General features: G+C 74.0%; 55 protein-coding genes and 1 pseudogene (1 of these 56 cut by a window edge). 33 read left to right on the top strand and 23 right to left on the bottom strand.

Going from position 1 to position 55,828, the window contains the following annotated elements; all coding sequences use genetic code 11:
* Positions 1-171: the 5' portion of a diaminobutyrate--2-oxoglutarate transaminase family protein gene (locus C7C46_RS12115; protein ID WP_110668674.1), read on the bottom strand. It extends 1,197 nt beyond the left edge of the window; only the first 171 of its 1,368 coding nucleotides appear in the window; its start codon is at positions 169-171; the stop codon falls past the left edge of the window.
* Between the two features lie 110 nt (positions 172-281).
* Here C7C46_RS12115 and C7C46_RS12110 point away from each other — a divergent pair, with 110 nt between their 5' ends.
* Entirely contained in the window at positions 282-908 is a 627-nt protein-coding gene (locus C7C46_RS12110) for a class I SAM-dependent methyltransferase (protein WP_110668672.1), read from the top strand.
* A gap of 38 nt (positions 909-946) precedes the next feature.
* Here the strand turns inward: C7C46_RS12110 and C7C46_RS12105 are convergent, their stop codons facing one another.
* The gene (locus C7C46_RS12105; protein ID WP_110668670.1) at positions 947-1,480 is read right to left on the bottom strand and encodes a GNAT family N-acetyltransferase; all 534 of its coding nucleotides are present in this window, start codon (positions 1,478-1,480) and stop codon (positions 947-949) included.
* A 68-nt stretch (positions 1,481-1,548) separates the two neighbouring features.
* Positions 1,549-2,241, bottom strand: coding sequence for an HAD family hydrolase (locus C7C46_RS12100; protein ID WP_110668735.1), 693 nt, complete (start codon positions 2,239-2,241; stop codon positions 1,549-1,551).
* A gap of 128 nt (positions 2,242-2,369) precedes the next feature.
* On the opposite strand from C7C46_RS12100, the gene C7C46_RS12095 reads away from it, so the two are divergent.
* Positions 2,370-2,570, top strand: a complete 201-nt coding sequence (locus C7C46_RS12095; RefSeq protein WP_110668669.1) for a hypothetical protein — start codon at positions 2,370-2,372, stop codon at positions 2,568-2,570.
* Here the strand turns inward: C7C46_RS12095 and C7C46_RS12090 are convergent.
* Positions 2,561-3,568 (bottom strand): hypothetical protein, encoded by a 1,008-nt coding sequence (locus tag C7C46_RS12090; protein ID WP_110668667.1) that lies wholly within the window; start codon positions 3,566-3,568, stop codon positions 2,561-2,563. The two genes, C7C46_RS12095 and C7C46_RS12090, sit on opposite strands and share 10 nt — an antisense overlap.
* Before the next feature lie 124 nt (positions 3,569-3,692).
* Complete coding sequence (locus tag C7C46_RS12085) at positions 3,693-4,760, bottom strand: RNA ligase (ATP) (RefSeq protein WP_110668665.1); 1,068 nt, start codon at positions 4,758-4,760, stop codon at positions 3,693-3,695.
* 309 nt (positions 4,761-5,069) lie between these two features.
* Between C7C46_RS12085 and modA the strand changes: the two genes are divergently transcribed.
* The 3 genes from modA (at position 5,070) to C7C46_RS12070 (ending at position 7,884) form a co-directional block, all read left to right on the top strand.
* The gene (gene modA, locus C7C46_RS12080; RefSeq protein WP_110668663.1) at positions 5,070-5,975 is read left to right on the top strand and encodes a molybdate ABC transporter substrate-binding protein; all 906 of its coding nucleotides are present in this window, start codon (positions 5,070-5,072) and stop codon (positions 5,973-5,975) included.
* On the top strand, positions 5,975-6,766 hold the full coding sequence (modB, locus tag C7C46_RS12075; protein WP_110668662.1) for a molybdate ABC transporter permease subunit: 792 nt from the start codon (positions 5,975-5,977) through the stop codon (positions 6,764-6,766). Before modA ends, modB begins: the two co-directional genes overlap by 1 nt.
* 71 nt (positions 6,767-6,837) lie before the next feature.
* Positions 6,838-7,884 carry an ABC transporter ATP-binding protein gene (locus tag C7C46_RS12070; RefSeq protein ID WP_245984366.1) on the top strand — a complete coding sequence of 349 codons (1,047 nt, stop codon included), beginning with the start codon at positions 6,838-6,840 and terminating at the stop codon, positions 7,882-7,884.
* 52 nt (positions 7,885-7,936) lie between these two features.
* On the opposite strand, the gene C7C46_RS12065 is transcribed toward C7C46_RS12070, so the two are convergent.
* Together C7C46_RS12065 and C7C46_RS12060 are read right to left on the bottom strand one after the other, a co-directional pair.
* The gene (locus C7C46_RS12065) at positions 7,937-8,191 is read right to left on the bottom strand and encodes a hypothetical protein (RefSeq protein ID WP_146259060.1); all 255 of its coding nucleotides are present in this window, start codon (positions 8,189-8,191) and stop codon (positions 7,937-7,939) included.
* Positions 8,192-8,404: 213 nt separating this feature from the next.
* A complete protein-coding gene (locus C7C46_RS12060) occupies positions 8,405-8,770 on the bottom strand; it encodes an ArsR/SmtB family transcription factor (protein WP_425470052.1) in 366 nt (121 codons plus the stop codon).
* A gap of 13 nt (positions 8,771-8,783) precedes the next feature.
* Here C7C46_RS12060 and C7C46_RS36410 point away from each other — a divergent pair, with 13 nt between their 5' ends.
* Entirely contained in the window at positions 8,784-9,404 is a 621-nt protein-coding gene (locus C7C46_RS36410; RefSeq protein WP_245984367.1) for an MFS transporter, read from the top strand.
* 110 nt (positions 9,405-9,514) lie between these two features.
* Here the strand turns inward: C7C46_RS36410 and C7C46_RS12050 are convergent, their stop codons facing one another.
* Together C7C46_RS12050 and C7C46_RS12045 are read right to left on the bottom strand one after the other, a co-directional pair.
* The gene (locus C7C46_RS12050) at positions 9,515-10,222 is read right to left on the bottom strand and encodes an aminoacyl-tRNA hydrolase (protein WP_110668652.1); all 708 of its coding nucleotides are present in this window, start codon (positions 10,220-10,222) and stop codon (positions 9,515-9,517) included.
* A 9-nt stretch (positions 10,223-10,231) separates the two neighbouring features.
* A complete protein-coding gene (locus C7C46_RS12045; protein ID WP_146259059.1) occupies positions 10,232-11,152 on the bottom strand; it encodes a hypothetical protein in 921 nt (306 codons plus the stop codon).
* A 101-nt stretch (positions 11,153-11,253) separates the two neighbouring features.
* Between C7C46_RS12045 and C7C46_RS12040 the strand changes: the two genes are divergently transcribed.
* Both C7C46_RS12040 and C7C46_RS12035 read left to right on the top strand, forming a co-directional pair.
* Entirely contained in the window at positions 11,254-11,628 is a 375-nt protein-coding gene (locus C7C46_RS12040) for a YbjQ family protein (protein WP_110668649.1), read from the top strand.
* 28 nt (positions 11,629-11,656) lie between these two features.
* On the top strand, positions 11,657-12,778 hold the full coding sequence (locus tag C7C46_RS12035; protein ID WP_110668647.1) for an FAD-dependent oxidoreductase: 1,122 nt from the start codon (positions 11,657-11,659) through the stop codon (positions 12,776-12,778).
* Here the strand turns inward: C7C46_RS12035 and paaE are convergent.
* The 6 genes from paaE to C7C46_RS12005 form a co-directional block, all read right to left on the bottom strand.
* Positions 12,766-13,842, bottom strand: coding sequence for a 1,2-phenylacetyl-CoA epoxidase subunit PaaE (gene paaE / locus C7C46_RS12030; RefSeq protein ID WP_110668645.1), 1,077 nt, complete (start codon positions 13,840-13,842; stop codon positions 12,766-12,768). The genes C7C46_RS12035 and paaE overlap by 13 nt on opposite strands.
* A complete protein-coding gene (gene paaD, locus C7C46_RS12025) occupies positions 13,842-14,336 on the bottom strand; it encodes a 1,2-phenylacetyl-CoA epoxidase subunit PaaD (protein ID WP_110668643.1) in 495 nt (164 codons plus the stop codon). The genes paaE and paaD overlap by 1 nt, the downstream gene beginning before the upstream one ends.
* The gene (gene paaC / locus C7C46_RS12020) at positions 14,330-15,208 is read right to left on the bottom strand and encodes a 1,2-phenylacetyl-CoA epoxidase subunit PaaC (RefSeq protein WP_110668641.1); all 879 of its coding nucleotides are present in this window, start codon (positions 15,206-15,208) and stop codon (positions 14,330-14,332) included. Before paaC ends, paaD begins: the two co-directional genes overlap by 7 nt.
* Positions 15,209-15,222: 14 nt before the next feature.
* Positions 15,223-15,510, bottom strand: coding sequence for a 1,2-phenylacetyl-CoA epoxidase subunit PaaB (paaB, locus tag C7C46_RS12015; RefSeq protein ID WP_110668639.1), 288 nt, complete (start codon positions 15,508-15,510; stop codon positions 15,223-15,225).
* Positions 15,503-16,465, bottom strand: coding sequence for a 1,2-phenylacetyl-CoA epoxidase subunit PaaA (gene paaA, locus C7C46_RS12010; RefSeq protein WP_110668637.1), 963 nt, complete (start codon positions 16,463-16,465; stop codon positions 15,503-15,505). The genes paaB and paaA overlap by 8 nt, the downstream gene beginning before the upstream one ends.
* 131 nt (positions 16,466-16,596) lie before the next feature.
* Entirely contained in the window at positions 16,597-17,847 is a 1,251-nt protein-coding gene (locus tag C7C46_RS12005) for a M20/M25/M40 family metallo-hydrolase (protein WP_220040598.1), read from the bottom strand.
* A gap of 635 nt (positions 17,848-18,482) precedes the next feature.
* Here C7C46_RS12005 and C7C46_RS12000 point away from each other — a divergent pair.
* Both C7C46_RS12000 and C7C46_RS11995 read left to right on the top strand, forming a co-directional pair.
* Positions 18,483-18,785, top strand: a complete 303-nt coding sequence (locus tag C7C46_RS12000; RefSeq protein ID WP_110668635.1) for a GNAT family N-acetyltransferase — start codon at positions 18,483-18,485, stop codon at positions 18,783-18,785.
* A complete protein-coding gene (locus C7C46_RS11995; RefSeq protein WP_181442308.1) occupies positions 18,778-19,224 on the top strand; it encodes a (4Fe-4S)-binding protein in 447 nt (148 codons plus the stop codon). The genes C7C46_RS12000 and C7C46_RS11995 overlap by 8 nt, the downstream gene beginning before the upstream one ends.
* Before the next feature lie 52 nt (positions 19,225-19,276).
* Here C7C46_RS11995 and C7C46_RS11990 read toward each other — a convergent pair whose 3' ends face one another.
* Both C7C46_RS11990 and C7C46_RS11985 read right to left on the bottom strand, forming a co-directional pair.
* Positions 19,277-21,718, bottom strand: a complete 2,442-nt coding sequence (locus C7C46_RS11990; protein WP_110668634.1) for an RICIN domain-containing protein — start codon at positions 21,716-21,718, stop codon at positions 19,277-19,279.
* Positions 21,719-21,920: 202 nt separating this feature from the next.
* Positions 21,921-22,184: a hypothetical protein gene (locus tag C7C46_RS11985; protein ID WP_110668632.1), complete on the bottom strand. Its 264-nt coding sequence runs from the start codon at positions 22,182-22,184 to the stop codon at positions 21,921-21,923.
* Between the two features lie 177 nt (positions 22,185-22,361).
* On the opposite strand from C7C46_RS11985, the gene C7C46_RS11980 reads away from it, so the two are divergent.
* From C7C46_RS11980 to C7C46_RS11950, 7 genes are all read left to right on the top strand, one after another.
* On the top strand, positions 22,362-23,390 hold the full coding sequence (locus C7C46_RS11980; RefSeq protein ID WP_110668630.1) for an aldo/keto reductase: 1,029 nt from the start codon (positions 22,362-22,364) through the stop codon (positions 23,388-23,390).
* A gap of 11 nt (positions 23,391-23,401) precedes the next feature.
* Complete coding sequence (locus C7C46_RS11975; protein ID WP_110668628.1) at positions 23,402-24,001, top strand: TetR/AcrR family transcriptional regulator; 600 nt, start codon at positions 23,402-23,404, stop codon at positions 23,999-24,001.
* A gap of 600 nt (positions 24,002-24,601) precedes the next feature.
* Positions 24,602-26,548 (top strand): putative Ig domain-containing protein, encoded by a 1,947-nt coding sequence (locus C7C46_RS11970; RefSeq protein WP_110668627.1) that lies wholly within the window; start codon positions 24,602-24,604, stop codon positions 26,546-26,548.
* 144 nt (positions 26,549-26,692) lie between these two features.
* Positions 26,693-27,406, top strand: coding sequence for a response regulator transcription factor (locus tag C7C46_RS11965; RefSeq protein ID WP_110668625.1), 714 nt, complete (start codon positions 26,693-26,695; stop codon positions 27,404-27,406).
* Positions 27,403-28,848, top strand: a complete 1,446-nt coding sequence (locus C7C46_RS11960) for a sensor histidine kinase (protein ID WP_110668624.1) — start codon at positions 27,403-27,405, stop codon at positions 28,846-28,848. Before C7C46_RS11965 ends, C7C46_RS11960 begins: the two co-directional genes overlap by 4 nt.
* A 142-nt stretch (positions 28,849-28,990) precedes the next feature.
* A complete protein-coding gene (locus C7C46_RS11955) occupies positions 28,991-29,401 on the top strand; it encodes a hypothetical protein (RefSeq protein WP_110668622.1) in 411 nt (136 codons plus the stop codon).
* On the top strand, positions 29,398-29,613 hold the full coding sequence (locus tag C7C46_RS11950; RefSeq protein WP_110668621.1) for a hypothetical protein: 216 nt from the start codon (positions 29,398-29,400) through the stop codon (positions 29,611-29,613). Before C7C46_RS11955 ends, C7C46_RS11950 begins: the two co-directional genes overlap by 4 nt.
* 39 nt (positions 29,614-29,652) lie before the next feature.
* On the opposite strand, the gene C7C46_RS11945 is transcribed toward C7C46_RS11950, so the two are convergent.
* A complete protein-coding gene (locus tag C7C46_RS11945; RefSeq protein ID WP_110668619.1) occupies positions 29,653-30,066 on the bottom strand; it encodes a hypothetical protein in 414 nt (137 codons plus the stop codon).
* Positions 30,067-30,523: 457 nt separating this feature from the next.
* Between C7C46_RS11945 and C7C46_RS11940 the strand changes: the two genes are divergently transcribed.
* The 6 genes from C7C46_RS11940 to C7C46_RS11915 all read left to right on the top strand — a co-directional run bounded on the left by C7C46_RS11940 (position 30,524) and on the right by C7C46_RS11915 (position 35,053).
* Positions 30,524-31,051 (top strand): cupin domain-containing protein, encoded by a 528-nt coding sequence (locus tag C7C46_RS11940; protein ID WP_110668617.1) that lies wholly within the window; start codon positions 30,524-30,526, stop codon positions 31,049-31,051.
* Positions 31,045-31,437 carry a rhodanese-like domain-containing protein gene (locus C7C46_RS11935; RefSeq protein WP_110668615.1) on the top strand — a complete coding sequence of 131 codons (393 nt, stop codon included), beginning with the start codon at positions 31,045-31,047 and terminating at the stop codon, positions 31,435-31,437. The genes C7C46_RS11940 and C7C46_RS11935 overlap by 7 nt, the downstream gene beginning before the upstream one ends.
* Before the next feature lie 196 nt (positions 31,438-31,633).
* Entirely contained in the window at positions 31,634-32,722 is a 1,089-nt protein-coding gene (locus tag C7C46_RS11930) for an ABC transporter ATP-binding protein (RefSeq protein WP_110668613.1), read from the top strand.
* Complete coding sequence (locus tag C7C46_RS11925; protein WP_110668611.1) at positions 32,712-33,380, top strand: ABC transporter permease; 669 nt, start codon at positions 32,712-32,714, stop codon at positions 33,378-33,380. Before C7C46_RS11930 ends, C7C46_RS11925 begins: the two co-directional genes overlap by 11 nt.
* The gene (locus tag C7C46_RS11920) at positions 33,377-34,048 is read left to right on the top strand and encodes an ABC transporter permease (RefSeq protein WP_110668609.1); all 672 of its coding nucleotides are present in this window, start codon (positions 33,377-33,379) and stop codon (positions 34,046-34,048) included. The genes C7C46_RS11925 and C7C46_RS11920 overlap by 4 nt, the downstream gene beginning before the upstream one ends.
* A gap of 54 nt (positions 34,049-34,102) precedes the next feature.
* On the top strand, positions 34,103-35,053 hold the full coding sequence (locus C7C46_RS11915) for an ABC transporter substrate-binding protein (protein ID WP_110668607.1): 951 nt from the start codon (positions 34,103-34,105) through the stop codon (positions 35,051-35,053).
* 69 nt (positions 35,054-35,122) lie between these two features.
* On the opposite strand, the gene C7C46_RS36405 is transcribed toward C7C46_RS11915, so the two are convergent.
* Positions 35,123-35,923, bottom strand: coding sequence for an aggregation-promoting factor C-terminal-like domain-containing protein (locus tag C7C46_RS36405; protein WP_245984360.1), 801 nt, complete (start codon positions 35,921-35,923; stop codon positions 35,123-35,125).
* 401 nt (positions 35,924-36,324) lie between these two features.
* Here C7C46_RS36405 and C7C46_RS11905 point away from each other — a divergent pair.
* From C7C46_RS11905 to C7C46_RS11895, 3 genes and pseudogenes are all read left to right on the top strand, one after another.
* A pseudogene (locus tag C7C46_RS11905) lies at positions 36,325-36,756 on the top strand (class I SAM-dependent methyltransferase); the annotation flags it as partial.
* A gap of 331 nt (positions 36,757-37,087) precedes the next feature.
* Entirely contained in the window at positions 37,088-39,145 is a 2,058-nt protein-coding gene (locus C7C46_RS11900; RefSeq protein WP_110668603.1) for a glycosyl hydrolase family 18 protein, read from the top strand.
* Positions 39,146-39,268: 123 nt separating this feature from the next.
* Positions 39,269-40,255, top strand: a complete 987-nt coding sequence (locus C7C46_RS11895; RefSeq protein WP_110668601.1) for an NAD-dependent epimerase/dehydratase family protein — start codon at positions 39,269-39,271, stop codon at positions 40,253-40,255.
* Here C7C46_RS11895 and C7C46_RS11890 read toward each other — a convergent pair.
* Positions 40,227-41,627: an FAD-binding oxidoreductase gene (locus C7C46_RS11890; protein ID WP_220040597.1), complete on the bottom strand. Its 1,401-nt coding sequence runs from the start codon at positions 41,625-41,627 to the stop codon at positions 40,227-40,229. The two genes, C7C46_RS11895 and C7C46_RS11890, sit on opposite strands and share 29 nt — an antisense overlap.
* A 698-nt stretch (positions 41,628-42,325) precedes the next feature.
* Between C7C46_RS11890 and C7C46_RS11885 the strand changes: the two genes are divergently transcribed.
* Together C7C46_RS11885 and C7C46_RS11880 are read left to right on the top strand one after the other, a co-directional pair.
* Positions 42,326-44,554 (top strand): hypothetical protein, encoded by a 2,229-nt coding sequence (locus C7C46_RS11885; RefSeq protein ID WP_110668599.1) that lies wholly within the window; start codon positions 42,326-42,328, stop codon positions 44,552-44,554.
* A 108-nt stretch (positions 44,555-44,662) separates the two neighbouring features.
* Entirely contained in the window at positions 44,663-45,262 is a 600-nt protein-coding gene (locus C7C46_RS11880) for an O-methyltransferase (RefSeq protein ID WP_110668597.1), read from the top strand.
* A 7-nt stretch (positions 45,263-45,269) separates the two neighbouring features.
* On the opposite strand, the gene C7C46_RS11875 is transcribed toward C7C46_RS11880, so the two are convergent.
* From C7C46_RS11875 to C7C46_RS11865, 3 genes are all read right to left on the bottom strand, one after another.
* Complete coding sequence (locus tag C7C46_RS11875) at positions 45,270-46,217, bottom strand: S66 family peptidase (RefSeq protein ID WP_425470054.1); 948 nt, start codon at positions 46,215-46,217, stop codon at positions 45,270-45,272.
* Between the two features lie 868 nt (positions 46,218-47,085).
* Positions 47,086-48,576: an MFS transporter gene (locus C7C46_RS11870; protein WP_110668596.1), complete on the bottom strand. Its 1,491-nt coding sequence runs from the start codon at positions 48,574-48,576 to the stop codon at positions 47,086-47,088.
* A 101-nt stretch (positions 48,577-48,677) separates the two neighbouring features.
* Entirely contained in the window at positions 48,678-49,355 is a 678-nt protein-coding gene (locus tag C7C46_RS11865) for a TetR/AcrR family transcriptional regulator (protein WP_110668594.1), read from the bottom strand.
* Positions 49,356-49,572: 217 nt separating this feature from the next.
* On the opposite strand from C7C46_RS11865, the gene egtA reads away from it, so the two are divergent.
* The 5 genes from egtA to C7C46_RS37540 all read left to right on the top strand — a co-directional run bounded on the left by egtA (position 49,573) and on the right by C7C46_RS37540 (position 55,769).
* Positions 49,573-50,904: an ergothioneine biosynthesis glutamate--cysteine ligase EgtA gene (egtA, locus tag C7C46_RS11860; RefSeq protein ID WP_110668592.1), complete on the top strand. Its 1,332-nt coding sequence runs from the start codon at positions 49,573-49,575 to the stop codon at positions 50,902-50,904.
* A gap of 20 nt (positions 50,905-50,924) precedes the next feature.
* Positions 50,925-52,256, top strand: coding sequence for an ergothioneine biosynthesis protein EgtB (egtB, locus tag C7C46_RS11855; protein WP_245984363.1), 1,332 nt, complete (start codon positions 50,925-50,927; stop codon positions 52,254-52,256).
* Positions 52,256-53,011 (top strand): ergothioneine biosynthesis protein EgtC, encoded by a 756-nt coding sequence (gene egtC, locus C7C46_RS11850; protein WP_110668588.1) that lies wholly within the window; start codon positions 52,256-52,258, stop codon positions 53,009-53,011. The genes egtB and egtC overlap by 1 nt, the downstream gene beginning before the upstream one ends.
* A gap of 16 nt (positions 53,012-53,027) precedes the next feature.
* Positions 53,028-54,002 (top strand): L-histidine N(alpha)-methyltransferase, encoded by a 975-nt coding sequence (gene egtD, locus C7C46_RS11845; RefSeq protein ID WP_110668586.1) that lies wholly within the window; start codon positions 53,028-53,030, stop codon positions 54,000-54,002.
* A 120-nt stretch (positions 54,003-54,122) separates the two neighbouring features.
* Entirely contained in the window at positions 54,123-55,769 is a 1,647-nt protein-coding gene (locus C7C46_RS37540) for an alkaline phosphatase family protein (RefSeq protein WP_181442307.1), read from the top strand.
* Positions 55,770-55,828 lie beyond the last annotated feature (59 nt).

The raw sequence follows: 55,828 nt of genomic DNA, 5'->3' as shown, positions 1-55,828 counted from the left end.
CAGGTACCGGCGGCCGTCGGCGCCTTCGACCGTCATCCCGTGGGCCCGGACCGGGACGATCGGGAACGAGCGGGCGTAGGTGCGGGCCGCGGACTCGCGGACCCGCTGCCGGCGCAGGATCGCGGTGCCCGGGGTCGGCGCCGGCTCGGCGAGGTCGGCAATGAGGGACACAACCAACTCCTAAAGTTAGGTTAGCCTAACCTTAGTTTATGGCGGGCGCGCTGCCGCTCCCGACGGGTTCAACGACACGCGGCGGCTCGGGTCACGGGTACCCTGCGGCCATGACCGACGCCCGGGACCACGCGGACCACGCCGACCACGCCCGCACCCGGGAGTTCTTCGCGGCCCGGGCCGGCGAGTGGGAGCGCAGGTTCCCCGAGGACGGGCCGAAGTTCGCCGCCGCGGTGGCCGAACTGGGGCTGCTCCCCGGCCAGTCGGTGCTGGACGCGGGTTGCGGGACGGGCCGGGCTCTGCCGGTGCTCCGTCAGGCGGTGGGCGCCGAGGGCGTGGTGCTGGGGGTGGACCTGACCCCGGAGATGCTGCGCGAGGCGGTCTCGGCGGGCCGGGCCGCGGTCGCCACCCTGCTGCTGGGCGACTGCGGGCAACTGCCCCTGCGCACCGGCGCGGTGGACGCCGTCCTCGGCGCCGGGCTGCTCTCGCACCTGCGCCACCCCGCGGCGGACCTGGGCGAGCTGGCCCGGGTCACCCGGCCGGGCGGCCGGCTGGCGCTGTTCCTGCCCACCGGGCGGGCGGCCCTGGCGGCCCGGCACGGGCGCACCCTCGCACCCACCGACCTGGCGGCCCGCCCGCGGCTGACAGCGACCCTGACGAGCGCCGGGTGGTCCTTGGAGCAGTACCTGGACGAGTCGGACCGCTTCCTGGCCGTGGCCCGCCGGACGACGAGCTAGGACGCGGTTCTCGGATCGCGCCCCGGCCGGGCCGGCGGCTACTGCCGGCGCCACTCCTCGGCGAGCAGGCCGAGCATCACCACGTCCAGCCACTCGCCGCACACCCAGGCCGCACTGCGCGCCCTGCCCTCGACGGTGAAGCCGGCCTGCGCGGCGGCCCGCAGCATCGGCTCGTTGTCCGCCAGCGTCTCCACCTGGAGCCGGTGCAGGCCGCGCACCGCGAAGCCGTAGCGGCACAGCACCCGCACCAGGTCCGCCCCGTACCCGCGGCCGCGAAAGCCGGGGCGCAGCGACAGGCCCAGGTGGCCCGAGCGGTTGTGGCTGTCGATGCCCCAGAGCAGGGCCGCCCCGACCAGTTCCCCGGAGGCGGTCTCCACCACGGAGAACGGCGCCGCGTCGTCGGTCGGCTCCCCCACCGCGTACGGCGAGTGCGGCGAGCCGGGCGGGATCGGCCGCCAGGGCCTGGTGTCGCCACGCGAGCGGGTCAGCACGTCCTCGTACAGCTCGGCGTGGAGCACGGGGACGTCGGCCTCTTGGCGGGCCCGGAGGGTGAGGTGGGTGCCTTGGAGCATGTCACCTTGCTAACACAGGCAGCCTGCCGGACACCACCCGTTTTCCCCGGCCGCGTCCTGACCGGGCGTCAGAACCCGACCAGGTCCAGGACCGGGGTCAGCGCCGCCGGACGGGCGGCCACCGGCAGGTGGGGGACCTGGTGGAAGGTGCAGCCCAGGGCCGTGGCGCCGCCGTCGGCCGCCAGGTGGTCGCCGACCATCAGCACGTCCTGCGGGGCCAGGCCCAGCGCCTCGCAGCCGGCCCGGAAGATCCGCGGGTCGGGCTTCTGGGCGCCCAGCTCGTAGGAGAGCAGGTAGGCGTCCACCAGCGGGTCGAGCCCGTGCGCGCGGAAGACCGGCCGCAGGTCCCAGCCGATGTTGCTGACCACGGCCACCGGGATCCCGCGGCGGCGCAGCTCGCGCAGCGTCGGCTCCGCGTCCGGGTACGGCGCCCAGGCAGTGGTGCTCATGTGACGGTCGTACAGCTGGTCCGCCGTCAGCCCCTCGGGGAGTCCGGCCGCCCGGGTCAGCCCGGTGTACGCGGCGCGGTGCAGCTCGGGGGTGAGGTCCCGGGTGTCCACCAGCTCGGCGAGCCCGGCCGGCACCTCGCTCGGGGCCACCCCGCCGGGCAGCGCGCCGAACCACTCCAACCGCCGCACCAGCTCGGCCCGCTCCGCGTCGGCCAGCACCAACCCGCGCTCCGCGAGCGCTCCGTCCAGCCACTGCTCGGTCGACTCGATCCGCAGCAGCGTGCCGGAGAAGTCGAACATCACACCCTTCAGCATGCGCCGAGCGTACGTGAGCGTGGTGAGCGGGCAGCGGACCAGTCCACCTGTCCCGGATTGGCCCTGTCCCGACGCACCATCAACCGGCCACTCTGACAGCAGTGGCCCGACGATCGGAAGAGCCGATGAACCTGCGACCGACCCACCCCGTCACCGACCGCACCGAACGCGCCTGGCAGCACCAGCACGAGACCCGCCGCGCCGACCCGCTGCCGCTCGGCCGCGCGCTGCGCCGCCTGTGGGTGCTGGTCACCCGGGCCGGCACCTCGTCAGACGCCGCCCCGGCCGCCCCGCTCGGCACCCGGACCCGCCCCCGTCAGTCGTAGTCCGAGCCGCTCACCGCCCAGGCCAGCCCGGTGGCCGGGTCCTCCAGCGCGAGGTGCAGGTACCAGACCTCGTCGGCCGGCGCGCACCAGGTGTAGCAGCGCATCCGGGCCACCAGCGCGTCCACCTCCGCCGGGCTGCACTCCCCCGACGGATCCGCCATCGCGGCCAGCGCCCGCCACACCCTGACCCGGCCGCGCGCGGCGCCGCCCGAACGGCCGTAGGCGCCCGCCCCCGAACCCGCCCGGACCAGCGCGGGATAGGCGGCGGCGAACGGCAGGTACCCACCGGTGACCGACCCGCCGGGCGGCCCACCAGGCTCGCCGACGGACTCCGCGGCAGCGAACAGCGCCGCCGCCTCGGCCGCCGTGCCCCGCACGCAGCGGGCCGACACCCATTCGCACAGCCCGCCGAGTGCGGCGGTGGCCGGCCAGCCCGCCACCGTCGGCGGGACCGCCGGCGGCAGCGCCACCGGCGTCAGGCCCTCGCGGCTCTCCGGCAGCGGGAAGTGCGGGGTGGCCGCCGCCCCGCCCGCCCGGTACTCGGTGACCCGGTCGCCGACCTCCCAGCCGGCCTGCTCCCACGGGTGCAGCACCGGCGGCGCCGCCGCGAGGCGCTCGCCGGCCAGGTCCTCGCCGAGCAGCACCCGGGTGTGCGCGACCAGGGTGCGCACCGGCCCGGCGATCGGCAGCGCGGCCAGCTCGCGCCAGAGGTGACGGACCGCCAGTACCTCCCAGAGCGGGCCGACCCAGTTGTCCTGCTCCCCGGCGGCCGCACCGGGGCCGGCCGCCGGATCGAACAGCGCGGCCGCGATCGGGGCGGGCGCGCCCAGCGCCACCATGTGCCCGAGCGCGGCCACCTGCTCCGCGGCCACCCGCTCGCCACCCCGCGCGAACGCCTCGGCCCTGGTCCGCCGGTAGTCCGCCAGCAGTGCGCTCCAGTCGGGCCCGCCCGAGGAATCGACGGGTCGCCGCTGCTCGTACGTACCGGAGGTGATCATATTTGTCAGCGTACGGCCCGTTCCCCGAGGCCGCCTGACGCCACGTCACGCCACTACGCCAAGCACGCGAACGCCACCGGCGGTACCGGTCAGGCGGCCGGGCCGGTCAACGGGGCCGGTCCGGTCACTCGTACTCCGTGCCGCCCTTCCTGGTCAGGTAGGCCGGGCTGACCGCCTTGGCGATCGCGCGGCCGCCGAGGACGGGGCTGTGGCGCTCCGTCACCGGGCGGATCACGACGCCTTCGCGCAGGTGCACGGCGCGGCCGGAGAGGGTCTCGCGACCGGTGGCGTGCGCGAACACCGTCTCGGTGTCGAACGGCCCGCGCCACAGCTCGGGGACCAGCGGCAGCTCGCCCGCCAGCAGTTCGGCCGCCGGGAGCCAGTGCAGTTGGCCGTCGATCACCGCCGAGACGTCGAAGACCGCGTAGCCGGGCAGTTCGGTGCGGGCCGAACTCCCGTAGTCCAGATCCTGCACCCCCGCCCCGAAGACCTCGCCGAAGAGACCGACCCGCTCCGCCCCCAGCCGCTCGGCCAGCCGGGCGGCCACCTCGGCCACGCCGTGCGCCCGCACCGCGCGCCAGTAGACGTTGCGCGGGTCCTCGCGCAGCGCGAGGTGCTGGGCCCCGATGCCCTTGGAGGAGACCTGCAGCTGCCCGCTGACCGCGTGGTAGGTGACCAGGCAGCAGGAGCCGTGCACCTTCTCCGTCAGCACCACCGGCTCGCCGGGCTCGAAGATGCCGGGGAACCGCTGCAGGTTCTCGATGTCCACCCACGGCAGCAGGTCGGGCGCGGACTCCACGTCGCCGTTCATCGCGGTCGGGATCGGCGGGCGCCACTTGGTGATACCCAGTCGCTCGGCGAAGTCCTCGCCCTGCTCGGCGGCCGCCGCCAGGTCCACCCCGGCCAGCGCGCGCGGGCGGCAGACCAGGCCCTGGGAGAGCTCTCCGCGCAGCCGGACCGCCTTGACCCGGTTGGCCTCCGCGCCCGCCAGCCGCCCGGTCAGCCCGAGCTCCTCGATCAGCCCGGCCGGGAGCACCGCCTGCTCGGGGATGTACACCGCGTACTCCCCGCTCCGGTAGGCGCCCTTGGCGACCACCGCGCGGTACAGGCCGACCTGGGCCAGCTCCAGCGCGTCGGCGTTCGGATGGTCGAGCACGGTCAGCTGTTCGGCGGTGACCCGCAACGTGGACATCCCACGGCCCCCCTTCGTTCCCTCTCGGTCCTGCGGTGAGCCCCCACTGTGCCGCTGCCGCCCCCGCTCCGGCCAGGGGTTTTCCGACGCATCGCACAGTCCGCCCCGGGGTCGGGACACCCTGCTCCTGTGCGATGCCACGAGGGTATCGGGGCTTGCATTTGCGGCACTATGATCGCCAATGCGCCAGCAGTTGCGACTGTGCCGGCCGGCGCGAGGGTCGCCCTCTTCCGCCGCGTCGCGCGGCGGACCGGCCCGCACCTGACCGCACCGCCGCGCCCCTGGGGCCCGGCAGGAGGGGAATCGCAGATGACCACCACCCTGACCCGCAGCCGCGCCCGGACCCGCACCGCCGCCGCACTGGCCGCGCTGGCCCTGGCCGCCGGCCTGGCCGCCTGCTCCAGCAGCAGCTCCACCGGCGCGAGCGCCGCGGGCTCGCCGAGCACCGGCGCCTCCCAGCCGGCCCTGTCCGGCACGGTCACCGTGTTCGCCGCCGCCTCGCTGCAGGGCACCTTCACCGAGCTCGGCAAGAAGTTCGAGGCCGCCCACCCGGGCACCTCGGTGAAGTTCAACTTCGGCGGCAGCTCTGCGCTGGCCCAGTCGATCGTCGGCGGCGCGCCCGCCGACGTGTTCGCCGCCGCCTCCCCCGCCACCATGAAGACCGTGACCGACGCCAAGGGCACCGCGAGCGACCCCGCCGTCTTCGTCCGCAACACGCTGGAGATCGCGGTCCCCAAGGGCAACCCGAAGCACATCTCCTCGCTCAAGGACCTGGCCGCCTCCGGCGTGAAGGTGGCGCTGTGCGCTGCGCAGGTGCCGTGCGGCGCGGCCGCCCAGACCGCGCTGAAGGCGGCCGGGGTCTCGGTCACCCCGGTCACCCAGGAGCAGGACGTCAAGGGCGCGCTGACCAAGGTCGAGCTCGGTGAGGTCGACGCCTCGATCGTCTACCAGACCGACGTCAAGGCCGACGCCGGAAAGATCGACGGGGTGGACTTCCCCGAGGCCGCCAAGGCCGTCAACGACTACCCGATCGCCGACCTGGCCAAGGCGCCCAACTCGGCGGCCGCCAAGGCCTTCGTCGCGTACGTGGAGTCGCCGGAGGGCATGGCGGTGCTGACCGCGGCCGGCTTCAAGGCGCCGGCAGCCGCAGCCGCCGGCTCCCCCTCCCCCGCCGCTTCCGGCTCCCCCTCCCCCGCCGCCTCCCCCTCCGCGTGATGCGGCGCGCCTCCCGGACCGCACCGGCAGCGCTGCTGCTGCCGGCCCTGCTCGGGCTGCTCTTCCTGGACCTCCCGCTGGTCGGCCTGCTGGTCCGGGCACCCTGGCGGGAGCTGCCGGCGCAGCTGGCGGGCGATCAGGTCTGGGAGGCGCTGCGGCTCTCGCTGGTCTGTGCGACCAGCGCCACGGCGGTCTCGCTGGTGCTGGGGGTGCCGCTGGCCTGGCTGCTGGCCCGCACCCGGTTCCCCGGGCAGCGGCTGGTGCGGGCCCTGGTGACGCTGCCGCTGGTACTGCCACCGGTGGTCGGCGGGGTGGCGCTGCTGCTGGTGCTGGGGCGCAACGGGATCGTGGGCCGCTGGCTGGACTCGGCCTTCGGGCTCACGCTGCCCTTCACCACCGCCGGCGTGGTGGTGGCCGAGGCGTTCGTGGCGATGCCGTTCCTGGTGATCAGCGTCGAGGGCGCGCTGCGGGCGGCCGACCCGCGGTACGAGGAGGCGGCGGCCACTCTGGGCGCCTCCCGGCTGACGGCCTTCCGGCGGGTGACGCTGCCGCTGGTGGCCCCCGGGGTGGCGGCCGGCGCGGTACTGGCCTGGGCCCGGGCGCTGGGCGAGTTCGGCGCCACCATCACCTTCGCCGGGAACTTCCCCGGCCGCACCCAGACCATGCCGCTGGCGGTCTACCTGGCGATGGAGAACGACCCGGCGGCGGCGATCGCGCTCAGCCTGGTGCTGCTGCTCGTCTCCATCGCGGTACTGGCCGGGCTGCGCGGACGCTGGACGGGGACACCGTGACGAACCCTCAGGACCACCAGGACCACCAGGACCACCAGGACCAGCAAGACGGCCGGGACCGCCGGGACGGCCTGGACGCACAACTCCGGGTGAACCGACCCGACTTCACCCTCGACCTCGCCCTGCGCGCCGCCCCCGGCGAGGTGCTCGCGCTGCTCGGCCCCAACGGCGCGGGCAAGTCCACCGCGCTGCGGGCGCTGGCCGGCCTGCTCCCGCTGGACGGCGGCCGGCTGCGCCTGGACGGCACGGTGCTCGCCGATCCGGCCGCCCGGCTGGACACCCCGCCCGAGCGGCGACCGGTGGGCGTGGTCTTCCAGGACTACCTGCTCTTCCCGCACCTGAGCGCGCTGGACAACGTCGCCTTCGGCCTGCGCTGCCGGGGCCGGTCCAGGCGCGAGTCGCGGGCCGAGGCGGCCGGCTGGCTGGAGCGGATGGGCCTGGCCGAGCACGCGGGCGCCCGCCCCGGCCGGCTCTCCGGCGGCCAGGCGCAGCGGGTGGCACTGGCCCGGGCGCTGGCGGTGCGGCCCCGGCTGCTGCTGCTGGACGAGCCGCTGGCCGCGCTGGACGCCCGCACCCGGCTGGACGTGCGGGTGCAACTGCGCCGCCACCTGGCCGAGTTCGAGGCGGTCGCGGTGCTGGTGACGCACGATCCGCTGGACGCGATGGTGCTGGCGGACCGGCTGGTGGTGATCGAGGACGGCGCCGAGGTGCAGACCGGCACGCCCGCCGAGGTGTCCCGGCGCCCGCGCACGGACTACATCGCCCGGCTGGTGGGCCTCAACCTGTTCCACGGCACCGGGCGCGGCCACGCGGTGGTGCTGGCGGACGGGACCGAGCTGGCGACCGCCGAGCAGGTGGCCGGCCCCGCCTTCGCCGCGTTCCCGCCCGCCGCGGTCACCCTGCACCGCGAGCGCCCGCAGGGCAGCGCCCGCAACGTCTTCCCGCTCACCGTGGCCGGGCTGGACCTGCACGGCGACCTGGTCCGGGCCGAACTGACCGGCCCGCTGCCCTTGGCCGCCGACCTGACCCCGAGCGCCGCCACCGAACTCGAACTGACCCCGGGCACCCCGGTCTGGGCCGCCGTCAAGGCCGCCGAGACCCACGCCTACCCGGCGTAGGGCCCGCCACCGCCCTTGGCCCCCGCCCGCGTAGCTCGCCGGCGGGGCCGCCTCACCGGCGGGCCCGCCAGACGGCGTAGAGGGTGGCGGCTGCCCCGGTGACGGTGCCGAACGCCCCCGGTCCGGCCGCCAGGTAGACGCCCGCCGAGACGACAAGGATGCTCAGCAGGGCGAGCAGGTCGAGGGCCCGCTGCCGGGACTCCGCACGCGGGCAGGGATCGGCGGGGCTCACCGGTTCGGCGAGGCTGCGTGAATCGTCCTGCTGCGCCGGGGAGTCGGGCCGGCCTGGGTCGAGCTGCGACGGCATGGTGCCCTCCGGTTCCGGGAGGGCGGGCTCGGACGGAGCCCCAGCCAGCTCGTTCGGCTCCACTGCCGCACGCCTTCCTGGGGTCACTTCCCCGCTGTGATGCTCACGCACCACAACCCGCCCCCAAAAGGTCGCGCGGCCGAGCGGCCACACAACTGTTGTCCTCAGCATAGCTCGACGAAAGCCTTGCCACCAGGCCCACCTGAGGCTCCGTCAGCGCAGCACCGCGTCCACCAGGTCGGCGCCCAGCCGGGCGCTGGTGCCCAGGTCGAGCGAGTAGAGCACGTAGCGGCCGCGGCGGCGGATGTGCAGCAGGCCCGCCTTGCGCAGGACCGCCAGGTGGCGGGAGACCTCGGGGGCGGTGAGGTTCCAGGCGGCGGCCAGCTCGCCCGTGGTGTGCGGCCCGCGCGCGATGCTGCGAGCCAGCCGCAGCCGCACCGGGTGGGCCAGCGCCTCCAACCGCTGCTGCACCAGGGCGAGCGAGACCGGCTCGCCCGCCTGCGGGTCGGCCACCGGGTACTGCAGCACCGGCCGCCAGCCCTGCGCGTGCACTGCCACCAGGTGCGGGCGCCCGAACACCGTGGGGACCAGCGTGACCCCGCCCGCCCGGGTGCCGGCGCGGCCGCCCCTCGCCCCGGGCACCGCCCCGGTCGGCGGGGTGAGCGCCGTGCTGAGCCTGGCCAACCTGCCGTTCGCGTTCTGCTTCGACGTGCTGGAGGTGGCGCTGCCCGCGCTGTTGGTGACCCGGCTGCACGTCTCCCCCGCATGGGCCTCGGGGATCTTCGTGGGCAACACGGTGTTGGTGATCGCTGCTCAGCTGGCCGTGGTGCTCTGGTTGGCCCGGCGCTCGCGACGCTCGGTGCTGACCGCGGGCGGCCTGCTGCTGGCCCTGTCCTACCTGGGCTTCTGGGCGGCCGGGACCCTCGGTGGCGGCCTTGGGGCGGGCGCGCTCTGCGCGGTGGCGGTGCTCTACACCGGCGGCGAGATCGTCTACTCGGGGGCCGGCACCGCCCTCGTGGTGGCCGCCGCCCCGGCCGACGGGCTGGGCCGGGCGCTGGCCCGCTGGGAGCTGTCCAACGGGCTCGGCCGGGCGGCCGCCCCGGCGGCGCTGACCGCGCTGCTCGCGGTGGGGCCGGGCATCCTGTGGGGCGTGCTGGCCACGGCCACCGCGCTCGGCGCGTTGACGGTGCGCCGGTTCGGGCCGACGGTGTGAGGGCGAGGCGGGCGAGGGCGCCTCGCGTGAAGGCGCAGCGGCTGGGGGCGCCCCGGGTGACGCCGTGCCAGGTGGCGGCCCGCCGGCTGACGGTGCGCCGGTTCGCCCCGTCAGCGCAGCGCCGGGTGGTCGGCGACCACCGTGGGCGAGCCGGGGGCGATCTCGGTGAAGCCCGCGTCCCGGACCAGCGGCAGCCGGCCGCTGGTGAGTTCGGCCCAGCGGGCCGGGTCCGCGGTGCGCACGGCCAGCGCGAAGCCGGACTCGGCCCACTCCTTGCGCTGCGCCTCGTCCAGCTGCCACCAGGCCAGCTGGGCGGCGTGGCCGGTCTGCGCCATCGTCTTGCCCGCGCTCATCTCCACCTGCGGGTTGAGCCAGAGCACCGGCAGCGCGGGGTCGGCCACCGGGGCGGGCTCGTCGGGGTCGTCCAGGTCGGTGCCGGAGACCTGCAGCTTGGCCAGCTCCTTGGGCCAGCCGTCCAGCGGGACCGGCGGGTAGACCCGCACCTCGGCCGCGGCCCCGGGGACCGTGATCCCGGGCAGCTCGGCCGCCTTGCGCCCCTCGCCGCCGCGGGCCCGCCGCACCACCTTGCGGATCCGGGCGTCCTCCCAGTTGTGCACCGCCTCGGCCCACTCGCCCTCGCCGGTGGCACGCGGGTCGGCGAGCAGCGTGAGCACGGCCCGGGCCGAGGTCTCCAGCGCGTCGGTGCGGGCCGGCGGATCGGCCTTCTCCAGGTGCAGCACCAGCGGCAGCACGTACTGCGGCCGCTCGTCGCGGGCGTTGGCGGTCTCGGTCTCGAAGGGGGCGGGTGCTGAGGTCACCCGCTCAGGCTACCTGCGGTAGCCGCGGCCCGGTTCGCGCTCCTCGGCCTCGTCGTAGGTGAGGAACCAGCCCTCCGGGTGGGTGGCGGCCAGCAGCTGCTCCAGCCGGACCCCGGCCTCCTCGTCTTCCTCGTCCACGCCCATGTCGTAGACGCCGAGCAGTTCGTCCGAGCACCCGTCCCAGTCGTAGTCGTACAGGTCGGCGGGCAGCTCGCCCATCAGGTCGGCGACCGCCTGCGGCTGGCTGGTCAGCAGCTGGCGGGCGTCGGCCAGGGCGAAGCGCAGCGCGAGCTCCTCGGCGGCGCAGCGGGGCAGCGGCCACTCGCCGAGCCCGAGGTCCTCGGCCAGGTCGTCGAAGGTGCGGGCCATGGTGCGCCGCCAGGAGCGGTGCATCGCCCAGGTGGTGTGCGGCAGCCGGGCGAAGACCGACCACTCGGCGTCCTCGCCGGGCAGCACCGGCTCGTCGCCGTGCTCCTCCAGGTCGTCGTAGGCGGCGTCGGCCAGCGCCAGCAGCTGGGTGTGCAGCAGGCAGGCGGTGCGCGGGGTCAGCGTCCAGTCGCCCGCCTCGCCGTCCTCGCCGTCCAGCGGGAACAGCTCGGCGAAGTCGGGCGCGAAGTCGTCGGTGGTGCTCAGCTCCAGGGTGCCGCCGAGGGCCTCGATGCCCGGCAGGGCGCCGATCAGCCGGTCCGGGTGGAGCAGCGCGCCGAGCGCGGCGTGCGGGTCCTCGGACACCTCGCGCAGCAGCTCGCTGCGCTGGGCCGCCGGGTCGGCCCCGGAGAAGTCCAGTTCCTCCACCGCGGCCACGGCAGCGGCCCGCAGCGCCGGCCAGTCCGTCACCCGGATCCCGAGCACCACCGTGGCCTCGATCTCCAGCGCGCCCGGATGGTCCGTCGCTCCCGACCCCTGCGAATGATCACTACGCTCACCCATGGCCTAACGGTAAGGCCTATCACCGTCGCGCTCACCGCCCCGGTCGGCCTTTTCGAGTGGCGCTGCCGGCTTCGCGCCCCCGCCGCCCGCAGGATGGCCCCATGAGCAACCTTGACGAGTACGGCGGCGGCCCGGGACCGAGTGCGGACGTGCTGGTGGTGACCACCAACGAGGTGCCGGGCTACCGGGTGGACCGGGTGATCGGGGAGGTCTTCGGACTCACGGTGCGCAGCCGGCACCTGGGGACCCAGATCGGGGCCTCCTTCAAGTCGATGCTGGGCGGCGAACTGAAGGGTCTGACCAAGACCCTGGTCGAGAGCCGCAACCAGGCGATGGAGCGGCTGATCGAGCAGGCCCGGGCGCGCGGCGGCAACGCGGTGCTGATGATGCGCTTCGACGTGACCGAGGCGGCCGACCTGGGCACCGAGATCTGCGCGTACGGGACGGCGGTGGTGATCAGCCCGCTGGCGGGATGATCACGCGCGGCCACGGTGTTTCACCACCGTGACCGTTGAAACTGCAACAGATGTGGTCGTGATCGGCGCCGGTCAGGCCGGCCTGTCGGCCGCCTACCACCTGCGCCGCCGCGGCTTCGCGCCGTTCACCGGTTTCGTGGTGCTCGACGCGGACACCGCGCCCGGCGGGGCCTGGGCGCACCGCTCCCCCTCGCTGCGGATGGCGACGGTGCACGGCTTCCACGACCTGCCCGATTTCGAGCTGCCGCCGCCGGACCCCACCGCCCCGGCCCGCGAGGTGGTGCCCGGGTACTTCGCCGCGTACGAGGCCAGGCACGCGCTGCCGGTCGTCCGCCCGGCCAGGGTGACGGCGGTGCGCGACCTGGGCGAGCGGCTGCTGGTGGAGTCCACCGCCGGGAACTGGACGGCCCGGGCGGTGGTGAACGCGACCGGCACCTGGACCAGGCCGTTCCTGCCGCACTACCCCGGCCGCTTCACGGGCCGTCAGCTGCACTACGCCGACTACCGGGGGCCGCAGTCCTTCACCGGGAACGGGAAAGGGCCCCTGCTCCCCGGTGGCGGGCGAAAGGAGCGGGTGGTGGTGGTCGGCGGCGGGGCCTCGGCGATCCAGCTGCTCTCCGAGCTGGCCGAGGTGGCCGAGACGATCTGGGTGACCAGGCGCGAGCCCGTGATCCGGGACGAGCCGTTCACCCCCGAGGCCGGGCGGGCCGCGGTGGCGCTGGTCGAGCAGCGGGTGGCCCAGGGGCTGCCGGTGAGCTCGGTGGTGGGCGTGACCGGGCTCGGCCCCTCGGTCGCGCTGCGCCGGGCGCGGCAGCTGGGCGCGCTGCACCGGCGGCCGATGTTCGACCGCCTCACCGAGCACGGGGTGGCCTGGGGCGAGCACCAGGAGGCGGTAGACGCGATCGTCTGGGCCACCGGGTTCCGGCCCGAGGTGGGCCACCTGGCGCCGCTGGGGCTGCGCGAGCCGGGCGGCGGCATCCGGCTGGACGGCACCCGGGCGGTGGCCGACCCGCGGGTGCACCTGGTCGGCTACGGCCCCTCGGCCAGCACTGTCGGCGCCAACCGGGCGGGGCGGGCAGCGGTGAACGAGATCGTCGGGCTGCTCGGCCGGCCCCGGCCGGTGGGCGCCGGGGCGGCTCAGGCGTCGTAGTCGACCGTCACCCGGTCCGACACCGGCCGGGCCTGACAGGTCAGCACGTAACCCGCCGCCAGTTCCTTCTCCTCCAGGGCGAAGTTGCGGCGCATCTCCACCTCTCCCTCGGTGACCTGGGCGCGGCAGGTGCCGCAGACGCCGCCCTTGCAGGCGAACGGCAGGTCGGGGCGGGAGAGCTGGGCGCCGTCCAGCACGCTGCGGTCACGCGGCAGCCGCAGCACGCTGCGCCGCCCGTCCAGCACCAGGGTCACCTCGCTGGCGGCGGCCCCGTCCGCGGCCGGGTCGACCTCGACCCGTTCGGCCACCGGCTCGTCCTCGGCGTGGAACAGCTCCTGGTGCACCCGCTGCGCCTGGACCCCGAGCCCGGCCAGCAGCTCGCGCACCCCGGCCACCATGGCGAACGGCCCGCACAGCCACCAGTGCCCGACCCCGCCGACCTCGCCGACCAGCGCACCCAGCAGCGCCCGCACCCGCTCGGTGTCCAGACGCCCGCTGAGCAGCTCGGCGTCCCGGGCCTCCCGGGAGAGCACGTGGACCAGCTCGAAGCGGTCCAGGTAGCGGTCCTTCAGGTCGGCCAGCTCGTCGGCGAACATCACCGTGTCGCTGCGCCGGTTCCCGTACAGCAGGGTGACCGTGGACTGCGGGTGGGCCGCCAGCACGGTGGCCGCGATCGAGAGCATCGGGGTGATCCCGGAGCCGGCCGCGACCAGCACGTGGTGGGCCGGCACCGCCAGGTCGGCGGTGAACAGCCCGCTCGGGGGCAGCACCTCCACCTGGTCACCCACCGCGGCCCGGCGCACCAGCTCCCCGGAGAACAGCCCGCCGGGCACCTCGCGCACCGCGATCCGCAGCGGGCCGCCGACCGGCGAGCAGATCGAGTAGGAGCGCCGCTCGTCCGCCCCCTCGATCAGCCGGCGCAGCGTCAGGGTCTGGCCGGCCTGGAAGGCGAACTCCGCGGCGAGTTCCTCGGGCACCTCGAAGGTGACCGCCACCGCGTCCTCGCAGAGCCGGTCCAGCGCGGCGATCCGCAGGGGGTGGAACTGCGCGCGGCGGGCGGCCATCAGATCTCCTTCATGCGTTCGAACGGCTCTCGGCAGTCGCGGCAGCGCCACAGCGACTTGCACGCGGTGGAGCCGAACCGGGACAGCTCCTCGGTCGCGGCCGAGCCGCACTGCGGGCAGTGCACCACCAGCCGGGTCGGCCCCAGCTGCAGCAGCCCGGGCCGGGCCGGCCCGGGCGGGGCGATCCCGGCGGCGGCCAGTTTGGCCTTCCCGGCGGGCGTGATCGCGTCGGTGCTCCACGGCGGGTCCAGCCGCAGCCGCACCGCGACCTCGGTGTACCCGGCGCGGCGCAGCCGCAGCTCGACGTCGGCGGCCATCTCGGCCACCGCCGGGCAGCCGGAGTAGGTGGGGGTCAGCCAGACCGTGACCGCCGACCCGGCCTGCTCGACCCCGGCCAGCACGCCGAGCTCGGCCAGCGTGAGCATCGGCAGCTCGGGGTCGGGCACGGCGCCGGCCAGCTGCGCCGCGTCCGGACGGGCCGCCGTCGTCACCATGTCGCCCCCGGGTGCTCGCGGGCCACCACCTGCAGCTCGGCCAGCAGCCGGCCCAGTGCCTCGCCGTGCACGCCCTCGCGCCCGGCCCGCCCGCCGATCCGGGCCAGCGGCCGGGCCGTGGGCACGGCCAGGGTGGCCCGCTCGATCGCCCGGGCCAGCTCGGCCTCGACCGGCTCGCGCAGCCCGGCCGGGTCCAGGCCCAGCCGCAGCTCCACCTCGTGCGCGGTGAACAGCTCGTCGACCAGCGGCCAGACCGCGTCCAGACCGGCCTGCATCCGCTCGCGCGAGTACGCGGTGCCGTCGCCCAGGCGCAGCAGCCAGGCGGCCGCGTACTCCTGGTGGTAGGCCAGCTCCTTGACCCCGCGGGCGGCCACCGCGCGCACCACCGCGTCGGGTGCGGCCTCGGCCAGGCGCCGGTAGAGGGCGCCGCGGGCGGTGGCGAAGACCAGCAGCCGGGCGATGGAGAAGGCGAAGTCGCCGTTCTCGGCCTCCACCAGGCGCACGTTGCGGAACTCGTGCTCGGCGCGCCAGTAGGCGAAGTCGTCCTCGGTGCGACCGGTGCCGTCCACCTGGCCGGCCCGGGTGAGCAGCAGGCGGGCCTGGCCGAGCAGGTCCAGCGCGAGGTTGGCCAGCGCCACCTCCTCCTCCAGCTCGGGCGCGTGCGTGGTCCACTCGATCAGCCGCTGGGCCAGCACCAGGGCGTCGTCGCCGAGCAGCTGGCAGTAGAGCGAGAGGTCGGCCCCGTCGACGTCCGGTGCCGGCGCGGTGTCCACGCCCAGCAGCGGGTCGGCGAAACCGGTGCCGTAGGCCCAGCGGGCCTCGGCCTCGTGGTCGCCCTCGGCCAGGGTCAGGTAGACGTGATCGTCCGTCATGCTCGGGCTCCCCGTCAGATGTGCGGGACATCCTCGGGGATGTCGTAGAAGGTCGGGTGGCGGTACACCTTGTCGCCGCTGGGCTCGAAGAACGGGTCGCGCTCGTCGGGGGCGGCTGCGGTGATCGCGCTGGACGGGACCACCCAGAGGCTGACCCCCTCGTTGCGCCGGGTGTACAGGTCCCGGGCGGCGAGCAGTGCCATCCGGTCGTCGGGCGCGTGCAGCGAGCCGACGTGCACGTGGTTGAGGCCGCGCCGGGGGCGCACGAAGACCTCGTAGAGCGGCCAGGACTGGTCAGCCATGTCGTTCCTTCTCCTTGCGCGCGTACGCCGCGGCCGCCTCGCGGACCCAGGCGCCGTCCTCGTGGGCGGCCCGGCGGACCTCGATCCGCTGGGTGTTGCAGGGTCCGTCACCCTTGATCACCCGCATCAGCTCGGACCAGTCGGGCTCGCCGAAGTCCCAGCTGCCGCGCTCCTCGTTCCAGCGCAGCTCGGGGTCGGGCAGGGTGACGCCCAGGTGCTCGGCCTGCGGCACCGTCATGTCGACGAAGCGCTGGCGCAGCTCGTCGTTGGTGTGGCGCTTGATCCGCCAGGCCATCGACTGCGCGGTGTTGGGCGAGTCCCCGTCGGGCGGGCCGAACATCATCAGCGAGGGCCACCACCAGCGGTCCACCGCGTCCTGCACCATCGCGCGCTGCGCCTCGGTGCCGTGCATCAGCGTCATCAGCAGTTCGTAGCCCTGGCGCTGGTGGAACGACTCCTCCTTGCAGACCCGCACCATGGCCCGGGCGTAGGGACCGTAGCTGCAGCGGCACAGCGGCACCTGGTTGCAGATCGCCGCGCCGTCCACCAGCCAGCCGATCACGCCGACGTCGGCGAAGTTCAGCGTGGGGTAGTTGAAGATCGAGGAGTACTTCTGCCGGCCGCTGATCAGCTTCTCGGTCAGCTCCGACCGGTCCACCCCGAGGGTCTCCGCGGCGGCGTACAGGTACAGGCCGTGGCCGGCCTCGTCCTGCGCCTTGGCCAGCAGGATCGCCTTGCGGCGCAGCGAGGGGGCCCGGGTGAGCCAGTTGCCCTCCGGCTGCATGCCGATGATCTCGGAGTGCGCGTGCTGGGCGATCTGGCGCACCAGGGTGGCCCGGTAGGCGTCCGGCATCCAGTCACGCGGCTCGATCCGCTGCTCGGCGGCGATCACCGCCTCGAACCGCTCGACGAGCTCGGGGACCTGCTCGGGCTCTGCCGTCTGCACTGGGACCATGACCACTCCTCCCGACTGACCGTTCGGTCGGTTCCATTGTGTAGCCAGGGCCGCACCGCTGGCAAGAACCGGCGGGAACGAACGACGGGCGGGCCCCGGTCCAGGGGCCCGCCCGTGAGCACTGCGTGCGGTCAGATGGTGCGCAGCGGGTCCGCGCCCGGGCCGACGGGGGTCCCCCCGGCCGGAGGTTGGGGGCGGGCGCGCAGCCGGGGCAGCGGCACCGCCAGCAGCCCGGCCAGCAGGGCCAGGCGGGGGGCCAGCTGGTCCAGCATGATCCGTTCGTCCCGGGCGTGCGCCCCGGCCCCCACCGCACCCAGGCCGTCCAGGGTCGGCAGCCCGCGGGCGCCGGCCAGGTTGGTGTCCCCGGCCCCGCCGGCCGGCGAGCCGTCCAGCTGCTGGCCCAGCGCCGAGGCCAGAGCGCGCAGGTGGCGCAGCAGCAGGTTGTGACCGGACCGCTCGACCCAGGCCGGCCGACTGGACAGCACCTCGGTGCGGACCAGCGCGCCCGGGCGCAGGGCGGTCAGGTGGGCCAGCGTGTCCAGCGTGCTCGCCTCGGCCTCCGGGGTGGCGAACCGCAGCCCCAGCTCGGCCTCGGCCTGACCGGCCACCACGTTCGCCCGGGTCCCCCCACGGATCCGGCCGGTGTTCAGCTCGGTGCCAGGCTGGTGGCCCAGCTCCTCGCGGACCGCGACGAGCTGGTCGACCAGCTCGTCCACCGCCGAGGTGCCGTCCTCGGGATGGCTGCCCGCGTGCGCCTCATGGCCGGTGACCGTCAGCCGCACCCGGGTGGAGCCCCGGCGCGCGGTCTTCAGGCTGCCGTCCTGGTGCGGCGGTTCCAGGCCCAGGACGGCGGCGGCGCCGGGGAGCTGACGCTCCACCACGCGGCGGCCGTCCGGGCTGCCGACCTCCTCGTCGGCGGTGAGCACCACCCGCACCGTGCGGTGCGGACGCAGGCCCAGGTCACCGAGGAGGGCGAAGGCGCCTTCGAGGAGGGCCAGACCGGCCTTCATGTCGAGCACGCCGGGGCCGCTGAGCACGCCGTCGTGCTCCTCGACCGGCCAGTCGGCCAGGGTGCCGGCCGGCCAGACGGTGTCGTGGTGGCCGACGAAGAGCAGGTGCGGAAGGCTCTCGTCCTGTCCTGGCCACTGCAGCAGGAGGTGGTCGCCGGCCGCACCGGGCACTCTGCGGGCCTCGGCACCGGTGGCCCGGTACCCGGCCATCAGCTCCTCGGCCAGCAGGTTCAGCCGCTCGGCGTCACCGCTGGGCGACTCGATCTCGGCCAGCTCGGTGATCCGGCGCCGTACCGAGGCGGTCAGGGTCCTGGCCCGGGCGTTGAGCGGACCCGGCAGCGCGAGCAGCGAGTCGGCAGCCGGGGCGGACACTGGCGCGGGGTCGGCAGGGGCGGCGGGGGCAGTCTCGGTGGTAGGGGCCGGCGGCGTGGCCTGCGGGCTCACCGGGCACCTCCGCGGCAACTGTCCGTACTCAGCGCACCCCGTGGCACCGGGCGCGGGCCCCGGGCGGCGGCGGCCGACCGGCCGAGCGGGCCGCGGGCGCGCACGGCGGGTGGCCGCAAGGTGCGTGGTGCGATGGAACGGCTGGTCGACATACGTCCTCCTCGCTCGGTCCGGTGGCCCCGGAGCGCCCGGGACCCCCGTGGGTCTGCGGCCTCCGGTTGGCGGCACCGGGTGTCACCGTGGCACGGGAAGCCGAAGTGAGCCTAGAAGAACGCTTCGGTCCCAGGCGAGTGGCCCTCTGGCCGCCCGACCGGAATCCGGCAAGTCGTGCTCGGAACCTGGCCTACCGTTCGGCGCCTCGTTCCCACGTTTCCACGATGGACCCGGCACGCCGCTTCGGCCCGGCGAACGGGCCGCGGCGCCCGGATCCACGCCGGACGGGTGATGCCGGGATCGCCCGCAGGCACCAAAGCGGCGACTCACCGGCCGTCAGCGCGGTGGCAGGAGATCATGGCTGAGAGTCCGTCACGAGGGGCGGACCTGACGAGGGGTTGGTTGGCCAGATGGCTGTGATCGTGCGTGACAATCCGTCCGCGAGCCGCTTCGAGGCCGAGCTGGACGGGCAGCCTGCCGGCTTCGCGGCGTACCTGCGCAGCGAGGGGCTGGTGGTCTACCCGCACACGGTGGTGGAGCCGCAGTTCGAGGGGCAGGGCGTCGGCGGGGCGCTGGCCCGGTTCGCGCTGGACGACGCCCGGGCGCGCGGGGTGGCGGTACTGGCCACCTGCCCGTTCATCGCCGGCTGGATGGTGCGTCACCCCGAGTACCAGGACCTGGCGTACCAGAACCAGAGCCGGGTCAGTGACTGAGGGCTCGGCGGCCGGCGACTCGGCGGCCGGCAGCTCGACGGCCAAGAGCTACGGGGCGGACGGGATCGAGGTCACCTTCGACGGGGCGCTGTGCCGGCACGCGGCGCGGTGCGTGGGCGGGCTGCCGGAGGTCTTCGACACCTCCAGGCGGCCCTGGATCACGCCCGGGGCAGCGCCGCCGGAGCGGGTGGCGGAGGTGGTGCGGCGCTGCCCGACCGGGGCGCTGACCTACCTGCTGACGGGTGGGGCGCCGGAGCAGCCGCAGCGGCCCACCGCAGTGGTCCGCACCCCGGACGGGCGACTGCTGCTGCGCGGGGACCTGCTGCTGCCCGCCCCGGACGGGGGCGAGCGGCGGGCCACCCGAGCGATGCTGTGCGGCTGCGGGCGCAGTGCCGGGCAGCCGTACTGCGACCGCAGCGGGGCCTGCGGGCAGGAGTGAGGCAGGGGCCGGCCCACTCGTGCGGGTGGGCCGGCCCCCTTTCGGAACCGCGTCAGCCGACCTTGGTCAGCTTCCACTGCTGGTTGTTGCCGCCGTTGGACGGCCACTGGATCGCGTGCGCACCCTGGGTCAGCGAGCCGCCCTCCACGTCCAGCTGGTCGCCGTTCAGCCGGGACTCGATGGTGTAGGTCCCGTTGTCGGACGGGGCGAGCAGCCACTGCTGGTTGTCGCCGTTGTTGGGGGTCCACAGGTCCAGCTGGGTGCCCGGCATGGTGGTCCGGTTCGGCACGTCCAGCGCCTTGCCACTGGCCACCCCGGTGATCGAGTAGTATCCGTTGCCCAGGCCGGTCACCTTCCACTGCTGGTTGTTGCCGCCGTTGGACGGCCACTGGATGACCGGCGTGCCGTCGGCCGTCCCCTGGTTGGCCGCGTCCAGCAGCTGGCCGCTGTGGGCGTTGGCCAGCTGGTACACCCCGTCCAGCGCGGTGCTGGTGCCGGGCGTGACGGTCAGGTTGCTGAACTGGACCGGGTAGTAGCCCCCGGTGCCCAGCGCGATCTGGCCGCCGCCGTAGCTGGTGTCGGTGACCGTGGCCAGGGTGCGGCCGTCCAGCTGCGGGGTGATGCTGCCGCCCTGGAAGGTCAGTGCCAGGTGGTGCCAGGTGTTCAGGCCCAGCGCCGGGACGGTGCCGGAGGCGAGCGTGCTGAACGTCCAGGCGGTGTCGCTCTTCAGCAGGGTCCAGGTGCCGTTGTCGCCGACCCGCAGGTTGTAGGCGTTCAGGCCGTTGTTGTTGCGGCCCTGGGTGCCGACGCGGCCGAGCAGCTCGGCGGTGCCGGACTGCTCCAGCAGCGCGTCCACGCCGACCGTGTAGTTGCTCCAGCTCAGGTCGCCCATGGTGGCGTACGGCTGGTCGGCCGACTCGTTGGTCCAGCGGACCGGGGTGGTCGGGGCCTGCTGGCGCAGGCAGTTGCCCGATCGCCCGCCCGCGCACCGGCTGGTCTGGAACGCGCCGTTCATCGCACTGAAGTAGCGCGCCTCCTGGCCGGTGGCGGTGCCCGCGAGGCTGTCGCTGTAGGGCAGCGCGAGCGGGCTGCGCTGCGCGCCGGCGGCGGTGCCGGCGCCCTGGCCGGTGGTGGTGGTCACGGTGTAGAGGTGGCCGGGCTGCAGGGTCAGCTGGTAGCTGCCGCCGCTCGCCGTGAGGTCCGCGGCGGCGGCCATCTTCGGGGCGTTCGCCGTCATGTCGGTGGACCACACGTGCAGCGCGCCGCCGGGCAGGCCGCCGGCCGTCCTGAGGGTCACGGTCTGGGCGGCGCCGGCGTCCATCGTCTCGAAGACGGTGCTCCAGGCGGTGCGGCCCGGGTTGGCGTAGCTGATGTAGCTGCCGTTGGCGCGGTTGCCGCCCAGGTAGCCCGACGCGGTGTCCAGGTACTGCCAGCCCGGGGCGGTGAACTGGGTGGTCTGGGCGGTGGCCCAGGCGCTGCGGCTGACCGAGTAGTTGCCGGACCAGGGCTGGTTGGCCGTCACCAGGCCCATGGTGTTGAAGCCGAGGTTGGGGTAGAGGGCGGCGACCACCGGCCAGTTGATGAAGGCGGTCATCTTGCCGTCCAGGTAGCCGCGGTTGATCGCGCGGGCCATCGGGGCGGCGCCGCTCTCGGCGTCCTCGGAACCGTTCTCGCTGGCCCACAGCTGCTTGCCGGTGGCCACCGCGTCGGTGGTGCTGGAGCAGCTGGTCATCGCGGACATGTAGCCGCAGGGGTAGTGGGTGCCGATGATGTCGACCGCGCTGTTCAGCGCCGGGTCGGAGCGCATCGAGGTGGCGATCGACCAGTTGTCGTCGGCACCGACCACCTTGGTGCTGCCGTAGCCCTTGGCGGCCAGGGTGGCGTGCAGGTTCTCGTACCAGGAGGCGTTGTAGCCGCGCTCGTTCCAGCCACCGAGGTAGTCGATGGACAGGTTGTGCTGCTTGGCGCAACCCATCCAGTCCATCAGGTAGTTGACGGTGTCCTGGGACCAGAAGTTGCCGCCGCTGCCGGTGTTGCCGACCCAGCCCGGGGCACCCCAGGAGAGGGCGTAGAGCTTGATGGCGGGGTTGCGGGCCCGGGCCTGCTCGGCGAGCCACCACTCGTAGCCGGCGTTGCAGTCGACGACGCCGCGGGTGTGCTCGATGCTCGCCTCGGCGCCGTCGGTGGAGTTGGTGTCGCCGCCGATCTCGACCTTCAGGAGCTGCAGGGCGGCGCCGTAGCCGGGCTTGAAGAGGTAGTCCAGGATCTGGCTGCGCTGCGGCTCCGGATAGTCGAAGAGCAGCCGCGAGTTGCCGCCGCCGCCACTGATCGCGCCGACCCCGTCGAAGGTGCGGCCGGGCGAGGTGCCGTCGACGGTGATGGCGGTGCTGGTGGCGGTCGTGGCCGTGGCGGCGGCCAGGGCGGGGGTGGGGGCGGTGACGAGGCCGAGGGGGAGCGCGAGGAGGGAGAGGAAGGCGCGAAGGGTGGTTCGCATTCGGGGGTGGTCCTCCCATGGGGGATGATTGGTTGTGATCGGTTTGGGTGGCCGTAACAAACAGAACCGATCAGACGCCGACGGTAGGGAGTGACTGAGGGGGCGTCAAGAGGGCACGCACGGATGGGCGTCGGGGCTCCACCCTGCGTACGCATACGGCCGATCCGAGCGGTCGGAGGCCGGCACCGGGCGGGACCTGGCGCTACGTCCGATCGTGACCGTCGATGCCGTCCGGGGCCTCGGGGCGCCGGACCGTCGCCCGGGAGGCGAGCCGGCTCACCGACAGCAGCAAGCAGGTGGCGACCAAGGTCTTCGTTTCCACCGCGACGCTCCAACTGGTTGGCGAGCAGCGGATCAGGCTGGATGACCCGGACATCGAGGCTGCGAAGTCGGCCCTCCTCAGCGCCGAAATGTGCGCCACGAAGCAGCCGTCAAACGCCGAAGCCGGGAGCGGCTGCCCCGCCACTCCTCGCCTCCTGCGCCCACCAACACCCTCGAGTCCCCGCGCGCTTCGACAGATGACGGCTGACAGATATTGAAATCTGTCAGCCGTCATGCCATAGTTGTCATCGCAAGGGGCTCGCCCGTCGTCCCCCTGCCGTCATCCCGACACGCCTCCCCCGCGACAGATCCGGAGCACCCTATGTCCCCCTCCACCCCCGCTCCCCTCCCCGCCCTCCCCACCCGCCGGCTCGGCGCCACCGGTCCGATCACCTCCGTCCTCGGCCTCGGCGCCATGGGCATGTCCGACCTCTACGGCCCGGCCGACGAGGCCGAGAGCATCGCCACCGTGCACGCCGCGCTGGACGCGGGCGTGACCCTGATCGACACCGGCGACTTCTACGGCATGGGCCACAACGAGCTGCTGATCCACGACGCGCTGCGCGGCCGCGACCGCGAGTCCGTCCAGATCAGCGTCAAGTTCGGCGCCCAGCGCGGCCCGGACGGCGCCTGGCTCGGCTACGACGCCTCGCCCGCCGCCACCAAAACCGCGCTCGCCTACACCCTGCGCCGCCTGCGCACCGACCACGTCGACATCTACCGCCCCGCCCGCCTGGACCCGGCGGTCCCGATCGAGGAGACCGTCGGCGCCATCGCCGAGCTGGTGAAGGCCGGCTACGTCCGGCACATCGGCCTCTCCGAGGTCGGCGCCGCCACCCTGCGCCGGGCCGCCGCCGTGCACCCGATCAGCGACCTGCAGATCGAGTACTCGCTGCTCTCCCGCTCGCTCGAGGCCGAGGTGCTGCCCGCCGCCCGCGAGCTCGGCATCGGCGTCACCGCCTACGGCGTGCTCTCCCGCGGCCTGCTCAGCGGCCACTGGTCGGCGGGCCGCGAGCTGGCCGGCACCGACTTCCGCGGCCACAGCCCCCGCTTCCAGGGCGACAACCTGACCCGCAACCTGGACCTGGTGGAGCAGCTGCGCCGGATCGCCGAGGCCAAGGGCGCCACCGTCGCCCAGGTCGCCATCGCCTGGGTGGCCTCGCGCGGCGAGGACATCGTCCCGCTGGTCGGCGCCCGCCGCCGCGAGCGGCTCGACGAGGCGCTCGGCGCCCTGCGGGTCCAGCTCGACCCGGCCGACCTGGCCGCCATCGAGGCCGCCGTCCCGGCCGGTGCCGCCGCCGGTGAGCGGTACGCTGCCGCACAGATGGCCCACCTCGACAGCGAGCAGTAAGAGTAAGGATCGTGCCTCCCGTGACCTCCGACAGTTCCCTCACCCCCGAGCAGATCCTGAGCGCGGCGGAGGACGTCCTGCGGCGGTTCGGCCCGACCAAGGCCACCGTGGTGGACGTCGCCCGCGCCCTCGGCGTCAGCCACGGCAGCGTCTACCGCCACTTCCGCAGCAAGGCCTCCCTGCGGGAGGCGGTGACGGCCCGCTGGCTGGACCAGGCCCACCACAGCCTGCACGCCATCACCGTCGAGACCGGCCCGGCCGGCGAGCGCCTGCACCGCTGGCTGGCCACCCTGTTCGCCGCCAAGCGCAAGAAGGCCCTGGACGACCCGGAGCTGTTCGCCACCTACCTGGTCCTGGTGGCCGAGAACAGCCACACCGTCGAGGCGCACCTCTACACGCTGACCGCCCAGATCTCCCACATCATCCAGGACGGCATCCACCAGGGCGAGTTCACCGCCCGTCACACCGCCACCACCGCCCACGCGGTCTTCCAGGCCACCGCCCACTTCCACGACCCGGTGCACGCCGCCGAGTGGGCGGACGCCGAGCGGTCGAAGGCGGACTTCGAGGCCCTGTGGTCATTGCTGCTGTCGGGCCTGAAGGGCCGGTAGGCGGCGCCGGCCCGGTCAACCACCCGGGGCTCGGGCCCAAACCTGACCGATCGTGCGGTCAACGTGGATCCCCGTCTGAAATGATCGCCGAGTGTGGCAGTCCGGTGTGCCGCGCCGACGGGGGCCCGTGCGGTCGGGGCCTCCCCCGGCGCGCGGGCTGCGGGCCTGGCCAGCAGCCCCGCAGGTGCGGCCCGACTGCCTGTCAGCAGGACCCGGCGATCCATCAACACCCCCACTGATCAGCCAAGTTAACCTTCTTGTCCCGGCAAAGGTTTGCCTCACCTTCTTGCCGCCCCGCGTCAACGGCTACTAACGTCGGCCCCACATCAGCCCGCCCCCACGGCGGCGATGTGGGGCCGCTCGCATGTCATGGTCTTGACAGCGGGACCACGCCCCGAACCGCGCACTCCCCACGTACAGCGCCTCCCCCGCACCACTCTCCCGGCCCGCGGCTACCAGCTGCCGGCCGTCCGCACGTGCCGAGATCCACCAGCACCGGGCCCGCTCCGCCCCATGCCCGCACCCGGGCACCGGTAGGCGTGCCCCGACCCCCACGGAGGGTTCTCCTTGCACACCAACTCCCCAGCCGGAAAAGGCCGGATGCGCGCGCTGACCGCGCTGCTGCCCGCCGCCGGCCTGACCGTGCTCGGCCTGCTCGCGCCCACCGCGCACGCTGCCACCGCCGACGCGGCCGCCACCCCCCAGGTGAGCGTCCAGCACTCGTGCGCCAAGCCGGCCCACGTCGGCCAGATGGCCTGCCTGGCCCTCAAGCGCACCGACCTGAGCCCGAACGCGCTCACCCCGAACGCCACGCCCTCCGGGTTCGGCCCGAGCGACCTGCAGAGCGCGTACAAGCTGCCGAGCAACGGCGGGTCCGGCCAGACGGTGGCCATCGTGGACGCGATGGACGACCCGAACGCCGAGTCCGACCTGGCCGCCTACCGCTCCCAGTACGGCCTGCCGGCCTGCACCACGGCGAACGGCTGCTTCAAGAAGATCGACCAGAACGGCGGCACCAACTACCCGACCGCCGACAGTGGTTGGGCCGGCGAGATCTCGCTCGACCTGGACATGGTCTCGGCCGTCGCACCGAACGCGCACATCCTGCTGGTCGAGGCCACCTCGGCGAACATGGGCGACCTCGGCACCTCGGTCAACCAGGCCGTGTCCCAGGGCGCGAAGTTCGTCTCCAACAGCTACGGCGGCTCCGAGGACTCGACCGACACCACCTCGGACACCCAGTACTTCAACCACCCGGGCGTGGCGATCACCGTCTCGGCGGGCGACTCCGCGTACGGCGCCGAGTACCCGGCGGCCTCCAAGTACGTCACCTCGGTCGGCGGCACCGCGCTCAAGCGCGACTCCAGCGCCCGTGGTTGGAGCGAGTCCGTGTGGAGCACCAGCTCCACCGAGGGCACCGGCTCCGGCTGCTCGGCCTACGACGCCAAGCCGAGCTGGCAGACCGACACGGGCTGCGCCAAGCGCACCATCTCCGACGTCTCGGCGGTCGCCGACCCGGCCACCGGCGTCGCGGTCTACCAGACCTACGGCGGCTCCGGCTGGGCGGTCTACGGCGGCACCTCCGCCTCCTCGCCGATCATCGCCTCGGTCTACGCCGACGCGGGCACCCCGGGGGCCAGCGACTACCCGGCGAAGTACCCGTACGCGCACACCAGCGCGCTGAACGACGTGACCAGCGGCAACAACGGCAGCTGCTCCCCGTCCTACCTGTGCACCGCGGGCACCGGCTACGACGGCCCGACCGGTCTGGGCACCCCGAACGGCACCGCCGCCTTCACCACGGGCGGCAGCACCGGCGGCAACACCGTCACCGTGAACAGCCCGGGCAACCAGTCCACCACCACCGGCGGCTCGGTGAGCCTGCAGATCAGCGCCAGCGACTCGGCCTCCGGCCAGACCCTGACCTACTCGGCCACCGGCCTGCCCACCGGCCTGTCGATCAGCACCTCCGGCCTGATCTCCGGCACCGCGAGCACCGCGGGCCCCTACAACGTGACCGTCACCGCGAAGGACCCCACCGGCGCCACCGGCTCCACCACCTTCTCCTGGACCGTGGGCGGCGGCGGCACCGGCTGCACCGCCGCCCAATTGCTCGGCAACGCCGGCTTCGAAACCGGTAGCGCCGCCCCGTGGACCGCCTCCACCGGCGTCGTCGACAACAGCTCCTCCGAGGCCGCCCACTCCGGCAGCTGGAAGGCCTGGCTGGACGGCTACGGCTCGACCCACACCGACACCCTCTCGCAGACCGTCACCATCCCGGCCGGCTGCAAGGCCACCTTCAGCTTCTGGCTGCACATCGACACCGCCGAAACCGGTTCGACCGCCTACGACAAGCTGACCGTGGCCGCCAACACCACCACCCTCGCCACCTACTCCAACGTCAACGCCGCCACCGGCTACGTGCAGAAGTCCTTCGACCTCTCCTCCTACGCCGGCCAGAGCGTCACCCTGAAGTTCACCGGCACCGAGGACAGCAGCCAGCAGACCAGCTTCGTCATCGACGACACCGCGCTCAACGTCTCCTGACCTGACCGCAGTGCCCTCGGGGGCCGGGACCGGCAACGGTTCCGGCCCCTCACGTTTGGATGAGAAAACTCTCATCGGACCGTGCGACCGTAGGGCCGCACAGGAACGGGCGGGTCCGCCCTGGAACGGGTGAGAGGGACGGGCATGGCAGGTGGCGAGGCCGACGGCCGGGTGCTGGTGGTGGACGACGACGACACCATCCGCCGTTCGCTGGAGCGCGGGCTGCGGCTGAGCGGCTTCGCGGTGCGCTCGGCCGCGGGTGAACGGGCCGCGCTGGAGCTGGTCGCCGCCGAGCCGCCGGACGTGCTGGTGCTGGACGTCTCGATGCCCGACCTGACCGGTACCGAGGTCTGCCGCCGGCTGCGCGAGCAGGGCAGCGACATCCCGGTGCTGATGCTCTCCGCGCTGGACGAGCTGGCCGACCGGGTGGCCGGCCTGCAGGCGGGGGCCGACGACTACCTGGTCAAGCCGTTCGCGCTGCAGGAGCTGGAGCTGCGGCTGCGCGCGCTGCTGCGCCGCCGCCCGGCGGCGGATCCGGTGGCGGACGGTGCGCTGCGGGTCGGCCCGCTGCGGATCGACCCCGCCACCCGCGAGGTGCACCGGGACGGCCGGCCGGTGCGGCTGACCCGCCGCGAGTTCGAGCTGCTGGAGCACCTGGCCCGCAACGCCGGCCTGGTGCTGACCCGGGATCAGCTGCTGGACCGGGTCTGGGGCTACGACTTCGACGTGCGCACCGACGCCGTCGACACGTTCGTCAGCTACCTGCGCCGCAAGCTGGAGGAGGGCGGGCGGGAGCGCCTGATCCACACCGTGCGCGGGGTCGGGTTCGTGCTGCGGGTGCCGGGGGGTGCGCGATGAGGCTAGCCACCCGGATCGCGCTGTGGGCCGCGGTGGTGGTCCCGCTGCTGGTGGTCGGCGCGGGCGTGCTGCTGCTCGGCCTGGTCACCCACGACCTGCGGGCGGCCCAGGACGCCGAGCTGCGTGGGCGGGCCCAGGCGGTGCTGCCCAATGCGCGCACCCTGCTCACTGCCGACCACCAGGGCCGCACCCAGGTCGAGCAGAACCAGCACCGCAAGCTGCTGGACGCCGCGCTGGACGTGGGCGTGCTGGTCGAGGACGCGAGCGGTGCCACGGTCAGCGCCGGTGGCCCGCTGCCCGCGGCCACCGCGCTGCCCGCTCCCGGGGCGGCCGCGCTGCCGACGACCGTGCACTCGGGCGGGCGCAGCTGGCGGGTGCTGGCCGCGCCGGTGAACGGGGCCCAGCCCGGCACGCTCTGGGTGGCCGCGCCCGCCTCGGCGGCCAATCCGCAGGTGGACGCGGTGCGCAACCGGATCATCCTGGTGGCCGCGGTGGCCGCCCCCCTCTCCGGGCTGCTCGCCTACGGGCTGGCCCGCCGGGCCACCGCGCCGCTGAGCCGGCTCGGGCGGCGGGCCGCCGCGCTGGACCCGCGGGCCGGGGCCGCCGGTTTCGGGCACCGGCGCAGCGGGGTCGGCGAGGTGGACGAGCTGGCCGCCGCGCTGGAGAGCGCGCTGGCCCGCTACGACGAGCAGGCGGCGCGCACGGCGCAGGCGCTGGAGACGGCCCGCTCGTTCTCCGCGGCGGCCTCGCACGAGCTGCGGACCCCGCTGATGGGCCTGCAGACCAACCTGGACGTGCTGGCCGCGCACCCGCAGCTGCCGGCCGCGGACCGGGAGGAGATCCTGGCCGACCTGCGCGCCGACCACCGGCGGATGCTGGACCTGCTGACCGCGCTGCGTACCCTCTCGCGCGGCGACCTGGTGGCGGAGGAGGCCTTCGGGCCGGTCGACCTGGCCGAGCCGGTGGCCGCGGCGGCTGCCGAACTGCGGCGACGGCAGCCCGAGTTGGCGGTCACGCTGGCGCTGGAGGGGGAGGCCGCGGTGTTCGGGTGGGCCGCCGGGCTGCGGATCCTGTGCGATAACCTGCTGCTCAACGCCGCGGTGCACGGCCACCTGGTCGGCGAGCCGGCCCGGATCGCGGTGCGGCTGCGGCGTGCGGGCCGGGTGGCGGTGCTGACCGTGGACGACGAGGGGCCGGGGATCGCGCCCGCCGAGCGCGCGGCCGTCTTCGACCGCTTCCACCGCCGCCAGGGCAGTCCGGGCTCGGGGCTGGGGCTGACCCTGGTCGCCCAGCAGGTGGCGCTGCACCGGGGCACCATCACGGTCGGCGAACCGCCCACCGGCCGGGGCTGCCGCTTCGAGGTCCAGCTGCCGCTGGTCGACCCGCAGGCCCCCACACTCCCGCTCCCCACCCGCCCGGCCTGGTTCGGCCCGCACCGCTGACCGGCGCCCGCCGGGCGGCCCCGCGGCCCGGCGCCCGCGTCATCCCCGCCTCACAAGGAATCCACAAGGACGCCTTCTACCGTCCCTGTCATCCGGGCGGGACCGGCCCGCCGGACACACGAACGTGAGTGGAGGACTCGTCATGCTCTCCTACCGCAAGACCGGCGCCGCAGTGGGCGCCCTGGTGCTCGGGGGTACGCTGTTCGCGGCGGCGGCCCCCGCGCAGGCGGCCACGCCGAGCCCGAAGGTGCTGCCGACCCCGACCAGTGACGGCTCGAAGGGCATCTGCAAGCGCCTGCCCAAGCTGCAGGACCGGATCGGCAAGGCGCTGGACCGCCTCAACGGCCCCGTCACCGAGGCCGGTTCGATCGCCCGCCTGCAGCAGCGGGTGGACCTGGCCAAGCAGGAGGGCCACACCGAGATCTACACCTACCTCAACGACCGGCTGACCTTCCGCAAGTCGCTGACCCCGACCCTGACCACCCGTCAGAACGATCTGAAGTCGGTCGCCACCTGGTGCACCGCGCAGGGCCTGGGCGGCGACGCCAAGTGAAGCGCGCCCTCGCCCTGGCCGCCGCGGCCCTGGTCGCCTCGGTGGCCCTGACGGCCTGCGGCGGCGCCACGGGCGGTGCGGGCCGACCCGCCGCACCGGCCACCTCGGCCGCCCCGGCCGGCGGCGACCAGCAGGCCGACATGCAGCAGAAGGTCGACGCCGCGGAGAGCGCCGCCTCCGCCGCCGACTCGGATGCCGCGCAGAACAACTGACCTCTGGTCAGAACCGGCAGGAACCCCCGCCCGGGTGGCTCACAGGTTGATCGTTCCGTGGAAGTCACGGCCCTGGATCAACTTGGCCACCCGGGCGTTTTCGCTGACCACGTTGGTCACGGTGCTGTCCTGCTCCAGCCGCACCGACCCGGCGTGCTCGCTCAGCCAGCCGGCCAGGTCGCGGGCCAGCTCCGGGTCGTGGTCGTACCGCGCGATCAGGGTGCCGGTCAGCACCCGCACCTGCTCCTCGTCCGCCGGGTCCACCGGTGCGTCGGCCGGGTCCACCGGTGCGTCGGCCGCCAGGTCCAGCTCGGCGCCGGGCCTGGCCCGCTGGTAGGCGCGCTTGGCCAGCTGCTGCAGCGCCTCCCAGGCCTGCTTGCCGACCGCGGTGCCGGCGGCCCCGGCCACGGCGGAGACCGCCTGGGTGAGTGCGCTCGCGGCATCGACGTCCATGCTGGCCCCCCACCCGGGCCGGACCCTGTCGCCGCACCCACGCCACCACCCTAGGGCCCTTGCCGACCCCGTGGAGTGCGTTCCGCCACCCCGATTCACGGCCTGCCCGCTTGACGGGTCGGCGGCGGATCTACCAGTATCTCGACCATGGAGCTCGGCACCTTCCTGGTCTGCCGCCTGCACGTCGATCTGCGACGCCAGGCGAGCGACATGTGTGCCTGCTGACCGCTCCCTGACGGGCCGCTGACCGGCCGTCCCCCTTCCGCCGCACGCCGCCGACCGGCTTTCGTCCTCGGCTCCGCGGCCACCGCCTGCTCCTCCCTCCGTCGCCGTGTCGACCTGCTGACGCGTCCCGGTCGGACATCGACACCTCGGCTCGTCGACTCGTCGGCTCCGCGACTCGTCGACTCGTCAACACCTCGCCACCGCGCACCCACACACCTCCCGAGGACCACCAATGCCCCTGACCCCGGCCGCCCTGCGCGGCATCGTCGCCGACCTGGCCGAACGCCCCGAGGAGTGGATCGGCAAGGTCCGCCTGGCCGCCGAGGACCGCTGGTACGAGCGGCTCAGCCTGACCGAGGAGCACGAGGTCTGGCTGATCAGCTGGCTGCCGGGCCACGCGACCGGCTTCCACGACCACGGCGGTTCGCGCGGCGCCTTCGCCGTGGCGCTGGGCGAGTTGGAGGAGCTCTCGCTCGGCAGCGAACTCGGCGCGAACGACGAGAACGACGAGCCCGGCGGACCCGGCGGACCCGGCCGACCCCGCCACCACGACGATCACGGGCAGCTGCGCAGCCGCCGGCTGACCGCGGGCACCACCCGGGCGTTCGGCCCGCAGTTCCTGCACGACGTGCGCAACACCGGCACCGGCCCGGCGGTCTCGCTGCACGCCTACTCCCCGCCGCTGAGCGAGATCGCCCGCTTCGAGCTGCGGGCCGGCGGCCTGCGCCCGACCGTGGTGGAGGGGGCGGACCAGTGGTGACCACGGTGGACCAGCTGGTGGCCCGGGCCCGAGCGGGGGTGCACCGCCCGGGCCCGCAGGAGGCGTACCTGGCCCGGCAGCGCGGCGAGGCCTTCCTGGTGGACATCCGCCCGGCCGCGCAGCGGGCCCGGGAGGGGCAGATCCCGGACGCGGTGGTGCTGGAGCGCAACGTACTGGAGTGGCGCCTGGATCCGACGGGCAGTCACCGGATCCCGCAGGCCACCGGGTACGACCTGCCGGTGGTGGTGGTCTGCTCCGAGGGCTACGCCTCCAGCCTGGCGGCGGCCACGCTGCGCGAGCTGGGCCTGCACCGGGCGACCGACCTGGACGGCGGTTTCGTCGCCTGGGCGGCGGCCGGCCTGCCCACCGTCCCGGGCGGCGACTGACCGGCCCCCGGCAGCCGCGGACCGGGGGGAACCTCCGTTCGACCCGCGTGTCAGATGCGTCACGCATGATGGTTCGGGGTTTCCCTTGGACCTGGCAAGGGCAAGCGCCCCGGGTGTTTGTGCTGACACAGTCTCAGACTCCCGACCGCACCACCGCACACTTCGGTGCCCCGGCACCCCTGCGCAGGAAGCTCACGTGATCAGATTCGACGGCGCCGGCAAGCGCCACCCCGACGGCACGATCGCCGTCGAGGAGTTGGACCTCACCGTCCCGGCCGGGCGGACCACCGTCCTGGTGGGCCCCTCCGGCTGCGGCAAGACCACCCTCCTGCGCATGGTCAACCGGATGGTCGAGCCGACCAGCGGCCGGGTGCTGCTGGACGGCACCGACGTGGCCCAGCTGGAGCCGGCCAAGCTGCGCCGCGGCATCGGCTACGTGATCCAGCAGGCCGGGCTGTTCCCGCACCGCAGGGTGCTGGACAACATCGCCACCGTGCCGTATCTGCTGGGCTGGGACCGCAAGCGGGCCCGCAGCCGGGCGATGGAGCTGCTGGAGCTGGTCGGGCTCGCGCCGGAGACCGCCAAGCGCTACCCGTTCCAGCTCTCCGGCGGCCAGCAGCAGCGAGTCGGGGTGGCCCGGGCGCTGGCCGCCGACCCGCCGCTGCTCCTGATGGACGAGCCGTTCAGCGCCGTGGACCCGGTGGTCCGGGCGGGGCTGCAGGAGGAGCTGCTGCGCCTGCAGGCCGAGCTGAACAAGACGGTGCTCTTCGTCACCCACGACATCGAGGAGGCGGTGCGGCTCGGCGACCAGATCGTGGTGCTGCGCGAGTACGGCCGGATCGGCCAGGTCGCCGACCCGGCCACCCTGCTGTCCGCGCCGGCCGACGAGCAGGTGGCCCAGTTCCTCGGCCGGGACCGCGGCCTGCGCGGTCTGGGGCTGCGTCCGGCGGCCGGCATCGCGCTGCTGCCGGCCGGGCAGCCGCACCGGGGCTGGACCCTGACGGTCGACCAGGACGGCCGCCCGACCGGCTGGTCCGGCCCGGGCGAGACGGTCCGTCAGGTGACGGTCTACCAGCCGGGCCTGGACACCCTGCGCACCGCGCTGGACAGCGCCGTGCTCTCCCCCGCCCGGGCCGCCGTCGCGGTCGACGAGGACGGCCGGGTGCTCGGCCTGGCCGCCCGCGAGGCGGTGCTGGACGCGCTGGACGCGGCCGGCCCGCAGGCGGTGGCCGCCGTCGCCGCGGCGGGCGACGAGATAGCGGGCGGGGGCGGCCGTGGGCGATGAACCCCTGGTCCGCTGGCACTGGCTGGCCACCCACACCGACTACCTGCGCGGGCTGCTGCTCGACCATGCCGTGATCGCCCTGCTCCCGGTGCTGATCGCGCTGGCCGGCGCGGTGCCGCTCGGCCTGGTCTGCGCCCGCTTCCCGCGGCTCTACCAGCCGCTGGCCGCGGTCTTCAACGTCGTCTACGCGCTGCCCGCGCTCGCGGTCTTCGTGGTGCTGATCCCGTACACCGGCCTGGCCACCCAGGCCACCGTGATGATCCCGCTGACCTGCTACGCGCTGGCGGTGCTGCTGCCCACCACGGTGGACGGGCTGCGCGCGGTGCCCGAGCCGGTGCGCCAGGCGGCCACCGCCCTCGGGTACGGCCCGTGGCGCCGGCTGGCCGCGGTCGAGCTGCCGGCCGCGGTGCCCTACCTGGTGGCGGGGCTGCGGGTGGCGGCGGTCTCCAGCATCTCGCTGGCCAGCGTGGGCGCGCTGGTGGGGCGCGGCGGGCTGGGCTACCTGTTCATCGACGGCTTCCAGCGCACCTTCCCGACCCCGATCATCGCGGGCATCGTGCTCACCGCGGCGCTGGCGCTGGCCACCGACGCGGTGCTGCTGCTGGCCCGCCGGGTGCTGGCGCCCTGGGCCCGGCGCGAGGCGGTGGCGGGCCGGTGAACTGGTTCTCCTGGCTTTCCACGTTCTTCTCCGCGCCGGACCGCCAGCACGGCCCCGACTCGATCGTCCACCGGGTCGGCGAGCACCTGCTGCTCTCCGGCGAGGCGCTGGGGCTGGCCGTGCTGCTGGCGGTCCCGCTGGGCCTGCTGCTCGGCTACACCGGCCGGGCGGCGGGGCTGGTGACGGCGCTGACCGGGGCCGCCCGGGCGCTGCCCACCCTCGGGCTGGTCACCCTGGCGGTGCTGGTGGCCGGGGTGGGCGACTCGGCGGTGCTGGTGCCGCTGGTCGCGCTGGCCGCCCCCGTGCTGCTGGTGGCCGCCTGCGAGGGGGTGCGGTCCACCGATCCGGACCTGCGCGACGCGGCCCGCGGCATCGGGCTGACCCATCCCCAGGTGCTCCGGCAGGTCTGCGTCCCGTGGGCGCTGCCCGCGCTGCTGGCCGGGCTGCGCACCGCCGCGGTCCAGGTGATCGCCACCGCCACGGTGGCCGCCTACGTCGGGCTGGGCGGGCTCGGCCGGTACGTGGTGGACGGCCTGGCCACCCGCGACTTCCCGCAGACCTTCGGCGGGGCCCTGCTGGTGGTGCTGCTGGCGGTGGCCACCCAACTGCTCTTCGCCCTGCTCAACCGCTTCGCGCTGCCCGCCGGGCTGCGCCGGTCGCGCGGCTGACCGCTTTCCCTTTTCTCCTTTTTCTCCTTTTCCCGTTGTGAAAGGACCTTTCCGATGATCCTGCGCTCACGCACCCTGTCCGGGGCCGTGCTGGCGGCGGCCGTCGCCGTCTCGCTCACCGCCTGCTCCAGCTCCGCGAAGGACCCGCTGGCGGCCGGCGCCCCGGCCGGCGGCTCGCCCGCCGCCTCCGCCGGTGGCTCCGGTGCCCCCGGTGCCTCCGGTCCGGTGGTGATCGGCTCGGCCAACTACCCGGAGAACGTGCTGCTGGCCTCGATCTACTCGCAGGCGCTGCAGGCCAAGGGCGTCAAGGTGACCGAGAAGTTCAACATCGGCAGCCGTGAACTGCTCTACGGGCAGATCAAGGACGGCAGCCTGACGGTACTGCCGGAGTACAACGGCGCGCTGCTGCAGTTCCTGGACGCGAAGGCGACCGCCGTCACCACCCCGGACGTGAACGCGGCGCTGACCAAGGAGCTGCCCGGCACCCTGGGCATCCTGACCTCCTCCCCGGCCGAGGACAAGGACTCGCTGACGGTCAGCAAGGACACCGCGGCCAAGTTCAACCTGAAGACGATCGCCGACCTGGCGAGCCAGGCGGGCCAGTTCAGCATCGGCGGCCCGCCGGAGTTCAAGACGCGGCGCGAGCAGCAGTTCAAGGACGCGTACGGGCTGACCTTCAAGGAGTGGAAGCCGACCGGGGACACCACGGCGAACGCGCTCAAGGACGGGACGATCCAGGTGGGCAACGTGTTCACCACCGACCCCAAGCTGGTCTCGCTGGGCCTGGTGGCGCTGGACGACCCGAAGAACGTGTTCGGTGTGCAGAACGTCACCCCGCTGGTGAACAAGGCGGGCGTCAACCCCACGGTGACGGCCGCGCTGAACGCGGTCTCCGCCAAGCTCGACACGGCGGGGCTGACGGCGCTGATGAAGCGGGTCGCGGTGGACAAGGACGACCCGTCGGCGGTCGCCAAGGACTGGGTCAAGGCCAACGGCCTGGGCTGACCCGCACGCACGACGAGCCCCGGGGAGCGTGTGCTCCCCGGGGCTCGTCACATCGGTACCGGCGGCCGATCAGTACCAGTGGTGGTTCTGCCAGAACACCCACGCGGCGTTCGGGCTGCCGTAGCGCTCGTTCATGTAGTTCAGCGTCCACTTGATCTGGGTGACCGGGTTGGTCCGCCAGTCCGAGCCCGCCGAGGCCATCTTGCTGGCCGGCAGGGCCTGGCCCAGGCCGTAGGAGCCGGAGGACGGGTTGGTGGCCGTCAGGTTCCAGCTGCTCTCGTGGTTGACGATGTTGGCGAAGGAGTTCCACTGGCCCGCCGGCACCATGCTCTGCGCCAGCGCGCGCAGGCCGCTCGGGCTGGTGTCGGTGGCCACCGGGGCGGCGGCCAGCGCCGGGCGGTCCTCGGAGCGCGAGGCGGCCTGGTTGTCCTGCGGTGCGGGCTGGGCGGCCGGCTGCGGGGCGGGAGCCGGCTGCGCGGGCTGCTCCGCGGCGGCGGGCTGCGCCTGCTGGGTCGGCTGCGCGGCCGGGGTGGCCGGCTTGGCCTGCTCGCCGCCGGTGAACGGCGCGGCGGTCACGGTGTGGCCGGCCCCGTTCTTGTCGGCGCCCTTGAGGTACGGCGCGCTCTCGATCTTGGAGGCGTCGCCCGCGGCCACGGCGACGGTGGAGCCGGTAGGGGCCCCGGTGTGGGACAGCTTGAGCTCAGCACCCTGCGCGGTCGCGGCAGGAGCGGCGTGGGCGCCGACCACGCCGGCGGCGTCCGAGGGGAGCGCGAAGGCCACGGCGGAGACGGCACAGGCGGTGGCCAGGCCGGCCGAGGCGAGGACCACGGACGATCGGTTGCGAACGGTGGTCATCAGGGCGCTGCGCATCAAGGATTACCTCTTCGGTGTTGCCGGCCTCCGGGCGCACGGCGGCAGCGCGGCCGGGGGGCCGTGCGCTGGAGCGTGGACGCGCCGGTGACCGTGGGGCACCCCGGAAGCCGGTCGGTGCCGTACGGAAAGCGCTCCGCCGAGGATGGTGCGGTCCCGGAGTCGAACCGGGTGGGGGCGGCGCGCTTGGCGACTCGTCCAGGTTTAACGTGATCCGCCGCCAGGCGGCAAACACCCCTGCGGCACGCCAGGTAGCCGTCCGGTCACCCAGGAGCGCCGGATCCGCTCAACCCGGCGGCTGGCGGCGGTCGGGACGCGACGTAGTGGGCATCACCCTGTGGGGATGCTCACCAGCCCGGTCACGCCGGGTAGCCGCCCGAAACCTGTTTGCGCACGGTCCGGCCGACCGCCTGCGCGCCCTGGCGGAGGCCTGCCGGGTGGTCCGCCCGGGCGGGCTGGTGGTGGCCGCCACCATCAACCGCTTCGCGGGGCTGCACGACACCATGCGCTCGGGTGCCTACTTCGAGCCGGCCAACCGCCTTGCCACCTCCGCGTGCGTGGCCGACGGCATACTGCGCCCGGCCTCCGAGCAGAACCTGTTCACCACCGCCTACTTCCACCTGCCCGCCGAGGTGCCGGTGGAGTTCGCCGCGGCGGGGCTCGAACCGCGCGGACAGTACGGCCTGGAGGGTGCTGCCTGGCTGCTGGGCGTCGAGGAGCGGCTGGACGACCCCGAGCAGCGCGCGCTGGTGCTGGCCGCGCTGCGCGCCGCGGAGTCCGAGCCCTCTCTGCTGGGCGTCAGCGGCCATCTGCTGACATCCGGAACTCGCTGACGCCGCAGGGTGATTGAGGATCCGTCGCGTCCCGTCCGGCGGGGCCCGGGGCGCAGCGGGCCGGGCTGATTGATTGTTAGGACTCTTGACAGACAACTGGTCTAGTCCAACTATGGGACCTGTCCATCCGACCGGATGCACTGTGGGGGTGTGACCACCGGCCGGCGGGGCCACGCCCTGCCCTTTTCGCCCAACCACCCCCTTTTCTGCGCTACTTGACCGCCATACCGGCAGCATTTCGCCGGTCGTTGTCATGCGCAAAACCTGCACCACCCGATGCACCACCCGTTCGCGTGCCACCTTCCCCCATACACGTCTGCTGGAGCACTTGATGCGACTTCACAGATCCCTCCAGGCGGTGCTGACCACCGGCGCCACCCTGGCCGCCTCGGCCGGCCTGCTGGTCGGCGGCACCGCCGCCCACGCCGCCACCGGGACCCCGCTGCCCGCGCACGTCTTCGCCCCCTACTACGAGGCGTACACCCCGGGCAGCCTCACCTCGCAGGCCTCCCAGTCCGGCAACAAGTACCTGAGCATGGCCTTCGTCCAGGCCGACACCAAGGGCTCGTGCACCCCGTACTGGAACGGCAGCACCGGCACGCCGATCACCAGCGCCAACTTCGGCAGCGACATCGCCACCGTGCAGCAGAACGGCGGTGACGTCATCCCCTCCTTCGGCGGTTACGCCGCCGACAACGGCGGCACCGAGATCGCCGACAGCTGCACCGACGTCAACAAGATCGCGGCGGCCTACGAGTCGGTGATCACCACCTACAACGTCAGCCGGATCGACCTGGACACCGAGGACAACTCGCTGACCAACACCGCCGGCATCGACCGGCGCAACAAGGCGGTCAAGCTGGTCGAGGACTGGGCCGCGGCGAACGGGCGCACCGTCCAGTTCTCCTACACCCTGCCGACCACCACCAGCGGCCTGGCCTCCTCCGGCCTGGCAGTGCTGAAGAACGCGGTCACCAACAACGCGCGCATCGACGTGGTCAACATCATGACGTTCGACTACTACGACAACGCCTCCCACGAGATGGGCACCGACGCGGAGAACGCGGCGACCGGCCTCTACGGCCAGCTGGCCAAGCTCTACCCGAGCAAGTCGGCCGCCCAGCTGTGGGGTTCGATCGGCATCATCCTGATGCCGGGCATCGACGACTTCGGCGCGGCCGAGACCACCACGGTGGCCGACGCGAAGAACGTCCAGACCTGGGCCACCGGGAAGGGGATCAACACCCTGTCGTTCTGGGCGCTGCAGCGCGACAACGGCGGCTGCGTGGGCACCGCGGGCTCCGACACCTGCTCCGGGATCGCCCAGGGCACCTGGGACTTCAGCCACGCGCTGGAGCCGTTCACCTCGGGCGGCGGGACCACCACCAACGACTTCTCGCTGAGCGACTCGCCGGCGGCCGGCTCGGTGGCTCCGGGCTCCTCCACCTCGGCGAGCATCGCGACGGCCGTGACCTCGGGCTCGGCGCAGTCGGTGGCGCTCTCCGTCTCCGGCGCCCCCGCCGGCGTCACCGCCAGCATCAGCCCCGCCTCGGTCACCGCCGGCAACAGCGCGACACTGAGCATCAGCACCACCGCGGCCACCGCCCCCGGCAGCTACCCGCTCACCGTCACCGGCACCGCCGCCTCCGGCACCCACACCGCCACCTACACCCTGACCGTCACCGGCACCACGGCCAACGACTTCTCGCTCGCGGCCTCGCCGGCTGCGGGTTCGGTCGCGGCCGGCTCCTCGGCCTCGGCGAGCATCGCGACGGCCGTGACCTCGGGCTCGGCGCAGTCGGTGGCACTCTCCGTCTCCGGCGCCCCCGCCGGCGTCACCGCCAGCATCAGCCCCGCCTCGGTCACCGCCGGCAACAGCGCGACACTGAGCATCAGCACCACCGCGGCCACCGCCCCCGGCAGCTACCCGCTCACCGTCACCGGCACCGCCGCCTCCGGCACCCACACCGCCACCTACACCCTGACCGTCACCGGCGGGTCCGCCGGCGGCTCGCTGGTCAACGGCGGCCTGGAGAGCGGCAGCCTGAGCCCGTGGACCTGCCAGAGCGGCGGCGCGGTGGTCTCCACCCCGGTGCACTCCGGCTCCCACGCGCTGCTGGCCGCGCCCACCGGCAGCCAGACCGGCGAGTGCGACCAGACCGTCACCCTGCTGCCCAACCACGCCTACACGCTGACCGGCTGGGTCCAGGGCAACTACGCCTACCTCGGCGTCAGCGGCGGCGCGACCGGGTCCACCTGGACCTCCGCCTCCGGCTGGACCAAGCTCTCGGTCCCCTTCACCACCGGCGCCAACGGCACCGTGACCGTCTACCTGCACGGCTGGTACGCCCAGGGCAACGTCTACGGTGACGACTTCGCGATCAGCTGACGCACCGCCACCAGCGGCCCGGCCGGCCCCCGCCTCGGGGGCCGGCCGGGCCTTCGCGCGTCAGGACCGCGGGGGGATGGAGGATGATCGCGGGAGTGCCGTAGCGGTCGAGGAGGAGCGCGCATGCGTCAGGTGCTGGTGACCGGGGCCACCGGGACGGTGGGCCACCCGTTGGCGCGCCTGCTCGCCGAGCGCGGCGACCGGGTGCGGGCGCTGGTGCGCGATCCGGCGGCGGCGCAGCGGGTGCTGCCGCCCGGGGTGGCGGCGGTCGCCGGGGACGTCACCGACCCGGCCTCGGTGCGGGCCGCGCTGAAGGGCTGCGACACCGTGTTCCACACGGCCGGCCTGCCCGAGCAGTGGCTGACGGACCGCTCGCTCTTCCAGCGGGTGAACGTGGACGGGACCGCGCACCTGGTCGACGCCGCCCTCGCCGAGGGGGTTTCCTGCTTCGTGCACACCAGCACCATGGACGTCTTCGAGCGCCCGCACGAGGGCAGCTTCGACGAGTCCGCACTGGCCGAGGCCCCCCTGGGCACCGCCTACGAGCGGTCCAAGCAGCAGGCCGACCGGCTGGTCAGCACGGCGATCGCCGAGCGCGGGCTGCCGGGGCGGATCGTCCACCCGGCCGCCGTCTTCGGTCCGGGGCCGGCCCACCCGACCGCGTTGAACCGGCTGCTGGTGGACCTGGCCCGCAACCGGGTCCCGGTGCTGCCGCCGGGCGGGATGGCGGTGGTGGGCAACGAGGACCTGGCACGCGGTCAGCTGCTGGTGGCTGAGCGGGAGATCGGGGCCCGCTATCTCTTTGTCGACAAGTTCCTGGAGCTGCCGCAGCTGGCCGAGCTGGTCCGCTCGGTGCACCCCGGCACCCGGGTGCCGATGCCGCTGGCCACTCCGGTGGCCTGGGTGGTGGCCGCGGTCGGTGAGCTGGCCGCCAAACTGACCCGCAGCGCCCCGCTGCTCTCCTTCGGCGAGCTGCACTTCCTCACCGCCGAGGTCACCCCGAGCGCCGCCCGGGCCCGCCGGGAGCTGGGCTGGGCACCGGGTGAGGCGGCCGAGGCGGTGGCGGCGACGCTGCGTCACTTCAGGGCAGCAGCTTCCCCGGATTCATGATCCCCAGCGGGTCCAGCGCCTGCTTCACGGTGCGCAGCAGCTCCAGCTCCAGCGGGTCGCGGGTGTACGCCAGGGCGTCCCGCTTGAGCACCCCGATGCCGTGCTCGGCGCTGACCGTGCCTTCCCACTGCGCCACCAGCCGGTACACCGCCGCCGACACCTCGGCGGCCCGCTCGCCCGCCCCGAGCACGTTGAAGTGCACGTTCCCGTCCCCCACGTGCCCGAAGGCGTTGACCACGGTGCCCGGGAAGGCGCGCGCGACCTGCTCCTCGGCCGCCGCGACGAACTCCGCCAGTGCGCCCAGCGGGACCCCGACGTCGTGCTTGACCGCGCCGCCGGCCCGCTTCTCCGCCTCCGGCAACCCCTCGCGAAGGGCCCAGAAGGCCCGCGCCTGCGGGCCGTCCAGCGCGGGCAGCGCATCGGCGGCCAGGCCCCGTTCCAGCGCCTCGGCCAGGAACTCCCGCAGCTGGTCGGCCAGGCCCACCGGGTCGCGGGTACCGGTGGCCTCGACCAGCAGGTAGCGCGGGTGCGGGCGGGCGAACGGGTCGCGGGCGCCGAGCTGACGGGTCAGCAGGTCCAGCCCGGTGCGGGAGAACAGCTCCAGCGCCGTCAGCCGGTCCGCCAGCACCTCGCGGGCCAGCGCGAGCAGCGCGGTCACCGCGTCGAGGCCGGGCAGCGCGAGCAGGGCCACCGCGTGGTGGCGGGCGCGCGGGACCAGGCGCACGGTGGCCGCGGTCACCACGCCCAGGGTGCCCTCGGAGCCGATCAGCAGCTGCTTGAGGTCGTAGCCGGTGTTGTCCTTGCGCAGGCGGCGCAGCCCGTGCCAGATCCGGCCGTCCGGCAGTACCGCCTCCAGGCCGAGCACCAGCTCGCGGGTCATCCCGTAGCGCAGCACGTTGCTGCCGCCCGCGTTGGTGGCGATCGCGCCGCCGAGCCGGGCGCTGCCCTCGGAGGCCAGGCGCAGCGGGAAGGCCAGCCCGTGCTCCTCGGCGGCGCGCTGAACGTCCGTCAGCACGCAGCCGGCTTCGGCGGTGAGGGAGAAGTCGGCGGGGTCGACTTCTCGGATCCGGTCCAGGGCGCGGACGCTGAGCACCACCTGCGTGCGGTCCCCGAGCGGGATCGCCCCGCCGACCAGCCCGGTGCCCCCGGCGAACGGGACCACGGGGATCCGGTGCTCGGCGCAGACCCGGAGGGCGGCGGCCACCTCGGCGGTGCTGCGGGGGCGCAGCACGGCAGCGGGGCGGGCGGGGAGCAGACCCCGCTCGTCCCGCACGAACCCGGCCGCCGCCGCCCCGGGGTCCAGCACCCCGCGCTCCCCGAGCACCCCGCGCAGCTGGGCCAGCCCACGTGCCAGCGCTGTACCGTCACTCACGTTCCCCACGCTATCCCGCCCTCGGCCCTCCCGGGCCGCTGAGCCCCCTCGCGGGGTACCCGGGGGCGCAACCGGTCCACCTGCTTGCGCACCGCAGCCTCCCCGGGAGCCTCGTACACCTCGGGGGGCTCGCGGTGTACCCCGCGAGGAGGGGCCGCGCGGCGGGCGGGCCGGGTTCGTGGCGGTGCTGGACGAGCGCACCCTGGCGAACACTCGCTGCACAACATCATCGCCCTGTCCCACCTGTCAGCCAGGATGAACGGCCTGACGGTGCAGCAGATCGAGCAGAACGAGCGCGAGGCGCTGCTCCACCGCTACGGGTGAGCGGTCAGTTCCGGCCATTCACCGGGCCGCCCAGCACCGCCCCGCGCACCCCGCACCGCGGCATCGGAGGTATCCGCCCGATACCGGCCCAGTAGGCGCAACACCCCTCCACACCAAACCTGTTGACTTTCACCCCCACCCCGCCGCCGACCCCGAATCGGACAGCCGCGCGCCCCGCTGCGCCCCGGGGCCCCTGGCCGTCGGCCGCCGCCCTGGGTTAGCGTCCCGTGGTCGGCGCCCAGTGCGCGTCGGGCACGGGACGGGCGCGCTGCGCCGGGGGCGTCCCGCCACGGGGGGATCCACCTGAGCAACCGCTGAGCACGTCCAAGGCGCCCGCGGGAGACGGGCGCCTCATTCCGTGGAGGCAGAATTCAATGGGCTTGAGGGCCGGCACCATCCGCTGGACCGCCGCGCTGGGCACCGCCGCCTTGCTGGCGCTCGGCGCACCCGCCGCCGCGCACGCGGACACCGCACCCGCGTACCGCACCGACCTGCGAATCCTGGTGATCGACGACGGCGGCCCGTCGGTGGCCGCGATCACCGCCGAACTGACCGCCGAGGGCGTCCCGTTCACCGAGTTCAACTACTACGACCACACCCGCCCCACCGTCGACGCGGCCTTCCTGACCGGCACCCTGCCGGACGGCACCGTGGAGGCGAAGTACCAGGGCGTGGTGCTGCCGGCCGCGAACGCGCTGGGCATCGACGCGGCCGAGGCGGTCGCCCTCAGCTCCTACGAACGGACATACAACATCCGCCAGTTGGATGCCAGCAGCTACCCGCAGCCGAGCAACGGGCTGAACTGGCCGCAGAACCCGGGCTACCTGGGCGCGCTGGACGGGATGACCGCGCAGGTCACCCCGGCGGGCTCGGCCGCCGCCTTCGGCTACCTGCAGGGCGGCATCCCGATCGAGGACAACAACCCCTCGGTGACCGAGAGTTACGGTTTCCTCTCGACCCCGCTGACCAGCCCGGCCACGGGCAGCAGCTTCACCCCGCTGGTGCAGCTGCCGATCCCGGGCAGCACGGCGCAGGGCAGCCTGGTCGGCGACTACCACCACAACGGCCACGACGAGCTGGTCACCACCTTCGCCTACAACCAGTACCAGCGGCAGTGGCGGCTGCTGGCCCGCGGCATGGTCGACTGGCTGACCCAGGGCGTCCACCTGGGCTTCGCCCGCAACTACCTCTCGGTCCAGGTGCAGGACGTGCTGCTGAGCGACAACCGCTGGAACAGCACCCTGAAGTGCACCTCCGGTGACGTGAACTGCACGCCGGTGCCGGGCAGTCCGGAGGCCGCCCCGATCCGGATGACGCCCGCCGACGTGACCTACGCCCAGCAGTGGGAGGCGGCCAACAACCTCACCCTGGACCTGGCCTACGACGGCAGCGGCAGCGAGGCCGTCACCGCCGCCGCCGGCTCCGACCCGCTGGCCGCCCAGTTCGCCGCCCAGGCCGGCTCCTTCCGCTGGCTGAACGGCGGCTACGGGCGCCAGTACCTCGGCTGCGTGCAGAACACCGCCGTGGTGCCCTGGGTCTGCAGCACCGACGCGAACGGCGCGGTGCAGTGGGTGAGCCAGGCCGACATCACCTCGGCCGTGCAGACCAACACCGCCTGGGCCCGGGCCAAGGGGCTCCCGGTGGACGCCGGCGAGCTGGTGACCAGTCAGTACTCGGGCCTGGCGCTGGCTCCGCAGCAGCCGCAGGACAACCCGGCGCTGGCCCCGGCGCTGACCGCGCTCGGCGTCTCGGCGCTCGCCTCCGACGGGTCCGCCGAGTCCGCCGCCCGCCAGGTCGGGTCGGCCACCACCGTCCCGGGGCACCCGCTCGACCTGTTCCACAACGTCGCCACCGCCGCCGGCGAGACCGACGAGTACAACTGGACCTACACCTCCGCGGCGCAGGGCGGCAGCGGCGCCTGCACCAACTCCACCACCAGCACCTGTCTGGCCGCCCCGCTGGACACCACGACCGGCTTCGGGAGCACCATCGTGCCGAGCACGGCCGCCATCGCGCTGCAGCACGTGCTGACCGACGACCCGAGCCCGCTGGTGCTGCACCAGGCCGGCCTGACCGAGGACCGGATCGCCTACCCGGTGCTCGACCAGGTGCTCAGCGGCTACCGGGCGCTGTTCGCCGCCACCACCCCGGTGGTGAACCTGCGGCTGGCCGACCTGGCCGCCCAGCAGCGCCAACAGGCGGCCTGGCGGGCGGCGTTGGCCGTCGGCACCGTGACGGCCTACCAGGTGGGCCAGGCAGTCACGGTCACCGCGCCGGCCGGGGTCGCGGTACCGGTGACCGCGCCGAGCGGCAGCGTGCAGGTGCAGCCGGCCGGCACGGCGGCCACCGCGGCCGGCACCGCCTACGCCGGCGAGCTGTCCGGCTGGCTGCTCCCGGCCTCGGGCGAGGGCACGGTCACCGTCCAACTGCCCTCCCCGGCGGCACCGCAGGCCCTGGCACCGAACACGCGGGCGGCCCGGTCCGCCCCGGCCCGCTCAACGGCCACCGCCCCGGTCACCGCGGCCGTGGTCCCGGCGAGCGTGGCCCGTCCGGTGCCGCTGGGCCCGGGCGACCAGGTGCGGATCCGCGCCGGCAAGCGCTGACCCCCACGGAGGAACCGGCCCACCCGGCAGGCCCCCACCCGCGCGTCGGGTGGGGGCCTGCCAGCATGGGACGCGTCAACTGCGCGCCCACCGCTGGAGAGTGCCCGAATGTCCCTGCACGGCACCGCCGCCCACCGCACCGCCGCCGACCTGCCGCCGCTGGTCCACCGGGCCCTGGCCGCCGCCGAGGCCAACGGGTTCGCCTACTCCTGCCGCCCCGAACAGGGCCGGCTGCTGCGCGCCCTGGCCCAGGGTGCACCCGCCACCGTCGCCGAGAGCGGCACCGGCTGCGGGGTGGGCCTGGCCTGGCTGGCCACCGGCGCGGCCCCGGGCGTGCGCCTGCTGAGCGTGGAGCGCGATCCGGCGCGCGCGGCGGTGGCGGCCGCGGTCTTCGCCGACCAGCCGCAGGTCACCGTGGTCTGCGCGGACTGGACGGAGCTCTACCGGCACGGCCCGTTCGACCTGCTGGTGCTGGACGGCGGCGGCCAGGGCAAGGGCGGCGACGCGGCCGACCCGGCCCGCCTGCTGGCCGTGCACGGCACCGTGGTGGTGGACGACTTCACCCCCGCCACCGGCTGGCCCCCGCTGCACGAGGGCCGCCCGGACATCGCGCGCATGCACTGGCTGGAGCACCCGGCGCTGCGCGCGGTGGAGCTGCGCCTGGCGGCCGATCTGAGCGCGGTGGTCGGCCGCCGGTGCGCGAACTGACGGAGCATCAGTACCGGACGGTGATCCGCCGTTCGATCCCGTCCACCCGGATCGATCCGCCGCAGGGCAGGATCAGCTGCGGGTCGGTGTGCCCGAAGTCCACGTCGAAGACCGCCATGGTCCGCGGCGCGTACTCGGCCAGCGCCCGCAGCACCGCCTCGCGCTGCTCCTTGCGGTAGGCGGCCTTGGCCTGCGCGTCGCCCGGGCGCTCGAAGCTCCAGGCCTTCGCCCGGGCCATCAGCAGTGCGGGGAACTGGGCGAGCAGTCCGCGCTCGCCGAGGTTGCGCAGGATCCGGTAGACCTCGGTGCTGCTGGGCAGTTCCTCGCTGGTCTCCAGGTAGAGCACCTGGCCGGCGTACTGCTCGACCGGCCCGATCTCCTTGTCGGCCATCGCCATCCAGGCCAGGATCTCCAGGTTGCCGCCCCAGCCCGGGCCCTCGACCACCCGGTCGCCCTGATGCCAGATCCAGCCCTCGCCTGCCTCCATCGGCGGCTCGGCGTCGAGCAGTTCGGCCTCCGCCCAGTCGAACTCCTGGTCGCGCACCAGCGGTTGCGGGAGCAGCTCGTACTCCTGACTCCCGTCGCCGAACAGGGCCGCGCGCAGCGAGTCGGTGCTGGCGGGCTGGAGCGAGCCGCCGCGGCCCAGGTGCACCATGACCGAGCCGCCGTGGTAGCTGACCATGCCGCAGTTGCGCAGGAAGAGCAGCAGGTTGGTGTTGTCGCTGTACCCGAAGAACGGCTTGGGGTTGGCGCTGATCAGCTCCCGGTCCAGGTGCGGCAGCACGGTGATCTGGTCGTCGCCGCCGATGGTGGCCAGCACCGCCTTGATACTCGGGTCGGCGAAGGCGGCGTGCAGGTCGGCGGCGCGCTCGGCGGGGGTGGCGCCCCACTTGGCGGTGCCGGGGTACACCACCGGCTCCAGACCGAACTCCTCGCGCAGGCGCTTGAGGCCCAGCTGGTAGGGCAGCGGGAAGAGGGCCGGCACGGCGGCGCCCGGCGAGAGCACGGCCACCTTGTCGCCGGGCTTCGGCTTGGGCGGGTGCACCGGCGCGGGCGCGGCGAGCTCGGCCAGCTCCGCGGCCCGGCGCAGGTCCTTGGGGCGGCCGAGGGCGCGGCGCATCGCGATCAGGTCCGCGCGGCGCAGGTAGCGGATCACCGTGCCGTCCGGGCCGGGGGTGGTCAGCGCGCGCTCGGCGAAGCCGGCCACGTCCAGACCGCCCCAGGGCAGCTTGGGGGTGCACAGGTCGCCGCCGGCCCGCGCCGTGGTGTAGTCGATCTTGCGTGCCTGGAACGCCTCGGCCCGGCAGGGCAGTTCGCCGCCGTCCTCGCCGTACAGCCGGGCGCCCACCGCGGCGAAGGCGGCAGCCATTGCCGCGGCGTGCTGCGGCGCACCGCTCCACAACAGGTCCAGGTCGCCGGTCAGCTCCTGCGAGCCGTGCAGGATGCCGGCCACCTGCCCGATCACCACCACCGGTGCGCCCCGGCGGTCCAGTTCGGCGAGCAGCTCCAGCGGGTCGAAGCCGACCGCGCCGTCGGTGCCGACCGTGCCCACCGTCTCGTCGGCATCCTCGTGGCCCAGCCCGGTGGGCGGGCGCTCGCGCACCAGCTCGGCGGTGCGGGCCACGGCCTCGCGCAGGCGGTCCAGCGGGGTGCGGGCCATACAGGGGGCTCCTTCGGTGCGAACGGGTCGTCAGGCGAGCAGACCACGCCCGTTCGCGCACTGTCCACCGAGTAAGGCGCGCGACGCCGAACGCCGCCCCTCCCGGTGCGGGAGGGGCGGCGTTCGGCGCCAGGACCTGTCTCAGCCGGCAGGTGTCAGCCGGTCAGTGCGCCATCACCGGCACGTCGACGAGCTCGCCGTCGGCCCCGACGGGCAGGTGGTTCTGCGCGCCGCCGCCGTTGAGCAGGATCCCCGACAGGACGGCGGCCACCAGCAGGAAGCCGAAGGACCACCAGATCGCGTGGGCGAAGCCGTGCACCTGTGCCTGGGCCGCGAGCAGCTGCGGCGGCAGGTGCGGGTTGGACGGCACGAAGGACTTGGTCGCGGCGGTCGCCACGGTGCTCAGCGCCGCGGTGCCGATCGCGCCGCCGACCTGCTGCGAGGTGTTGACCATCGCGGAGGCCACACCGGCGTCGGTCGGGCGCACCCGGAAGGTGGCCAGGCTCATGGCCGGCATGAACGCGGTACCCATGCCCAGACCCATCAGGACCAGGCCGGGCAGGATCAGCCAGTAGGACGAGTCGACCTTGATCTGGGTCAGGATCGACATGCCGGCCGCGGCGACCAGGAAGCCGGGCGCCATCAGGTACCGGGCCGGGACGCGGTTCATCAGGCGGGCACCGATCTGGGTGGAGCCGGTGATCATGCCGACCACCATCGGCAGGAAGGCCACGCCGGTCATCACCGGGGAGTACCGCAGGATGTTCTGCATGTAGTAGGTCAGGAACAGGAACAGACCGAACATGCCGATGATGGCCAGGCCCAGCGCCAGGTAGGAGCCGCCGCGGTTGCGGTCGAGCACCACGCGCAGCGGCAGCAGCGGGGCCTTGACCCGGGCCTCGACGGCCACGAAGGCGGCCAGCAGCACGGCCGCGGCCACGAACAGGCCGATCGTGGTGCCGTTGCTCCAGCTGGTCTCGGCGGCCTTGGTGAAGCCGTAGACCAGCGCGACCAGGCCGCTGGAGACCAGCAGCACGCCGGGGATGTCCAGCCGGTTGCGGTTGAGCCCGCCGGCCGGCTCGCGGATCACCATGATCGCGCCGGCCACCGCGAGGATCGCGAACGGCACGTTGATGTAGAAGGTCCAGCGCCAGTTCAGGTACTCGGTCAGCACGCCGCCGAGGATCAGGCCGATGGCGCCACCGCCACCGGCGACCGCGCCGTAGATGCCGAAGGCCTTGGCCCGCTCGTGAGCGTCGGTGAACATCACCGTCAGCAGCGAGAGCGCGGCGGGGGCCAGCAGCGCGCCGAAGACGCCCTGCAGCGCACGGGCGCCGACCAGCATCCCGAAGTTCTGCGAGGCACCACCGATGGCGGAGGCGGCCGCGAAGCCGACCAGGCCGACGATGAAGGTGCGGCGGCGGCCCCACAGGTCGGCGATCCGGCCGCCGAACAGCAGCAGGCCACCGAAGGCCAGCGCGTAGGCGGTGATCACCCAGGAGCGGTTGGTGTCGGAGAAGCCGAGCGACTTCTGGGCCGAGGGCAGCGCGATGTTCACGATGGTGGCGTCGAGCACCACCATCAGCTGGGCGAGCGCGATGAACGCGAGCGCCTTCCAGCGGTTCTGGTCGGCCTGGGGGGCCACTTGAGACATGGGTGTACTCACCTAACGGCAGGAGATCGGTGCTGAGCAGTCGGACGCGATGGATTCACGTCCGGGTGAAGTTCAGGAGACGGCCCGGCGGCCGCTGCGGGTCATGGGCGCCGCAGTTCCTCCAACGTGATGGGCCGGCCGGGCAGCTCGGAGCAGCCGGCGGCCCGCAGCCCGTCGAGGAACAGGGCGAGGTGGCGGTGGACGAACATCGACTCGTCGTGCGCCAGGCACTGCGAGCCGGGCAGCGGTCGGGTCAGCCGGGCCAGGGCCACGAAGACGTCGCCGGGGGCCACGTCGGTGCGCATGGTGCCGGCCTGCTGGGCCCGGTCCATCAGGGACTGGACCGCGCCGTCGAGCAGGGTCTTGACCGCGAACAGCTCGTCGTCGGCGTGCAGCGCGACGTGCTCGGAGAGCAGCGTGCACAGCGCGCCGACCCGCTCGTCGGCCGCCGCGTGGACGAAGCGGCACAGGGCCGCGAAGGCGTCCGGCTCGAACTGCGCCTCGCGGGCCCGGACCAGGATCCGGTCCAAGACCGAGAGCGCGACCTGCTGGGCCAGCGCCGCCCGGTCGGGGAAGTTGCGGTAGACGGTGGCGTTGCCGACGCCGGCCCGGCGGGCGATCTCGTCCATCGGTACGTCGACGCCGACCTCGACGAACAGCTCCCGAGCGGCGGCCAGGATCCGCTCGCGGTTTCGGGTGGCATCCGCCCGGAGCCGGGGCGCGGCGGGGCGGACCGGCGGGCGGTCGTCCAGCGGAGGCTGGGGCACCAGGGTTTCCATTGCTGCGCTCCTCTCAGTGGTCGGGCGGTAACGGGGACAAGCTCCCCACTTCCTTCGACTGTACTCCAAACGGGGAGAGCGTCCCCGGATATTTCCGGTTCCTGGACTTTTCTTCGCCTGTGACCCGCATCACGCCACTGGCAAGCCCGTGTGACCCGCCGCAGACTGGGCAGGAAGGACGGGGCCATGCCACTGATGATCATGAGGACGTGATGCAGTGAACCTGGTACGACCGTCGAGCTCGCCCCTCGACAACGAGCCGCAGGCACCGCCGACGGTGACCCCGCTGACCGAGAACTCGGCCGAGGTCTACGTCGCCTCCACCTGCTTCAAGATCGGGCCGCCCGGTCGGGTGGGCGTCGAGCTCGAATGGTTCGTCCACGACGCCCAGCAACCGCACCGTGCCCCCTCCCCCGACCGGGTGGACGCCGCGCTCGCCGCGCTGCACCTGTCCCCCGACCGGCCACTGCTCCCCCTGGGCTCCCGGATCACCCGCGAGCCCGGCGGCCAGGTCGAGCTCAGCTCCCCGGCCGCCGCGGACCTGGCCGACTGCCTGGCGACCACCGCACAGGAGCTGGACACGCTGCGCGCCGCCTTCACCGCCCAGGGCCTGACCCTCGCCGGCTACGGTACCGAACTCCACCCCCGGCCGCGGCAGGTGACTTTGCGTCAGCCGCGCTATCTGGCGATGGAGGAGTACTTCGGCAGGTCCGGTCCCTGGGGCAAGATCATGATGTGCGCCACCGCCTCCACCCAGGTCTGCCTGGACTCCGGCACCGACCGGCCCGGCAGCGCGGGCTTCCGCGAGCGCTGGCTGCTGGCCCACCGGCTCGGTCCGGTGCTGGTCGCCGCCTTCGCCAACTCGCCGCTGCTGGACGGGCGGCCGACCGGCTACCGGTCCACCCGCCAGGCCGTCTGGTCGAGGATGGACCCCAGCCGCACGCTGGCCCCCACCGCCCCCGAGTGCGACCCGCGCGAGGCCTGGGCGCGCTACGTGCTGGACGCCCAGGTGCTCTGCGTGCGCCGCCCGGCGCCCGCGCCGTGGAGCGCGCCGGCCGGGCTGACCTTCCGCGCCTGGCTGCGCCGCCCGCCGGCCGAGCGGCCCACCCTGGCCGACCTGGAGTACCACCTGACCACGCTCTTCCCGCCGGTGCGCCCGCGCGGGTACCTGGAGCTGCGCATGATCGACGCGCAGCCGGGCGACGGCTGGGTGGCGCCGGCCGCGCTGACCGCGGCGCTGTTCGCCGACCACCGGGCGACCGAGGCCGCACTGGAGGCCCTGGAGCCGCTCGCCTCGGCGGTCACCGAGCCCGGGCCGCGCGGCCCCGCCTGGACCAGGGCCGCCACCCGTGCGGTGGCCGATCCGCTGCTGCGCCGCGCGGCGCTGGGCTGCTTCGCGGCCGCCGACGCCGCGCTCGGGCGCACCGGCCGCGACGAACCGGCGCGCGCCACCCTGGCCGAGTTCGCCGACCGCTACACCGCCAGGGGCCGATGTCCGGCCGACGACCTGCTCGACGGCGCCGCTCGCCAGGAGGACGCACCGTGCTGAACCCGCCCGCCCACCCCGAGCTGACTCTCGAGCTGACCGACGAGCAGTTGCGCGAGGCCATCGCCGCCCGGCTGCTGACCGCCCGGGACCGCACCCGGGGCCTGACCGACTGCGTGGACGACGGCGAACTGACGGCCCAGCACTCCCGCCTGATGTCCCCGCTGGTCTGGGACCTGGCGCACATCGGGAACCAGGAGGAGCTCTGGCTGCTGCGCAACGTCGGCGGCCGGGACCCGATGCACCCCGAGATCGACCCGCTCTACGACGCCTTCGAGCACCCGCGCGCCGAGCGCCCCACGCTGCCACTGCTGCCGCCCGCCGAGGCGCGCGCCTACGCCGCCGAGGTGCGCGGCCGGGTGCTCGACCTGCTGGCGGGTGTGAGCCTGACCGGCACCCCGCTGCTGGCGGCCGGCTTCGCCTTCGGCCTGATCGCCCAGCACGAACAGCAGCACGACGAGACCATGCTGATCACCCATCAGCTGCGCCGGGGCGAGGCGGTGCTCACCGCACCGGCTCCCGCGCCCGCACCGGCGGACCGGCTGCCCGCCGAAGTGGTGGTGCCCGCCGGGCCGTTCACCATGGGCACCGACACCGAGCCCTGGGCGCTGGACAACGAGCGCCCGGCCCACCAGGTGGACCTGCCCGCCTTCGCCATCGACACGGTCCCGGTGAGCAACGCCGACTACCAGCGCTTCCTCGCCGACGGCGGCTACCAGCAGCCGCGCTGGTGGAGCGCGGCGGGCTGGGAGCACCGGCAGGCGGCCGACCTGACGGCGCCGCTCTTCTGGACCCGCCAGGACGGGGTCTGGCTGCGCCGCCGGTTCGGGCGTACCGAGCCGGTGCCGCCGAACGAGCCGGTGCTGCACGTGACCTTCTACGAGGCCGAGGCCTACGCCCGCTGGGCCGGGCGGCGGCTGCCCACCGAGGCCGAGTGGGAGACGGCGGCCCGGTTCGACCCGGTCAGCGGCCGCTCGCGCCGCTTCCCGTGGGGCGACGAGCCGCCCGGGGCGCAGCACGCCAACCTGGGCCAGCGCCACCTGCAGCCGGCCGAGGTGGGCAGCTACCCCGAGGGCGCCTCGGCGCTGGGGGTGCGGCAGTTGATCGGCGACGTGTGGGAGTGGACGGCCAGCGACTTCACCCCGTACCCGGGCTTCAGGGCCTGGCCGTACCGGGAGTACTCGGAGGTCTTCTTCCCCGAGCCGGGACAGGCGGGCGAGTACAAGGTGCTGCGCGGCGGCAGCTTCGCGGTGGACCCGGTGGCCTGCCGGGGCACCTTCCGCAACTGGGACTACCCGGTCCGCCGCCAGATCTTCGCGGGCTTTCGCACCGCCCGTGACCTGGACGGCTCCTGATGTGCCGACACCTCGCCTACCTCGGCGAGCCGGTGAGCCCGGCCGAGGTGATCGTCGAGCCGCCGTACGGCCTGTACCGCCAGTCCTGGGCGCCGCGGCTGCAGAGGCACGGCACGGTCAACGCCGACGGCTTCGGCCTGGGCTGGTTCGCCCCGGGCGACCCGGTGCCGGCCCGCTACCGCCGCGCGGTGCCGATCTGGGCCGACGAGAACCTGCTGGACCTGGCCCGGGTGCTGCGCACCCCCGCGCTGCTGGCGGCGGTCCGCTCGGCCACCGCGGGCACCAGCGCCGAGCAGTCCGCGGCCGCCCCCTACGCCGGCGACGGCTGGCTGTTCAGCCACAACGGCGCGCTGGCCGGCTGGCCGAGCGCGCTCGGCACGCTGGCCGAACTGCTGGCACCGGCCGACCTGCTCACGCTGGAGGCGCGCTGCGACTCGGCACTGGTCTGGGCGCTGCTGCGGCGCCGGCTGCGAGCGGGCCAGGAGGTGGGCGGCGCACTGGCCGACACCGTCGCCGAGGTGGCCGACCGCACCAGCGCCCGGCTCAACCTGCTCGTCACCGACGGGCGGGTGATCGCCGCGACCGTCTGGGGCGACACCCTCTTCCACCGCCTGGAGCTCGGCCGCTCGGTGCTGGTCGCCTCCGAACCCGGCGACGACGGCCCCGGCTGGACCCCGGTGCCCGACCGCTCCGTCGTGCTGGCCACGCCCGACGCGGTGACGGTCCGCCCGCTCGATCTCACCACCGCCGCCTGAGAGGAACCCGTTGACGATGACCAGCTTCGAACTCACCCGGCTGCTCCCGGCCGACCACTTCGCCCGAGCGCTGCGCGAGGACGTGCGCACCGGGCTGACCGCCGACGACAAGTGGCTGCCGCCGAAGTGGTTCTACGACAAACGGGGCAGCGAGCTGTTCGAGGACATCACCCGGCTGCCCGAGTACTACCCGACCCGGGCCGAGCGGGCCATCCTGACTGAGCGGGCGGGAGCGGTGGCCGCGGCCACCCGGGCCCGCACCCTGGTCGAACTGGGCTCCGGCTCCTCGGAGAAGACCCGGCTGCTGCTGGACGCGCTGCGTGGGCTGGGCACCCTGGACGCCTACGTCCCGGTGGACGTGAGCGAGAGCGCACTGCGCGAGGCCGGTGAGCAACTGACGCTCGACTACCCCGGGTTGTCGGTGCACGGAGTGGTCTCCGACTTCACCGCCGAGCTGGGGCTGCCGCGTTCGGCGCCCGGGCCGCGCCTGGTGGTCTTCCTCGGCGGCACGCTGGGCAACTTCACCCCCGCCGAGCGGGCCCGGTTCCTGACCGCGCTGCGGGCCGAACTGGCACCCGAGGACGCAGTGCTGCTCGGTACCGACCTGGTCAAGGACCCGGCCGTGCTGGTCGCCGCCTACGACGACGCGGCCGGGGTGACCGCCGAGTTCAACAAGAACCTGCTCAACGTGCTGGACCGGGAGCTGGAGGCCACCTTCGACCCGGAGGCCTTCGAGCACGTCGCGCGCTGGGACGCCGAGCGGGAGTGGATCGAGATGCGGCTGCGCTCGACCCGGACGCAGCAGGTCGCCATCCCCGGCGTGGAGCTGACGGTGGACTTCGCGGCCGGCGAGGAGCTGCGCACCGAGATCTCGGCCAAGTTCCGCCGCGAGGGGGTGGCCGCCGAGCTGGCGGCAGCCGGCTTCGCGCTGCACGAGTGGTGGACCGACTCGGAGGGGAGGTTCGGCCTCTCGCTGGCCCGGCCGGCCTGACACCGTCGGCCGCTCCTGCGTCAACAACCTCCAGCGGAAGATCAAGTACTCCTCGGAGAGCGGGAATTCGCATGGCGTTCGCAACAGCGCATCTTGTGTGAACACCGTCAATTGCGAATGATGGCAATCATCATCCGCCTCTTCGAGGAGTCCGCGTTGCGTCTGCCACGTCCGGCCACCCGCCTGGCCGCCACCCTCGGCCTGCTCTGCGGCCTGGTGACCAGTGTCACCGGCATCAGCTCGGTCACCGCCGCCACGCCCGCCCTGGCCGCCGCCGGGGTGCCGCGCCCCGACCACGTGGTGCTGGTCATCTTCGAGAACACCTCGGAGAGCTCGATCATCGGCAACTCCCAAGCCCCCTACTTCAACCAGCTCGCCACCAGCGGCGCCAACTTCACCGACTCCCACGCCATCGAGCACCCCAGCGAGCCGAACTACCTCGACCTGTTCTCCGGCTCCAACCAGGGCGTCACCGACGACTCCTGCCCCCACACCTTCAGCACCGACAACGAGGGCGCCCAACTCATCGCCAAGGGCCTCACCTTCAAGGGCTACTCCGAGGACCTGCCCTCGGCCGGCTCCACCGCCTGCACCAGCGGCAAATACGCCCGCAAGCACAACCCCTGGGTCAACTTCAGCAACGTCCCCACCGCCGACAACCAGCCGTTCTCGGCCTTCCCCACCGACTTCACCCAGCTGCCCACCGTCTCCTGGGTCGTCCCCAACCTGTGCAACGACATCCACGACTGCTCCATCTCCACCGGCGACACCTGGTTCAGGACCCACCTGGACGCCTACGCCCAGTGGGCCAAGACCCACAACAGTCTGCTCATCACCACCTTCGACGAGGACGACAGCTCCACCTCGGCCAACCAGATCACCACCCTGTTCAACGGCCAGTCGGTGAAGACCGGCACGTACGGTGAGCACCTCGACCACTTCGGCGTCCTGCGCACCATCGAGGACATGTACGGGCTGCCCTACGCCGGCTCCGCCGCCCAGGCCGCCCCCGTCACCGACGCCTGGACCACCGGCACCAGCGGCAGCGTCACCGTGACCAACCCCGGTGCGCAGACCGGCACCGCCGGCACCGCCGCCTCCCTGCAGTTGGCCGCCACCGACACCGCCGGCGGCACCCTCGCCTGGTCCGCCACCGGACTGCCCGCCGGCCTGTCGATCAGCGCCGGCGGCCTGATCACCGGCACTCCCAGCACCGCGGGCACGTACTCCGTGACCGCCACCGCCACGGACTCCACCGGACCCACCGGCTCCACCACCTTCAGCTGGACCGTCAACCCCGCCGGGGGCGGCGGCTGCACCGCCGGCCAACTGCTCGGCAACGCCGGCTTCGAGACCGGCAGCGCCCCGCCGTGGACCGCCAGCAGCGGGGTGGTCGACAACAGCTCCTCCGAGGCCGCCCACTCCGGCAGCTGGAAGGCCTGGCTGGACGGCTACGGCTCCGCCCACACCGACACCCTCTCGCAGACCGTCACCATCCCGGCCGGCTGCAAGGCCACCTTCAGCTTCTGGCTGCACATCGACACCGCCGAAACCGGTTCGACCGCCTACGACAAGCTCGCGGTGACCGCCAACACCACCACCCTCGCCACCTACTCCAACGTCAACGCCGCCACCGGCTACGTACAGAAGAGCTTCGACCTCTCCTCCTACGCCGGCCAGACCGTGACGCTGAAGTTCACCGGCACCGAGGACAGCAGCCAGCAGACCAGCTTCGTCATCGACGACACCGCGCTCAACGTCTCCTGAGCTTCCTGACCCCAGCGCCACGGGGCGGGGGAGCGGCGACCGCCCGCCCCCCCCCCCCC

Origin of the sequence: Streptomyces tateyamensis, assembly GCF_003205575.1 — a bacterium.
Taxonomy (GTDB): Bacteria; Actinomycetota; Actinomycetes; order Streptomycetales; family Streptomycetaceae; genus Kitasatospora; species Kitasatospora tateyamensis.
The sequence above is the reverse complement of the archived record's forward strand: the minus strand, read 5'-3'. Positions and strand labels throughout refer to the sequence as shown.

Bases quoted from the DNA above. Each gene is read 5' to 3' on its own strand.
- C7C46_RS36405 (WP_245984360.1), bottom strand. From the start codon at position 35,923: ATGCGCAGCGCCCTGATGACCACCGTTCGCAACCGATCGTCCGTGGTC.
- paaE (WP_110668645.1), bottom strand. From the start codon at position 13,842: ATGGCCGCCCGCCGCGCGCAGTTCCACCCCCTGCGGATCGCCGCGCTG.
- modB (WP_110668662.1), top strand. From the start codon at position 5,975: ATGCGGCGCGCCTCCCGGACCGCACCGGCAGCGCTGCTGCTGCCGGCC.
- C7C46_RS37540 (WP_181442307.1), top strand. From the start codon at position 54,123: ATGGCAATCATCATCCGCCTCTTCGAGGAGTCCGCGTTGCGTCTGCCA.
- C7C46_RS11970 (WP_110668627.1), top strand. From the start codon at position 24,602: ATGCGCGCGCTGACCGCGCTGCTGCCCGCCGCCGGCCTGACCGTGCTC.
- C7C46_RS11900 (WP_110668603.1), top strand. From the start codon at position 37,088: ATGCGACTTCACAGATCCCTCCAGGCGGTGCTGACCACCGGCGCCACC.
- C7C46_RS11965 (WP_110668625.1), top strand. From the start codon at position 26,693: ATGGCAGGTGGCGAGGCCGACGGCCGGGTGCTGGTGGTGGACGACGAC.
- C7C46_RS12095 (WP_110668669.1), top strand. From the start codon at position 2,370: ATGAACCTGCGACCGACCCACCCCGTCACCGACCGCACCGAACGCGCC.
- C7C46_RS11895 (WP_110668601.1), top strand. From the start codon at position 39,269: ATGCGTCAGGTGCTGGTGACCGGGGCCACCGGGACGGTGGGCCACCCG.
- paaC (WP_110668641.1), bottom strand. From the start codon at position 15,208: ATGACGGACGATCACGTCTACCTGACCCTGGCCGAGGGCGACCACGAG.
- C7C46_RS12000 (WP_110668635.1), top strand. From the start codon at position 18,483: ATGGCTGTGATCGTGCGTGACAATCCGTCCGCGAGCCGCTTCGAGGCC.
- C7C46_RS11960 (WP_110668624.1), top strand. From the start codon at position 27,403: ATGAGGCTAGCCACCCGGATCGCGCTGTGGGCCGCGGTGGTGGTCCCG.
- egtD (WP_110668586.1), top strand. From the start codon at position 53,028: ATGACCAGCTTCGAACTCACCCGGCTGCTCCCGGCCGACCACTTCGCC.
- C7C46_RS12090 (WP_110668667.1), bottom strand. From the start codon at position 3,568: ATGATCACCTCCGGTACGTACGAGCAGCGGCGACCCGTCGATTCCTCG.
- C7C46_RS11940 (WP_110668617.1), top strand. From the start codon at position 30,524: ATGCCCCTGACCCCGGCCGCCCTGCGCGGCATCGTCGCCGACCTGGCC.
- C7C46_RS11865 (WP_110668594.1), bottom strand. From the start codon at position 49,355: ATGGAAACCCTGGTGCCCCAGCCTCCGCTGGACGACCGCCCGCCGGTC.
- C7C46_RS12040 (WP_110668649.1), top strand. From the start codon at position 11,254: ATGAGCAACCTTGACGAGTACGGCGGCGGCCCGGGACCGAGTGCGGAC.
- C7C46_RS11945 (WP_110668619.1), bottom strand. From the start codon at position 30,066: ATGGACGTCGATGCCGCGAGCGCACTCACCCAGGCGGTCTCCGCCGTG.
- C7C46_RS11990 (WP_110668634.1), bottom strand. From the start codon at position 21,718: ATGCGAACCACCCTTCGCGCCTTCCTCTCCCTCCTCGCGCTCCCCCTC.
- C7C46_RS12065 (WP_146259060.1), bottom strand. From the start codon at position 8,191: ATGCCGTCGCAGCTCGACCCAGGCCGGCCCGACTCCCCGGCGCAGCAG.
- C7C46_RS11980 (WP_110668630.1), top strand. From the start codon at position 22,362: ATGTCCCCCTCCACCCCCGCTCCCCTCCCCGCCCTCCCCACCCGCCGG.
- modA (WP_110668663.1), top strand. From the start codon at position 5,070: ATGACCACCACCCTGACCCGCAGCCGCGCCCGGACCCGCACCGCCGCC.
- C7C46_RS12085 (WP_110668665.1), bottom strand. From the start codon at position 4,760: ATGTCCACGTTGCGGGTCACCGCCGAACAGCTGACCGTGCTCGACCAT.
- paaB (WP_110668639.1), bottom strand. From the start codon at position 15,510: ATGGCTGACCAGTCCTGGCCGCTCTACGAGGTCTTCGTGCGCCCCCGG.
- C7C46_RS12110 (WP_110668672.1), top strand. From the start codon at position 282: ATGACCGACGCCCGGGACCACGCGGACCACGCCGACCACGCCCGCACC.
- C7C46_RS12045 (WP_146259059.1), bottom strand. From the start codon at position 11,152: ATGGGTGAGCGTAGTGATCATTCGCAGGGGTCGGGAGCGACGGACCAT.
- C7C46_RS11885 (WP_110668599.1), top strand. From the start codon at position 42,326: ATGGGCTTGAGGGCCGGCACCATCCGCTGGACCGCCGCGCTGGGCACC.
- C7C46_RS11880 (WP_110668597.1), top strand. From the start codon at position 44,663: ATGTCCCTGCACGGCACCGCCGCCCACCGCACCGCCGCCGACCTGCCG.
- C7C46_RS12105 (WP_110668670.1), bottom strand. From the start codon at position 1,480: ATGCTCCAAGGCACCCACCTCACCCTCCGGGCCCGCCAAGAGGCCGAC.
- paaA (WP_110668637.1), bottom strand. From the start codon at position 16,465: ATGGTCCCAGTGCAGACGGCAGAGCCCGAGCAGGTCCCCGAGCTCGTC.
- egtC (WP_110668588.1), top strand. From the start codon at position 52,256: ATGTGCCGACACCTCGCCTACCTCGGCGAGCCGGTGAGCCCGGCCGAG.
- C7C46_RS11955 (WP_110668622.1), top strand. From the start codon at position 28,991: ATGCTCTCCTACCGCAAGACCGGCGCCGCAGTGGGCGCCCTGGTGCTC.
- paaD (WP_110668643.1), bottom strand. From the start codon at position 14,336: ATGGTGACGACGGCGGCCCGTCCGGACGCGGCGCAGCTGGCCGGCGCC.
- C7C46_RS11915 (WP_110668607.1), top strand. From the start codon at position 34,103: ATGATCCTGCGCTCACGCACCCTGTCCGGGGCCGTGCTGGCGGCGGCC.
- C7C46_RS11870 (WP_110668596.1), bottom strand. From the start codon at position 48,576: ATGTCTCAAGTGGCCCCCCAGGCCGACCAGAACCGCTGGAAGGCGCTC.